The organism is Hymenobacter baengnokdamensis (genome assembly GCF_008728635.1).
GTDB classification, from domain to species: Bacteria; Bacteroidota; Bacteroidia; order Cytophagales; family Hymenobacteraceae; genus Hymenobacter; species Hymenobacter baengnokdamensis.
This window is the reverse complement of the sequence record NZ_CP044285.1, coordinates 1,663,188-1,720,858: the sequence shown is the minus strand read 5'-3', so window position 1 is coordinate 1,720,858 and position 57,671 is coordinate 1,663,188. Positions and strand designations below refer to the sequence as shown.

Annotated in this window: 50 protein-coding genes (2 of these 50 cut by a window edge); 26 read left to right on the top strand and 24 right to left on the bottom strand. The window is 59.5% G+C overall.

Features of this window, described 5'->3' with window-relative positions; all coding sequences use genetic code 11:
* From F6X24_RS07245 to F6X24_RS07175, 15 genes are all read right to left on the bottom strand, one after another.
* A protein-coding gene (locus tag F6X24_RS07245) for a primase-helicase family protein (RefSeq protein WP_151087368.1) crosses the window boundary here: on the bottom strand, nucleotides 1-1,242 show its 5' portion. It extends 1,260 nt beyond the left edge of the window; the window shows 1,242 of its 2,502 coding nt (coding positions 1-1,242); its start codon is at nucleotides 1,240-1,242; the stop codon falls past the left edge of the window.
* A complete protein-coding gene (locus F6X24_RS07240; protein WP_151087367.1) occupies nucleotides 1,230-1,655 on the bottom strand; it encodes a hypothetical protein in 426 nt (141 codons plus the stop codon). The genes F6X24_RS07245 and F6X24_RS07240 overlap by 13 nt, the downstream gene beginning before the upstream one ends.
* The gene (locus F6X24_RS07235; protein WP_151087366.1) at nucleotides 1,652-2,305 is read right to left on the bottom strand and encodes a master DNA invertase Mpi family serine-type recombinase; all 654 of its coding nucleotides are present in this window, start codon (nucleotides 2,303-2,305) and stop codon (nucleotides 1,652-1,654) included. The genes F6X24_RS07240 and F6X24_RS07235 overlap by 4 nt, the downstream gene beginning before the upstream one ends.
* Nucleotides 2,302-2,712, bottom strand: a complete 411-nt coding sequence (locus tag F6X24_RS07230) for a hypothetical protein (RefSeq protein WP_151087365.1) — start codon at nucleotides 2,710-2,712, stop codon at nucleotides 2,302-2,304. Before F6X24_RS07230 ends, F6X24_RS07235 begins: the two co-directional genes overlap by 4 nt.
* Before the next feature lie 3 nt (nucleotides 2,713-2,715).
* Nucleotides 2,716-3,111, bottom strand: coding sequence for a hypothetical protein (locus F6X24_RS07225; RefSeq protein WP_151087364.1), 396 nt, complete (start codon nucleotides 3,109-3,111; stop codon nucleotides 2,716-2,718).
* Nucleotides 3,108-3,719 carry a hypothetical protein gene (locus tag F6X24_RS07220; protein WP_151087363.1) on the bottom strand — a complete coding sequence of 204 codons (612 nt, stop codon included), beginning with the start codon at nucleotides 3,717-3,719 and terminating at the stop codon, nucleotides 3,108-3,110. Before F6X24_RS07220 ends, F6X24_RS07225 begins: the two co-directional genes overlap by 4 nt.
* Nucleotides 3,716-4,690 carry a hypothetical protein gene (locus tag F6X24_RS07215; RefSeq protein WP_151087362.1) on the bottom strand — a complete coding sequence of 325 codons (975 nt, stop codon included), beginning with the start codon at nucleotides 4,688-4,690 and terminating at the stop codon, nucleotides 3,716-3,718. The genes F6X24_RS07220 and F6X24_RS07215 overlap by 4 nt, the downstream gene beginning before the upstream one ends.
* Nucleotides 4,687-4,902: a hypothetical protein gene (locus tag F6X24_RS07210; protein ID WP_151087361.1), complete on the bottom strand. Its 216-nt coding sequence runs from the start codon at nucleotides 4,900-4,902 to the stop codon at nucleotides 4,687-4,689. Before F6X24_RS07210 ends, F6X24_RS07215 begins: the two co-directional genes overlap by 4 nt.
* The gene (locus F6X24_RS07205) at nucleotides 4,895-5,095 is read right to left on the bottom strand and encodes a hypothetical protein (RefSeq protein WP_151087360.1); all 201 of its coding nucleotides are present in this window, start codon (nucleotides 5,093-5,095) and stop codon (nucleotides 4,895-4,897) included. The genes F6X24_RS07210 and F6X24_RS07205 overlap by 8 nt, the downstream gene beginning before the upstream one ends.
* The gene (locus F6X24_RS07200) at nucleotides 5,095-5,529 is read right to left on the bottom strand and encodes a hypothetical protein (RefSeq protein WP_151087359.1); all 435 of its coding nucleotides are present in this window, start codon (nucleotides 5,527-5,529) and stop codon (nucleotides 5,095-5,097) included. Before F6X24_RS07200 ends, F6X24_RS07205 begins: the two co-directional genes overlap by 1 nt.
* 53 nt (nucleotides 5,530-5,582) lie before the next feature.
* Complete coding sequence (locus F6X24_RS07195) at nucleotides 5,583-6,311, bottom strand: hypothetical protein (protein WP_151087358.1); 729 nt, start codon at nucleotides 6,309-6,311, stop codon at nucleotides 5,583-5,585.
* Nucleotides 6,308-6,586 (bottom strand): hypothetical protein, encoded by a 279-nt coding sequence (locus tag F6X24_RS07190; RefSeq protein WP_151087357.1) that lies wholly within the window; start codon nucleotides 6,584-6,586, stop codon nucleotides 6,308-6,310. The genes F6X24_RS07195 and F6X24_RS07190 overlap by 4 nt, the downstream gene beginning before the upstream one ends.
* Before the next feature lie 65 nt (nucleotides 6,587-6,651).
* Nucleotides 6,652-6,888, bottom strand: coding sequence for a hypothetical protein (locus F6X24_RS07185; RefSeq protein WP_151087356.1), 237 nt, complete (start codon nucleotides 6,886-6,888; stop codon nucleotides 6,652-6,654).
* A gap of 75 nt (nucleotides 6,889-6,963) precedes the next feature.
* Nucleotides 6,964-7,326 (bottom strand): hypothetical protein, encoded by a 363-nt coding sequence (locus F6X24_RS07180; protein ID WP_151087355.1) that lies wholly within the window; start codon nucleotides 7,324-7,326, stop codon nucleotides 6,964-6,966.
* Nucleotides 7,327-7,363: 37 nt separating this feature from the next.
* Entirely contained in the window at nucleotides 7,364-7,603 is a 240-nt protein-coding gene (locus tag F6X24_RS07175; RefSeq protein WP_151087354.1) for a hypothetical protein, read from the bottom strand.
* Between the two features lie 123 nt (nucleotides 7,604-7,726).
* On the opposite strand from F6X24_RS07175, the gene F6X24_RS07170 reads away from it, so the two are divergent.
* The 12 genes from F6X24_RS07170 to F6X24_RS07110 all read left to right on the top strand — a co-directional run bounded on the left by F6X24_RS07170 (nucleotide 7,727) and on the right by F6X24_RS07110 (nucleotide 22,232).
* Complete coding sequence (locus F6X24_RS07170; protein WP_151087353.1) at nucleotides 7,727-8,179, top strand: hypothetical protein; 453 nt, start codon at nucleotides 7,727-7,729, stop codon at nucleotides 8,177-8,179.
* Nucleotides 8,180-8,208: 29 nt separating this feature from the next.
* Nucleotides 8,209-8,547, top strand: a complete 339-nt coding sequence (locus F6X24_RS07165) for a Rossmann-fold NAD(P)-binding domain-containing protein (RefSeq protein ID WP_151087352.1) — start codon at nucleotides 8,209-8,211, stop codon at nucleotides 8,545-8,547.
* Between the two features lie 67 nt (nucleotides 8,548-8,614).
* Entirely contained in the window at nucleotides 8,615-9,118 is a 504-nt protein-coding gene (locus tag F6X24_RS07160; protein WP_151087351.1) for a hypothetical protein, read from the top strand.
* Nucleotides 9,119-9,805: 687 nt separating this feature from the next.
* Nucleotides 9,806-10,591, top strand: a complete 786-nt coding sequence (locus F6X24_RS07155) for an IS5 family transposase (protein ID WP_151089547.1) — start codon at nucleotides 9,806-9,808, stop codon at nucleotides 10,589-10,591.
* A gap of 292 nt (nucleotides 10,592-10,883) precedes the next feature.
* Nucleotides 10,884-12,872 carry a tetratricopeptide repeat-containing sensor histidine kinase gene (locus F6X24_RS07150; RefSeq protein WP_151087350.1) on the top strand — a complete coding sequence of 663 codons (1,989 nt, stop codon included), beginning with the start codon at nucleotides 10,884-10,886 and terminating at the stop codon, nucleotides 12,870-12,872.
* A 46-nt stretch (nucleotides 12,873-12,918) separates the two neighbouring features.
* Entirely contained in the window at nucleotides 12,919-13,551 is a 633-nt protein-coding gene (locus F6X24_RS07145; protein WP_151087349.1) for a response regulator, read from the top strand.
* A 592-nt stretch (nucleotides 13,552-14,143) separates the two neighbouring features.
* On the top strand, nucleotides 14,144-14,878 hold the full coding sequence (locus F6X24_RS07135; RefSeq protein ID WP_151087347.1) for a hypothetical protein: 735 nt from the start codon (nucleotides 14,144-14,146) through the stop codon (nucleotides 14,876-14,878).
* Between the two features lie 95 nt (nucleotides 14,879-14,973).
* Nucleotides 14,974-16,440 carry a T9SS type A sorting domain-containing protein gene (locus F6X24_RS07130; protein WP_151087346.1) on the top strand — a complete coding sequence of 489 codons (1,467 nt, stop codon included), beginning with the start codon at nucleotides 14,974-14,976 and terminating at the stop codon, nucleotides 16,438-16,440.
* Nucleotides 16,441-16,492: 52 nt separating this feature from the next.
* Nucleotides 16,493-17,062, top strand: coding sequence for a hypothetical protein (locus tag F6X24_RS07125; RefSeq protein WP_151087345.1), 570 nt, complete (start codon nucleotides 16,493-16,495; stop codon nucleotides 17,060-17,062).
* A gap of 181 nt (nucleotides 17,063-17,243) precedes the next feature.
* Nucleotides 17,244-18,839: a helix-turn-helix domain-containing protein gene (locus F6X24_RS07120; RefSeq protein ID WP_151087344.1), complete on the top strand. Its 1,596-nt coding sequence runs from the start codon at nucleotides 17,244-17,246 to the stop codon at nucleotides 18,837-18,839.
* A 243-nt stretch (nucleotides 18,840-19,082) separates the two neighbouring features.
* Nucleotides 19,083-20,978 carry a glycoside hydrolase family 13 protein gene (locus F6X24_RS07115; protein ID WP_151087343.1) on the top strand — a complete coding sequence of 632 codons (1,896 nt, stop codon included), beginning with the start codon at nucleotides 19,083-19,085 and terminating at the stop codon, nucleotides 20,976-20,978.
* Nucleotides 20,979-21,230: 252 nt separating this feature from the next.
* Nucleotides 21,231-22,232, top strand: a complete 1,002-nt coding sequence (locus F6X24_RS07110) for a YihY/virulence factor BrkB family protein (RefSeq protein WP_151087342.1) — start codon at nucleotides 21,231-21,233, stop codon at nucleotides 22,230-22,232.
* 35 nt (nucleotides 22,233-22,267) lie between these two features.
* On the opposite strand, the gene F6X24_RS07105 is transcribed toward F6X24_RS07110, so the two are convergent.
* The 3 genes from F6X24_RS07105 to F6X24_RS07095 all read right to left on the bottom strand — a co-directional run bounded on the left by F6X24_RS07105 (nucleotide 22,268) and on the right by F6X24_RS07095 (nucleotide 23,867).
* On the bottom strand, nucleotides 22,268-22,720 hold the full coding sequence (locus F6X24_RS07105) for a GAF domain-containing protein (protein ID WP_229725412.1): 453 nt from the start codon (nucleotides 22,718-22,720) through the stop codon (nucleotides 22,268-22,270).
* Between the two features lie 115 nt (nucleotides 22,721-22,835).
* Complete coding sequence (locus F6X24_RS07100) at nucleotides 22,836-23,021, bottom strand: hypothetical protein (RefSeq protein ID WP_151087341.1); 186 nt, start codon at nucleotides 23,019-23,021, stop codon at nucleotides 22,836-22,838.
* 213 nt (nucleotides 23,022-23,234) lie between these two features.
* Nucleotides 23,235-23,867, bottom strand: coding sequence for a response regulator (locus tag F6X24_RS07095; RefSeq protein ID WP_151087340.1), 633 nt, complete (start codon nucleotides 23,865-23,867; stop codon nucleotides 23,235-23,237).
* A 606-nt stretch (nucleotides 23,868-24,473) separates the two neighbouring features.
* On the opposite strand from F6X24_RS07095, the gene F6X24_RS19275 reads away from it, so the two are divergent.
* The 5 genes from F6X24_RS19275 to F6X24_RS07070 all read left to right on the top strand — a co-directional run bounded on the left by F6X24_RS19275 (nucleotide 24,474) and on the right by F6X24_RS07070 (nucleotide 41,116).
* On the top strand, nucleotides 24,474-32,936 hold the full coding sequence (locus F6X24_RS19275) for a T9SS type A sorting domain-containing protein (RefSeq protein ID WP_151087339.1): 8,463 nt from the start codon (nucleotides 24,474-24,476) through the stop codon (nucleotides 32,934-32,936).
* A 388-nt stretch (nucleotides 32,937-33,324) separates the two neighbouring features.
* Entirely contained in the window at nucleotides 33,325-35,826 is a 2,502-nt protein-coding gene (locus tag F6X24_RS07085) for a PAS domain S-box protein (protein ID WP_191906490.1), read from the top strand.
* Between the two features lie 7 nt (nucleotides 35,827-35,833).
* Nucleotides 35,834-36,265, top strand: a complete 432-nt coding sequence (locus F6X24_RS07080) for a response regulator (RefSeq protein WP_151087337.1) — start codon at nucleotides 35,834-35,836, stop codon at nucleotides 36,263-36,265.
* A 106-nt stretch (nucleotides 36,266-36,371) separates the two neighbouring features.
* Nucleotides 36,372-37,829, top strand: coding sequence for an NHL repeat-containing protein (locus F6X24_RS07075; protein WP_151087336.1), 1,458 nt, complete (start codon nucleotides 36,372-36,374; stop codon nucleotides 37,827-37,829).
* Nucleotides 37,830-38,560: 731 nt separating this feature from the next.
* Nucleotides 38,561-41,116, top strand: coding sequence for a T9SS type A sorting domain-containing protein (locus F6X24_RS07070; protein ID WP_151087335.1), 2,556 nt, complete (start codon nucleotides 38,561-38,563; stop codon nucleotides 41,114-41,116).
* Between the two features lie 70 nt (nucleotides 41,117-41,186).
* On the opposite strand, the gene F6X24_RS07065 is transcribed toward F6X24_RS07070, so the two are convergent.
* The 3 genes from F6X24_RS07065 to F6X24_RS07055 all read right to left on the bottom strand — a co-directional run bounded on the left by F6X24_RS07065 (nucleotide 41,187) and on the right by F6X24_RS07055 (nucleotide 43,017).
* On the bottom strand, nucleotides 41,187-41,825 hold the full coding sequence (locus F6X24_RS07065; protein WP_151087334.1) for a hypothetical protein: 639 nt from the start codon (nucleotides 41,823-41,825) through the stop codon (nucleotides 41,187-41,189).
* Nucleotides 41,826-41,965: 140 nt separating this feature from the next.
* Nucleotides 41,966-42,442 carry a YybH family protein gene (locus tag F6X24_RS07060; RefSeq protein ID WP_151087333.1) on the bottom strand — a complete coding sequence of 159 codons (477 nt, stop codon included), beginning with the start codon at nucleotides 42,440-42,442 and terminating at the stop codon, nucleotides 41,966-41,968.
* Nucleotides 42,443-42,534: 92 nt separating this feature from the next.
* Nucleotides 42,535-43,017 (bottom strand): YMGG-like glycine zipper-containing protein, encoded by a 483-nt coding sequence (locus tag F6X24_RS07055; RefSeq protein ID WP_229725494.1) that lies wholly within the window; start codon nucleotides 43,015-43,017, stop codon nucleotides 42,535-42,537.
* A 178-nt stretch (nucleotides 43,018-43,195) separates the two neighbouring features.
* Between F6X24_RS07055 and F6X24_RS07050 the strand changes: the two genes are divergently transcribed.
* Together F6X24_RS07050 and F6X24_RS07045 are read left to right on the top strand one after the other, a co-directional pair.
* On the top strand, nucleotides 43,196-44,314 hold the full coding sequence (locus F6X24_RS07050; RefSeq protein ID WP_151087331.1) for an AI-2E family transporter: 1,119 nt from the start codon (nucleotides 43,196-43,198) through the stop codon (nucleotides 44,312-44,314).
* Nucleotides 44,315-44,631: 317 nt separating this feature from the next.
* The gene (locus F6X24_RS07045) at nucleotides 44,632-47,073 is read left to right on the top strand and encodes a M4 family metallopeptidase (protein ID WP_151087330.1); all 2,442 of its coding nucleotides are present in this window, start codon (nucleotides 44,632-44,634) and stop codon (nucleotides 47,071-47,073) included.
* A 77-nt stretch (nucleotides 47,074-47,150) separates the two neighbouring features.
* Here F6X24_RS07045 and F6X24_RS07040 read toward each other — a convergent pair whose 3' ends face one another.
* Both F6X24_RS07040 and F6X24_RS07035 read right to left on the bottom strand, forming a co-directional pair.
* A complete protein-coding gene (locus F6X24_RS07040; RefSeq protein WP_151087329.1) occupies nucleotides 47,151-47,579 on the bottom strand; it encodes a hypothetical protein in 429 nt (142 codons plus the stop codon).
* A 201-nt stretch (nucleotides 47,580-47,780) separates the two neighbouring features.
* Nucleotides 47,781-49,817, bottom strand: a complete 2,037-nt coding sequence (locus F6X24_RS07035) for an RICIN domain-containing protein (protein ID WP_151087328.1) — start codon at nucleotides 49,815-49,817, stop codon at nucleotides 47,781-47,783.
* A 174-nt stretch (nucleotides 49,818-49,991) separates the two neighbouring features.
* Here F6X24_RS07035 and F6X24_RS07030 point away from each other — a divergent pair, with 174 nt between their 5' ends.
* Nucleotides 49,992-50,201, top strand: coding sequence for a hypervirulence associated TUDOR domain-containing protein (locus F6X24_RS07030; protein ID WP_151087327.1), 210 nt, complete (start codon nucleotides 49,992-49,994; stop codon nucleotides 50,199-50,201).
* Nucleotides 50,202-50,284: 83 nt separating this feature from the next.
* Here the strand turns inward: F6X24_RS07030 and F6X24_RS07025 are convergent, their stop codons facing one another.
* Entirely contained in the window at nucleotides 50,285-51,865 is a 1,581-nt protein-coding gene (locus F6X24_RS07025; protein ID WP_151087326.1) for an amino acid permease, read from the bottom strand.
* A gap of 246 nt (nucleotides 51,866-52,111) precedes the next feature.
* On the opposite strand from F6X24_RS07025, the gene F6X24_RS07020 reads away from it, so the two are divergent.
* The 6 genes from F6X24_RS07020 to F6X24_RS06995 all read left to right on the top strand — a co-directional run.
* Nucleotides 52,112-52,480, top strand: coding sequence for a hypothetical protein (locus tag F6X24_RS07020; protein WP_151087325.1), 369 nt, complete (start codon nucleotides 52,112-52,114; stop codon nucleotides 52,478-52,480).
* Nucleotides 52,481-52,647: 167 nt separating this feature from the next.
* Nucleotides 52,648-53,073, top strand: coding sequence for a hypothetical protein (locus tag F6X24_RS07015; RefSeq protein WP_151087324.1), 426 nt, complete (start codon nucleotides 52,648-52,650; stop codon nucleotides 53,071-53,073).
* 184 nt (nucleotides 53,074-53,257) lie between these two features.
* Nucleotides 53,258-54,631: an MBL fold metallo-hydrolase gene (locus tag F6X24_RS07010; protein WP_151087323.1), complete on the top strand. Its 1,374-nt coding sequence runs from the start codon at nucleotides 53,258-53,260 to the stop codon at nucleotides 54,629-54,631.
* A gap of 397 nt (nucleotides 54,632-55,028) precedes the next feature.
* Nucleotides 55,029-56,279: a hypothetical protein gene (locus F6X24_RS07005; protein ID WP_191906488.1), complete on the top strand. Its 1,251-nt coding sequence runs from the start codon at nucleotides 55,029-55,031 to the stop codon at nucleotides 56,277-56,279.
* Nucleotides 56,280-57,028: 749 nt separating this feature from the next.
* Nucleotides 57,029-57,604 (top strand): hypothetical protein, encoded by a 576-nt coding sequence (locus F6X24_RS07000; RefSeq protein WP_191906487.1) that lies wholly within the window; start codon nucleotides 57,029-57,031, stop codon nucleotides 57,602-57,604.
* Between the two features lies 1 nt (nucleotide 57,605).
* Nucleotides 57,606-57,671 carry the 5' portion of a hypothetical protein gene (locus F6X24_RS06995; protein WP_151087320.1) on the top strand. It continues 867 nt past the right edge of the window, so the window shows 66 of its 933 coding nt (coding positions 1-66); it begins with the start codon at nucleotides 57,606-57,608; its stop codon lies beyond the right edge, outside the window.

Genomic DNA, 57,671 nt, shown 5'->3' with positions numbered 1-57,671 from the left:
GAAGCCGTCGAACTTAGGGCACTCGTCGAGGAAAGCAGGGTAATTCTTGTACTCCCGCGAAATCTCCCCCACCTTCCAGGGCACCAACTCGCGCACTAGCTCACCACCGGGGCGGGGCTGCCATATCCACTTGTACCAATCGGCCCCGATGCGGCAAAACTCGCCGGCATCCTGGTGGGCCAGGTAGATGACGTCCTCACCGTCGGGCACGTAGCGTCGGCCCCGAAATGAAAACTCCCGGATGCCGATGTCTTTGCGGTAGAGCAGGTAAAAGTCCTTCTCAGGGTCTTTGGCCTTATTATTCACCGCGAAGTAGCTACGCACGTTGTCGTAGTGCGGTGTGGTCACATTCTTGCCCTCAAAGTACTTGTTGGCCTCGGTGCCCTTGGCCAGGTCGGCCAAGATAGCCTCCTGCTCTTCGGGAAAGGCCATGAACATATCATCCAAGCCCTTAGCGTTTTTGTCGCACATTTCGCGCCGTCCGTGCAGGTAGAAGGCTCGCTTCAGCGCACAGGCCTCGTCGTCGAGCAGCGACTGAATGGCTTCGCGGAAGTTGATAACGGCCTGGGCAAAGGAGTTGGGCCGCTTGGCCAAGTCCTTGCCGGCCTCCCAGCGCACGGTGCGGGCGTCGGCGTCGTGCAGCAGCACCAGCGTTTCCACCTCGCACTTGCGGATGAGGGCTTGCAGCTGGCTCTCCAATTGCCAGTTGGCCCCCACCTGCTGGCGCACCACCTGGTTGCTGGGCATCCCCACGATGTCGAGGCCACGAGCTACGCCGGCCGCCGCCTTCAGCTCACCCTCTACCAGGTACAAGGTCGGGATTTTGGTGCCGGCCTTGTACTTGGCCACGAGGCCGGGCATGAAAAACGGAAATTGCCGCGTGCCCTTGGGCTGCTCGTACTTCATCGTCTGGGAGTTGCCCTCCTTATCGACGTAGGTGCGGGGCTCCTTCAGGCGCTTGCGCTCGAAAATGCTGTCAGGGTTGTTCTTCGTGCCGTTGTCGAAGGTGAGCACGTCGCCGCCGATGGTCGGGTAGAGAATAACCAGGTTATCCTCGTCATCGGAAGAAAAAACCGACCACTGGGCCTTTATATGCGAGTCGGGCGAACGCGGGTGCGGGGCCCGAAACAGGCATATTTCGTCGGGGATGCCAGCCAGCCGGCAGCGCTTATCGGCGTAGGGCTCAGGCCAGGCACAGGACGGGCCAGGCGTTGATTCGGTGGGTGGAGTTAGGTCGGACACGGCGCGGAAGGCAGAAAATCAATGGGAGTAGTCGCGCGGCCATACTTGCGGGTGTAGGCTGCTTTGGGAGCCACCACGCGCTTATCGTAGCGGAGGTGGCACTGCTGGCAGAGGGCAGCCAGGTTGTCGTCGGCGTGGTCAACCAGGGCGTGGTCGAGGTGGGCAATGGTGAGCACGATGCGCACCTGCCGCTCCGGGGGCCAGTAGTCGGCCTCATCGGCCAGCAGTTGCCCAGTGGTGCCGTCGAAGGCCTCGCCACTGGGCAGCATGTAGTGGCCGCGGCTGCTGCGCTGGATATCGGCTCCATCCGGTACCTGGCAGAATTTGCACCGGTGGCCATCGCGGGCCAGGATGCGCGGCCGGATTTCGGTGAGCCAGTTGGGGGGGTAGTTTTTGTAGTTAATCGGCATCACGCAACGGACCGTAAAGCGGCTTTCAACTCGGACCCTAATGGCCGGATTTTAAGCAGTTCGGGCGTATTCATAATATGTGCAGCCACCGTCAATCGGTGGGTTTTCGTGATGCGCCCAATACCTGATATTGAAATACCATCGAGCAGCAACTGCTTGATTTTATCGTCTTTGCCGCTCAATTTGTGTCGGCTCGACTTGCTGCCCTTTGGCCGGCCCAGCACTACGCCTTCGGCCTTTTTGCGGGCCAGCGCCTCTTTGGTGCGCTGCGAAATCAGGTTGCGCTCAATCTCGGCCGAGAGGCCAAAGGCAAAAGCTAGAATCTTGGAGCTGATGTTGTTGCCCAGTTCATAGCCTTCCTTAGCTGTGAACACCTGAATATCACGCTCCAAAAGCTGGTTCAGAATACTCATAATCTGCATCAGGTTGCGACCTAATCGCGATATTTCTGACACTAGCAGAATGTCTCCAGCACGCAGCTTCTTTAGCAGTTCACCAAGCTTGCGATGCTCCAGCTTTTTGAGTGCGCTAATGGTTTCCTCCACCCAGGTTTCTATTTTCCAACCGCGCTTTTTAGCGAAGCCATTCAGTTCAAACCGCTGATTCTCGTTAGTTTGCTTGTCAGTGCTAACGCGGATATAAGCAAAAATCATAGTATTTTCGGGTTGAAGTGAGCCGCCCTTGTCGCGGCTTGGTGACGATGAAATTCATTTGGTGAGTGGCCAGCCAGTTGGCCAGCAGATGCCTTCAAGTCGTAGTCGGCTAGCAATTCCTCCAACCACTGGGTTCGCCAGCCATACTCTTCCATTTCCTGCACGTAGGCTTGCAGCACAGATAGGCTTGCGGCGGTAGGTGCCTCCCCGCCCTCAATGTTGAGCCGCTTGGCTGCCAACAGCAGGTCGGAGTGCAGGCGGGTGTGGAATACCACGGGCTCGTAGGCACCGCCTAGCACGTACACAAAGGCCAGCAGCTGGCAGGCCCGGTGCTCGCTCATCATCGTGAGCCCGATTTGGTTGAAGGCTACTTCGAGCTGGGCCTTCATTTCACTTTCGAAGCTCATAAGCTAGTAGCGTAAGTCAGTCCAGCCGATGAGCTGGCCAGTGAAAGGGAAGCCGTGGGAATTGGCGAAGAATTCGAGCAGCTGGGCGAAGTCGTCGAAGCCATCGCGGCGGGCCAGCTCTTGGCACTCCAGTGGAGTCAGCTGCCGGTTATCGACGAAGACCGCCAACTCGTCACGAGGCGCCCACTTGCCGTTTGCGAGCCGGGTGCGCTGGATGGCAACTTCCTGCACCACAGTGGCCACCGCATCGGGCCGAAACTTGACCATCGTTTTCTGGCGGGAATCCTGGTAGAACTGGATGCTCATGCCCACGCGCCACCGGCGGCCGGCGCGGATGGTGTGCGGTTTCGTGCCGGCCACCACGGCCGGCACGAACACCTGTTTGAAGCTAAGAATCATGTCCAGATTTCGCTAGGGCGTGGATTATTAGAGTCTTTGAATCCACGTACCCACACGGCCCGGCTACCGTCACGAGGCTTGATTTTTAGCTCCACTTCGGGGTAGCAAAGGGCAGGGGGCTCGCCCTCCGCCGGCTTCTCAAACTTCTCGATGGTGGCGCCGGTGTAGCGCCAGGCCTGCACCCAGCCGGAAACCGTACGACGGTTCTTTTTTGGGCCGTAGGCCACGGTCATTTCCGTAGATATTAGGTCAGCCGCCGCGCACAGCTTGGGTCCCAGGTGCAGTACAACAGCGCGTTTGCCAGGAGGCGCGTCATCAATACGCAGCACTTTGCAGACCTCAATTGGGCCATCTTGGTCCCGGTCGCGTGGCGTGAGCCCTCGGGCGACTTCGAAGGCTTTGCGCGCCCAATGCTCCGCGTCATGCTGGTGCAGGAAATTACCCACCGGCTGCTGGTGCTGATAGCCTGAACGAGGTGCCGCCTCCAGCACGACGTAGTAGAAGGTGTCGGTAATCTCGCTAAAGCGGGGCAGATTAGCCTGGTCGCGCTCGCGCAGGAGCGCCCACATCGCCTCGTGAAATGGGTCAGATTGAAGTTGCTGGTTCATTTTGTACCCTCCACGTTTGGCGTAGTCAAGCGCGCCACGAGGCTCAGCAGCACCTCCGCATCAACTTCGCCACAATCCGACCAGGCGCGCCCACCGTCTTCAGCGCTGAGGGCTGCGTTGAAATTGTCGACCGCTTGCTGCTCACGCACCGAGAGCGTCGCCAAATTCTTTAGACCGGCTTCCAGTCGCGGGAGCACATTATGCATCCGGCAGATGTAATGCTGATTTTGGGGAGTGAACAGCACCTGCACCGCCGGCGTCTCTTTATCCTCACCGTCTTCGTGGTAGGTGCTGGAGGCCGTGATGCCCTGGGCACCTGGTTCCCAAAATCCCGGCGTAGCCAGCTTGCGCAATTCTGCGATGGCTTGCAGCGAGTTGGGATTCATGCGAGCCGCCAGCAGGGCCTGCTGCTCCTCGTCCGTCAACGAGCCAGCTATCAGTTGTGCCCGCTCAAAGTGTAGGCCCAGCCAGAACAGGCTGTCGGCCCTATCGGCGGCCACCACGAAGCGCACGATGGGCGGGCCGTCTTGCTCGGTGTCGTCGAAGGCCCAGTCTTCCCGCTCGCTCAGCACCATGATGCCATACTTCTGTCGGGCATAAGCAGAAAAGGCCGTGGCCTTTTCAAGCGAGAACGTGAGGGCTGCCTGCACGTTATGCGTAGAAACCAGCGGCGGATAGTGCTCCTGGCCGACCGGCAGCGCCACCGGCTCAGTGGGCACCTGGCAGCCAGGGTAGCAGTAGCTGCTCAGCGGATAGTCCTTAAATGCGCCCTCCCCTTCTTCTTGCGGCTGGAAGTCAACGCCACACTGAATATTCTGGCCCAGCGCCCAGCGCAGCGCATAAATCTTGCCCCAAATGTCATCGAGCAGCGACTGGTCGGCCAGTTCGCCCCGTACCGATTCGGCGGCATACACATCGCGCCGGGAGTACAGCATGGATAAGGCGCTGCGGATTTCCTGTTCCGTTTTCATTTCTGCCCACCTCCTTCCTGAGCCGTCATTTTCAGCGTCTCGAAGCCCGTGACGATGGCCCGGCTGATGCTGTTGATGACACCGTTGCGGATAGCATCGATGTAGTCGCCATCCGTCACCACCGACGTGTGGCTGATTTTGACATCGGTTTCTTTCCCATCGATTTCGAGGGTGCCGATGATTGTCGTTTTGACCTTGATTTTGTTACCCATTAGGTTGACCTTTAAAAGTTGAATAATTGATTTGCCGGCGGGCCTGGCGCTCGCGCAACTCAGCCGCGACGAGCGCCAGGCCCGGCCCCTGCCGGCGCCGGTAGTAGGCAGCCAACTCGACCAAGCGCAGCACGCTAGCCTGGCGCACCTCGCGCAGCACGGCCGCGTGCATCTCGGTCGAGTAGGCTTCCATCAGCCCAGCAGCTTCACAGTGCCAGTTTTCACGCGGTCGTAGAAAGTGGCACCGGTGTTCTCGTCATACTGGTAGCTGAGGAAGACCTGGAGCGGGTCAATCTGCTCGAGCAGAATCATGGTCACCTGAATCTGCACCCACTCGTGCAACGTGCGCCAGGCCGTGCGCTGCGCCTGGGCGCGAAGGCTGGCACGCTTCGCAGCATCGGGCTTGCGGGCGCGCTTGAGCATGGCCTGGTACACCAGTTCTACTTTGGCCGGCAGCCGGAATACCATCGGTAGCCCATTGATAGGCATCTGAAACAGGAAGCCGCCCAGCTGCTTCTCCACGTACCACTTCGACACCGACGTGGCGCCGGCCTCCACGAGCAGCGCTTCAATGGCCGCCGCCGAATTCATCGCCGGCACTACCGACGTGTAGTTTTTCAGGTTCATGAGGGGCTCAGTGAAAGGCGGTTGCCGCTGATTGAGGTCGTATTGCAGGCTGGCTAGCATGAGGTCAGCTCCTCCCCTGCCAGGTCGGTATAGTACTGCATCACCGTGAACTTGCCGATTTCAAACTGGTCGTCCACCTCTTCCAGCGAAATCTCATAGTAGTGGGCCGCGAATACCTGGCCCATGCAGCCCCGCGACGCCCACTTCCGGATAATGAAAGCGCCCCACCCAGCCAGCGTTTCGCGGAAGGCGCTGGCCATGTAGTCGGGCACGTACACCTGGCGCACGTAGCGCGCCCCGCCCACGGCCGAAGGGGCTAGCAGCTGCACCGGCAGCACGCCCTCGGCCAGCAGCTCCTGCTCGGCCTTATCCCAGCGCGCGGCTGCTTCGTGGGGCGCATTGGCCGCTTTTACCGCGAAGTGGCGCACATCGGCGTAGAGCGCCTCCGAGCAGAATTCAGCCTCCTCCAAGCGCATCCACAAGCTATAGGCCAGCTGGTGCGTGGCATCTAGCATGTTGAAGGAACGTGCAGGGCTAGCGCCGTCTACCTCATCCCAGTGCAGATACTCTATCTGGCCGCTATTTAGCGCCTTGAAGAAAGCCCCGGTGCTGTCCATCAGGGGCCCGATATCGTGCAGCTTGTGCCACGCCGTTTGGGCTAGCTCAGCTACCTGCTGGCGCTGGGCTTGAGCCGACTCAGTGGTTTTTACCAGTTCGAAGATTTCGCTGGCCAGGTGCCGCAAGTCGCGCAGCTGCACCTCTTTGTTGAGCAGAAAGGTCATGATTGTTGCCCTCCTTTCTCCATGTCCAGCAAATCTTCTGGAGAAGGCTCCAGGGTTGATAGCTTGACATAAGTTGGGTTCAGTGCGTTAGCGATGCGCTCCAGCGCCTCAGCGATGCGCAGCTGCACGCTGAGAGCTACTATGTCGCGGTCATAGCGGGCCCCGTCTTTGTCGAAAATATAGATGGGTGGCGTGCCCACCTGTAGGGGCTGGCGTGACACATCAGCCAGGGGGGTGAGTTGGCTAGCCATTGCGCTGGCCCCTTTCCAACACACGCCCTTGAACGGAGCGCGTGATATTGATATACAGCATGATGAGATAAGAAAGAAAGAGTGAGGTACTAGCAGGTGGCCAGGGCCTGCTCGATGTGGGCCAGGGTTTCGGTGGTGCGGGTGTGGCGCTCGTGCCAGTTGTCATCCCAGCCCTGCTCGATGGCGGGCAAGCGCTGCTCGTCGAGTTGCTTTAGGATGCGCTGATTGGCCTCCTGGGCCATTTCCAGCGTGGCGCGCCGGCTGTGCGCAGGGCAGTCGCGCAACAGGGCTTCAATCAGTTGGGGCGGGGAAAGCAGCGTAGCCATGAGCTTAAAAAAGAGTAGGTTGCTGGGATTGAAGAGCCTTGATTTTTTGCTGCGTAGCCCGGTAATGGGCATCCATTAGGCGGCCTGACCGATGTGGCTAGCATCAGTGCCCGGAAAGAGCGGCAGCGGGTAGGCCGGCTGCTGCACCAGATACTCGTAGCGGCACTCGCTCAGGTCGATTTCCCGGATGCCGGCCGGTAGCGGCCCAAACCATTCTTCCTCGTGGGTGCAGCCTTCTTCGCAGGCCGTGCGCAGATGTGGCGGCATGGTGCCGGCCACATAGGCCGTGAGCTTGTCGCCCTGGTGCCAGTAGCCCGCTACGTCGAGCGGGGCCCCTAGCGGAATGAGCGTGGTGCCAGGCACAAGGCCTAGCAGACGGGTGCGGCGGGTAGCGGTCGGGCTGGTAAGCGACACCGGCCGCCGATGCGTGATTTTCATGGGGTGATGAAAAAAAGTAAAAGGGGAAAGGGAAATACTAGGCAATAGCTTCCCGCTCAGCCACTTCGGGTAGCAGGTGGGCGGGTATTTCGAAATCGGGGAGGGCGTGGCGCACCAGGGCCACGAGGTCGGCCAGGCTGATGACTTTGCCGGCCTTCACATTCTGCATCCGGGTCAGCGTGCCGGCCTCAGCTTTAGCGGCCAGCTGGGCCGCGTAGTAGGGGAGCTTCTCGCAGACGAGGGCTTGTAGACTGAAATATTTCTCTCGCTCGGTCATCGTGTTTGGACGATTTCACAGCCGGGTGCTTTACTTGCTGTGAAGATGGTACAAACATAACGTACTAGCTTTGGAAATAGACCATATTTCTAAAGCATAACCGATGAAATAGCTTTGGAAATAGTGCAAACCGCTATCAGTCAGCGAATAAAATTTTTGCTTGAACACTTCAACATGAGTGCTAGGTCTTTCAGCCGAGCCATTGGAGTACCTGACAACAATACCCAGAACTACTTAGGCCCTAAAGCGGCCTTGCCTAAAGCGGACTACCTAGAGCGAGTAGTGCTTCACTTCCAAAGCATCAATCCATGGTGGCTGCTCACGGGTATTGGCCCGGCTTTCATAGAAGAATCGCCAGAATTAGGAGCTATCTACCAAACTCAGAAAAAAATTTCCAAGAGTATGGTAGTGGGTCATGTCGGCGGTGACGCTACCCAGAACCAGGGAAGTGAAGCCCTTATTGAGCAACTGCGTGCGCAGTTGGATGATAAGGAGCGGCTTATTGCCGAGAAGGAGCGAATAGTTGCTGAGAAAGAGCGATTCATTCAAGCCCTATTGAATCAACAGGGTAAATAGCCCATCTGCATTATTCTACCCACCCAGCTATGCCAAACGACGAATTCCAACAGAGCCCACGTATCAAGCGGGTGAAAGGCAACGCCACCTACAACTACTACGAAGCGGGGGCTACCCCACCCCGTCAGCCATTTCGCCTAGGTCGGTGGGGCTGGTTAGCCGGTGCGGCCGCTGTGCTGGGCCTCGGTGGCACCCTGGTTACCACGCAGCTCAACGCCCGCCCGGTCTACTACTGCGCTAGCCACCACGCCGTGAAGTACCACACCAATGCTGCCTGCTTCGAGCTAAAGCGCTGTGGCGCTACAATAAAATCCATGCCCCTGGGGGAGGCTAAAAGCAAAATGCAACTGTGCAAAGAGTGCCACTGAATAACTTCTTCTCATCAACCACCACCTCACATCAACGCCTATGTACAAGCCCTTACTTCTCGCCCTCATGCTACTCAGCGCTACATCAGCTGCTCATGCCCAAGGCAATACCTCGAAACCGTCGATAAAGGTCCTAGATGAAAAAAACGGATTTCGAACCCTTCACTTTGGCGATGATATTTCCCAAATGCCTACTGCCAAGCTAGTTGAAGCAAGGGGTGATAGCAAATACTATGAACGCACAGACGAGAATCTAAAAATTGGTGAGGCTGATTTAAAGAGCATTAATTATGGCTTTTACAAAGACAAGCTATACTTTATTATCATAAAAACAGAAAGCTTAAGTAATAGTCGAGCGCTGAAAGCTGCATTGGAGGCCCAGTATGGTCGCGGTTATCGGTCGAACCAATACATTGAAGAGTACTTCTGGCTAGGTAAAGTAATGACTATGAGCTATAGCGAAAATAGTCTTGATGGTTCAGCTAAAGTAACCATGTCATCCGAAGCTATAACGGCGCAAAAAGCAAAGGATAAAGAAGCCTCAGCTAAAAAAGCGGGCAGTGACCTTTAGCTACTGACCATTTACTGACCAAAAGGGAGTTAAGAGCCTCATTTCCAATACAGGTTGGGACCCCGGCTCTGGGTACTAGAATACATTCTCAATGTGCTAAAAACGCCGAAAAAGAACTATAGGAGCCCGCCAGGGTTAGTTCTTTTTCGGCGTTTGATATGTAGCTGCTCCATAGGAATTTAATACCGGAGCGCTGCCGTTAAAACTTGTCTTCGCAAGTCTGCCAGTGCAGCTGAAATCCGAGTTGGGAATGCGGTAGCAGCGCAATTTAGAGTCCAGCAATTATTCCGCCCTGCCTCAGTGATGTGCAAAATGAGGAGCTGGTGCTTGCAGCGCCCTGGCTAGTTCTGCTGCACGAAGAAATACCCTAACAGTAGTAGTCATTACAGGTCGGCAGTGTTTGGTTTAGCACCACTTCCTACGTGAGCTCTTACTATTCGTAGCTCATTATAGAAATAATATATATATATTCTTTCTATATACCACCCCCCTACCAGATGTGCCGCACATGGTAATTGGCACGCTGCCAGCCGACAAAACGATAACGACTAAGAGCCTATCCGGAAAATAAAGAAGTTGTAGCCAGGCGCGAGAAATTTGGGGTTACCACACCTGACAAGTTTCTCCTTGCGCCCGACTACAACAGAGTACGAAGCTACGATTCACGCTGATTTCTTGCCCTCTCCCCTGCTTTGGGCGGCGGCTGAACCGTTGCTCCCCGAGGCGCTCAGTGGTACGGGCAAGCGCGGCCGTCCTCGGGGTTGCAACCGCCAGATGTTTTATGCCATGTACTATATTTTGGTCACTGGAATGCAATGGAAGGCGCTGCCGCGGTGTTTGGGGGCTGCCTCCACGGGGCACGAGCGATTCCAGGAATGGGCCCGTGCCGGGGTGTTTAAGCAGCTCTGGACCAGCGGCTTGGTCCAGTTGCAGGCCGAGGGCCGCCTGGATTGGGACTGGCAATGCCTCGATGCCTGCCAGACCAAAGCCTCGCTCGGCGGCGAGGCCGTTGGCCCTAATCCGACCGACCGGGGCAAGGGCGGCGTCAAGCGCCACATGCTGACCGAGGCGCAAGGCCTGCCCATTGGCGTGGCCGTCACCGGAGCCAACGTGCATGAAGCCACGCAAGTACAGACCGTGCTCGACTCCATGCCCGTGCTGCCCCCGCCCGCCGAAGGTGACTTTGCGCCGGGCTTCTGCGCCGACAAAGGCTACGATGCCGAGGCTATTCGCCGGCTGCTGGCGCAGTGGGGCTACCGGGTGCACATCCTGGGCCGGGGCCAGGAGGCTGATAAGGGCCGCACCCCCGGCTACCGCGCCCGCCGCTGGGTCGTCGAGCGCACCCACGCCTGGTTCCACCGATTCCGCCGCCTGCTCATCCGCTGGGAAAAGAAAGTCGCCCACTACGAAGCTTTCCTGCACCTGGCCTGCGCCAACACCATCTGGCGACACTCCCTCTTATTTTCCGGATAGACTCTAAGTAGCCGCCGACCTACAAACAAGTGCGCCTCAAGTATTTGCAGAGGCATATTTCAGTCTTTCCCAGGTATAATTACCGCCAGCAGCTTATAGCTGATGCTACACCCTGGCGGGTAACCTACCGGGCTGGCCCTTACGGCAGCGGCAAGAGGGTTTTACGGGCGCGCTAGCGATTGCAGAGCGGCCTGGAGCGTTTATTTTAGGGCGGAGCGAAATAGCGCGCTAATTCGCTGATTTATTTGTAACTACGCAGTATTTACCAGTAAGTATCCCGCGGCTTTTATTTATGCAGGCGTTCTTCCGTAAAAGCTTTTTTATCATCATGGGGCTACTCGGGCTGCTGCCGCAACACAGCCACGGGCAGATGGGCCTGAATATGCATTGGCAGCGCGACAGTTTGCGCGCCCTGCTCAATGCCCAGCCCATCGACACCAACCGGGTGCTGCGCCTCATTCAGCTGGGCCAGCTGTATGAAGGTAGTCAGCCCGACTCGGCTAAGGCACTCTACCAGCGGGCGGGCCGCCTCAGCGAGCGCTTGCACTACCCGCTGGGCGTGGCAAAATACATTGCTAATTATACTTCCGTGCTGAACGTAGAGGGGCGGTTTGCCGAGTCGGCACAACTCAACCAGCGAGCAGTGGCGCTAAGCCGCCGCTACCATTTACGGCGCTACCTGGCGGTGTCGCTTGGTAACCTGTCCAACGTGTACCTGCGCCAGGAAAATTACCCGCTGGCCATTGCTACCATGCTACAGGCACGGCCCCTGCTCGAGGCACTGCACGACCAATCTTCGTTGTCATTACTTTACAACAGCCTGAGTGTGTGCTACGATAACTTACACCAGAATGCGCAGGCGCTGCGCTGCGGCCGGCAGGCGCTGGCCCTGGGCGAGACGATGCACGACGACTATCTGGTAACCCTGGCCTGCATACAGCTAGGCAACACCTATAAGGCTACCGGGCACCTGCGGGAGTCGCTGGCTGCTTACCAGCGCGGCTATGTCCTGGCCAGAAAGCTGCGTGTAGTGGAGGCCCAAAAAAGTATTGTTTTTAACCTGGCCGACCTGTATGTGCAGCTTGAGGACCCGGCCCGAGCCCGGCCGCTGTACCAACAGGCAGTGCAGCTGGCCGATTCGATTCATGATGTGGAAGGGCAGGCCGAAGCCCGTAAAGGTATGGCCCTCAGCTACTACCTGGCCCAGCAGTATGGGCAGGCTGAACAATATGCCCGCCAGGGCCTGAACTTGGCGAGCCGGCATGGTATTAAGAAGGTACAGCGCGACTGCTATGATGTGCTGGCCGACGTTGCCGTGGCGCAGGGCCGGCTGGTTGCGGGCCAACGCCTGCGCCGCCAGGCCGATGCCTTGGCAGAGACGCTGCTCGGCGCAGCCGTGCAGAAAAGCGCTCAGGAAGTGGAAACCCGCTACCGTGTGCAGCAGCAGCGTGCTGCGCTGGCCCAGCAGCGCCGCACGCTGCTGCTGCGCCAACACCAGGTGGCCCAGCAGCGCGGCTGGCTGCTGGCCGCCGGGGTGGGCGTCGGCCTGCTGGGGCTGCTGCTGCTTAGCACCTATCGCTACTACCGCCAACGTCATAAGCTGGACGCCCAGCGCCTGCAAACGCTCCGCGCCGAAGCGGAGGCCCAGCGCCTCAAAGCCCTGCTCGACGGCCAGGCGCAGGAGCGCCAGCGCATCAGCCAGGAAATGCACGACGACCTGGGAGCGGGCCTCACCGCTATCCTTTACCTAAGCCATGCTTTGCAGGGGCCGCCCGCGCAGGCGCTGTCGGCGGCGGCCCGCATTAGTCAGGCGGCCAGCCAGCTGGTGGGCAAGATGAACGAGGTCATCTGGACCCTCAACGACGCCCACGATACGCTCGAATCGCTGGTGCTGTACCTGCGTACCAACACGGCCGAGCTGCTCGATGATGCCGGCCTCGAGTACCACTTTGACATTGAGGAGCCCGTGCCGGGCCTGCGCGTAGCTAAAGAGGTGCGGCGCAACGTGTACCTGGTGGTGCGGGAGGCCGTTCACAACGCCATCAAGCACGCGGCCTGCCGGCGCGTAGCCATCCAAATACACTTTCGGGGTGGCCTGCACGTATGCGTGCACGACGATGGGCAGGGCTTGCCTGCCGAGGCGGCAGCGCCGGCGAACTGCCGCCTCGGCAACGGCCTGACCAACATGCACGCCCGCATGAGCCAGCTGGCCGGGCAGCTAAGCCTGGAAAGCGGGCCCGCCGGCACCCGCGTGCGCCTCTGGTCGCCGCTGCCGGCCTAACTTTCGTGCTATTGCCGGCCAGGCTTCAACTACCCAACTTCACGGTATGGAAAAAACCCGCATCAGTGTGGTCGAAGACCTGCCCGACATTCGTGAGGGCCTGCGCTTTCTGCTCAATCAAACGGCGGAGTTTAGCTGCCTGGCCGCCTACAACTCGGCCGAGGCATTTCTGGACGAGCTGCGGCCGGGGCTGCTGCCGGCCCTGGTTATCATGGACCTCAACCTGCCGGGCATGGGCGGCATTGCCTGCATCCGCGAAGCCAAGCGCCGCTTTGCCGAGCTGGAGTTTGTGGTCTTTACCGTGTATGAGGATAGCGACCAGGTGTTTGCGGCCCTGGCGGCCGGGGCCAGCGGCTACCTGCTGAAGCGTACGCCACCCCACAAGCTGGTAGATGCCCTGCTGGAGCTGCGTGACGGCGGCTCGCCCATGAGTGCCAGCATTGCCCGCAAGCTGGTGGCCACCTTTCAGCCCGCCCCCACCCCCCAGGAGATGCCCGGCGAGCTCTCGCCCCGCGAGCACGACGTGCTGGCGGCGCTGGCCAAGGGCTTGCTCTACAAGGAAATTGCCGGGCAGCTGGGCATCAGCGTGCATACCGTGCGCCAGCACATTCACCGCATCTACCAGAAGCTGCACGTACAAAACCGGACCGAAGCGCTCAACAAGTTCTTCGACCGCTGAGGGCTACCCCCACGTTTGTTCTATTGACAGCCCCTGGGGCAAAAGGCTAGGTTTGCAGCGTAATCAACTCACTGCTATGAACCTGCTTAGCCACGTTTCTACGTTCCGAGTACGCGCCGCCTGGGGTGCTTTTGAGTGGGCAGCCGGTGCTGGCGGCGGCCCCGCCGCTCCCCCGGCTCCCTCCAGCGCCACGCGGCTACGCCGAGCAGCGAGCGCCACGTGGCCACCCAAATCCACTGCGTCTTTTCGGGGCCGGGCCACCTGAATGAGGCGGTACATCTGCGCGACGTGTTCGCCGATGTGCCGGCCCCCTACGGCTGCTTTTACCGCAACGGCAGCTTCGACCTGCCCCGACTACCCGGCGTCCCGCGCCCTAGCCTCGCTCCAACCAGCTGCCAGCGGCTGAGGCAAGTCCTCGCTGTTACGATAATCACACTAATTGTTACGGAAGTGCTAACGTCGGAGTAGGCGGGTCGGCCACCTTTGCCCTACCCTACTGCCCCGCGCTGAACGAGGGTATATCTATATCTTATTCCGAGCGAAATCTTACTACCACTTCAGTTCATCTTCTTCACTATAAACAGCTTACAAAATGAAAACACTTTCCCTTCTGATGCTGGCTACGGCCTCCGCCTTTTGCCTGCCACTGGAGGCTTCGGCCCAGGCTAGCCCCAAGCCGGTAGCCAAGCCGACTGCTAAAACGCCACTCAAAGTGCCGGCCAAACCAGTAGCCGCCGCTACGCCGGCCAAGCCGGTAGCAGCGCCCCAGCCAGCCCCTACCCCGACAGCCCCGGTGGCTACGACCCAGGTGACCAGCCCCAGGGCGGCCGCTGTACCCTTTGCAGTTGGCAGCAGCGTAGTGAGCCTGGGCGTCGGGGTGGGCAGCCGCTATGACTACGGGGCCGGGCTGTTTGGGGGCAGTTCCTCGCAATCGCCGGCCGTGAGTCTTTCGTACGAGCGCAGTGTGCTGGCCCTGGGGCCGGGCTACCTGGGCCTGGGTGGCATAATTGGCTACCAGGGAGCAACCTACGACTTGGGCGGCGGCGATAAGTGGCACTACAGCGACGTGGTGCTGCTGGCGCGCGGCGCCTTCCACTACCCCGTGTCGGAGAAGCTGGATGGCTACGCCGGGCTGGGACTGGGGCTGCGCTACCTGCACACCAGCTACGACGGCAGCCTGAGCGGCAGTGGCTCGGATGGGTCGGGCTACGGCACAATGGGCGTGTTCGTGGGCGGGCGCTACTTCTTCACGCCTGGCATCGGGGCTTTTGCGGAGCTGGGCTACGACCAGTCTTACCTCAAAGTGGGTTTAGCCGCCCGGTTTTAGCTGGTAGCCAACAGCCGGGCGGCCGGCTAAAACCGGGCTCCCCTGGCTTTTGCTTTTTCAAATTCCTGTCTCCCTAACTTTTTGACTTTTAAGCTATGATACAGCGTTTTCTCTTCGTAGCAGCCTTGGCGCTGCTGACAGAGCCGGCCCGCGTGGCACAGGCCCAGACGTTTGCGCCGGTAGCACTCTACGCTACCGGGGCCAACAGCAGCCCCAGCGGCATCGCGGCCGGCGATATAAACGGCGACGGCTACCCCGACCTAGTCACCACGTATTTTACGAGCAATAACATCGCGGTGCTGCTCAACCAGAAAGACGGCACGTTCGGGGCACCCGTCACGTATGTGGCCGATGCAGCGGGCTTCGCTACTCCCCTCGGCGTGACACTCAGCGACTTCAACAAAGATGGCTATAGTGACATTGTAGCGAGTAGCGAGGTAAGTGGCTCGGTGAGCGTGCTGCTGAATAAAAAGGATGGCACCTTTGCCGCGGCTGTCACGTATTCTACCGAAGCCAGCAGCTTCCCGCAGTTTCTGGCAGCCGGCGATGTGAATGGCGATGGCTACCCGGATATTGTTACGGCCAACTTCTATACCGACGATATCGGCGTGCTGCTCAATAAGAAAGACGGCACATTTACCAGCGTGGCCCTTTACCCGACCGGTAAAAGTACCCTCCCCACCGGCCTGGCCCTGGGCGATGTAAACAAGGATGGCTACCCCGACATCGTAACTACCCTGCTTTCGGGCAGCGCGGCGGTGCTGCTCAACAAAAAGGACGGGACGTTTGGCCCCAGCGTGGCGTATCCGGCCGGGGCCAACAGCAGCCTGGTCGGCGTAGCCGTCGGCGACGTCGATAAGGATGGCTACCCGGATATTGTTACGGCCGACAACGTAGGCAATGCCGATGTGCTGCTCAACAAAAAGGATGGCACGTTTAAAGCCGGTACGGCTTACCCGGCCGGGCCAAAAAGTGCGCCCTACGGCGTGGTACTCGGCGATATGAATGGCGATGGCTACCCCGACATCATTACGGCCAACGAAGATGACGGTACTGCCAGCGTGCTGCTGAACAAGCAAAACGGCACCTTCGCGACGGCGCTAGTGCTCTCTACCAGCGGCCGGGCGGCCGCCGGCCAGCAGCAGCCCTACAACGTGGCGGTCAGCGACGTTAACAAAGACGGTAAGCTGGACATTGTGGCCGCCAATGCCGGTGACAATACGGTGGGTGTGCTCCTCAACCGCACGGCCACGCTGGCTACCCAGCCAGCCGCGGCGGGGCAGCCCCAGGCCACGGTGTTTCCCAACCCGGCTTCGGCAGCTGAGGGCAGCACCCTGCTGGCCAGCAGCCTGCCTGCCGAAGTACGCAGCCTGGAAGCTACGCTGCTCAATAGCCTGGGCCAGGTGGTAGCCCACACCACGCTGGCCGTTGCCCAGGGCCAGGGCCGCGCGGCCCTACCCACCACGGGCCTGCCCAGCGGCAGCTACCTGGTGCGCATTGCCACGCACACCGACCACGGAGACCCTACCCTGCTGCCGCTTCAGCGCCTGGTAGTTCGCTAGGGGCAGCATTGCCCACACTCATTAAACAAATAGCTTTTTAATATAGTAAAAAATGAATATTATCACTCCTATTTACCCGCTCACACTGCTGGTGCTGGCTGCCTGCTCCACTGCCGCCGACCCGGCCAGCCAGACTGCGAGCGCGGCCAATACCACATCGGCGGCCGCTCCGGCACCGACCGCCGCCGCCGGAGATTCAAAGGGTACCATTCACCTGGTAGTCGCGGGCGGCCCGCACGCCGGCACCTACGATGCCGTGATGCACGAGGGCGGCGCCAGCTACGGCTTTGCCGGCAAAGGCCAGTTTGGCAACCAATACTCCGAAAATGATAAAAAGCCCAACGAGCTGAGCAGCGTGCAGCTGGTGGTAGACGATGTGAAAGGCGACAAAACCGCTACCTCGGGCTTCCAGACCACTATTTCCTTCGGCCCACTGCTGGGTGGCTACTCGCTCAACGTCAATACCCTGCGTGATGCCAGCCGGCCCGAGGGCAAAGGTCAGCTCAGCCTGACGTATGGCGGCGGCAAAGGCCCGGCCACTACGCACCTGACGGGCGAAACCGCCGCCCACGAAAAATTTGACCTCACTATCAACGCCACCGAAGTGGCTACGGCCGACTAAACAGCTGCTCTACTGGGCAAAAAATGACGCGAGCCGCTTTTAGGGGAAGTAAAGTAAGCGGGTGAGCCCGGTAACGGAAAGCTCCGGTTCACCCGCTTATTTTGCTTCTTTTAAACAGCTTTCCAACGTGTTTGCCCGAGCTCGGTTTAGTTTTTTCTTCGCCTTCTTGCTACTGGCGAACTTGTCTCTGGCGGAACGGGCCGCCGCTGCTCCCCGTTTACTGGCCCCGGTTTCCGGCGATACGCTGCCCTATCATTTCGTTCTGACCAGCTTACCGGCCAATACGCCCGTCGATGCGGCGCTTTACCTGGCCGGGTCGTTTAATCACTGGCAGCCAGCTGATGCCCGCTTCCGATTTCGCCGGCAGGCCAGCGGCCTGCTTGGCCTCACGCTGCGCACGCCGCAGGCCCGGTTTGAATACAAAGTGTCACGGGGCAGCTGGGCCGCCATTGAGGGGAGCGGCCACGGGCAGGTGCGGGCCAACCGCGTAGCTACGCGCCAGCAGGCGCAGGCCGGCGACATAGAAGTGCGCGTACAAAGCTGGGAAGACCTGAGCGGCACCTTTCAGTTCTATTCGCTCTACGACCTGCTGCTGCTTTTTTCGTGCTTTCAGGCAGTATTGCTTTTAATTGCCATTCCGAGCATTCAGCAGGCCAACCGGACGGCCAATCGCTGGCTGCTCGGACTTTTGGGGCTGGGCGCCGGCTGCACGCTGCTCACGGTGGTCAGCAGCTACCGCACCGTGGCCAATGCCTACCCGCAGCTGACGCTGCTGCCGGACTTTATCTGGTTTCTCTACGGGCCGCTGTTTTATGGCTACATCCGCCGGCTGCTGTTCAATGAGGCGCCGCCGCCGCGGCAGTGGCTGCATTTTATACCCTCGGCGCTGCAGCTGCTGGCTTACCTGCCCTACTTTCTGCTCGATAGCTACGAGTTTCAGCTGCGGCTGGTGAGCCATGAGGCGGGGCTGCGGGCCGTGCTGCTGGCTACCGGGCTGGCGGCGCTGCTGGTGGGCGGCGCCTACTGGCTGGCATGCCGCCGGGTTATCCGGGCCTACACCCGGCAGTACGAGGCCAGCGTGTCTTATGCCCAGAACCTGCGCTACCTCTCTACGGTACTGGGTATTCAGGCAGTGTGCCTGGTAGTATGGGGCTTTCTGTTTGGCATAGTGCTGGCCAGCCGCTGGGCCGCGTTCGACGTGTACACGCTTGCCGCACGAGACGAGGCACTGATTTGGCTTGTGTTTTCCACGCTGCCTTATTTTCTGGGCTACGTTGTGCTGCATCAGCCCGAAATCTTTCGGCTGGTGCCGGCCCCCGCGGCGGCGCACCCAGTAGCGGTGGAGGCCGCCGAGCAGCAGCCCGCACAGGCGCTGCCACCCGAGGTGCCTGCGGCAGTGCCGCGCCCGCCGCGCGCCCTGGGCGCGTTGGACCTTCCCGCTGCCCAGGCTGCGGTGGCTGGCTATATGCAGCAGCACAAGCCCTACCTAAACCCCAGCCTGACGATTCACGAGCTGGCCGCCGGCCTTCAGCTACCGCCGCATGTGCTATCCAAAGTCATTAATGAAGGCTTCGGCCAAAACTTCTTTGACTTCGTCAATGCGTACCGGGTAGACGAGTTCAAACTGCTAATGGCTACCCCGCAGGCCCGTCACTATACGCTCTTGGCGCTGGCGCTGGAGGTAGGCTTCAATTCTAAAACGGCCTTCAACCGCGCCTTCAAAAAGCAAACCGACCAGACACCGCGCGAGTACTTCAGCGGCATCCGTGAGGAATAGGGATAGCTGCCGGCGTACCGCTTTCGGAGGAAGACACCATCTTTACAAAAGCATAATTATCAAAAAAACAACGCCTTATACAAAAATTTAAGCTTATAGGTGCCGGCTTTGCAAAGTGGCGCGCGGCCCGAACAGCCAGGGTCGAGGTTTGCCAACCCAATTCGGTAAGGCTACAGGCTACCGGAGCGGGATGCCCTCTTTTTCTCACCGGGCGGCCGCTGGTGCCGCGTTGTTTTTACCGCCATGCCTTTTGCCAAACTACTCCTCGTGCTGGTACTTTTCGTGGGCTGCTGCCCGGCGGCTACCGCTTTTGCCCCGGCAGCCAGCCCCGGCAGCCCACCCATCAGCCGCATCGACCCAACCTTCTGGTGGGTAGGTATGAAAAATCCGAAGCTACAGCTGCTGGTGCATGGGCCGGGCGTAGCGGCCAGCCAGGTAAGCCTGGCCGGCTACCCCGGCGTCATACTGGATGGCTTTCAGCGCCTGGAAAGCCCCAATTATCTGCTCGTCAACCTCACCATCAGCCCCACTGCCCAGCCTGGCCGCCTACGGCTGCTATTCCGGGGCCGGCAGAAATTTACCTATGCCTACGAACTGCGGGCCCGCACTACGCCCGGCGACAGGTCGAAGGTGCAGGGTATTACCAGCGCCGACTTTATTTACCTGCTCATGCCCGACCGCTTTGCCAACGGTGACCCCGCCAACGACGTGGTGCCGGGCAACCGCGCCCCCGGCGTGGCCCGCGACTCCATGTACGCCCGCCATGGGGGCGACCTGCGGGGTATTGAGCAACACTTTAGCTACCTGAAAGAGCTGGGAGTGACTGCTATCTGGCCCACGCCGGTGGTCGATAACAATATGCCCAAGGCGGGCTACCACGGCTATGCCCTCACCGATTACTACGCCGTAGACCCGCACTACGGCAGCAACGAGGACTATGTGCGCTTCGTGCAGCACGCCCATGAGCAAGGCTTGAAAGTGATTCATGACGTGGTGCTCAACCACCTGGGCAGCTTCAACTACCTGTGGCTCGACCAGCCGGCCAAAAACTGGTTTCACCAGTGGCCGACCTTTACGCGGGGCAACTACCGCAACGGCACGGTGAACGACCCGCACGTTTCGGCGCTGGACCGCCAGCTGTTCAGCACTACCTGGTTTGACACCACCATGCCCGACCCGGCCCAGGAAAACCCGCTGGTGGCCACCTACCTTATCCAGAATTTTCTGTGGTGGGTAGAGTACACCGGCGTGGACGGCTACCGCGTGGATACCTATACATATTCCGACCCTACCTTTCTGATGAACTGGGGCAAGGCTATCCTCGATGAATACCCGCAGCTGGGAATGTTTGGCGAAACCTGGATGCAGGAAGCTGAAGGCGTAGCCCAGCAGGCGTTCTGGACCCGTAACGTGTTTCCGCCCATCAACGGCTTCAAAAGCAACCTGCCCGGGGCCATCGATTTTATGCTGCGCTATGCGCTACTGGAGGGCCTCACCAAGCCGCCTGGTTTTGCCGAGGGCGTGGGCAAGCTCTATTATGCGGTACAGGGCGACTGGATGTACGAGGATGCGAGCCGCAACGTCATTTTCCTGGACAACCACGATGTAGACCGGGTGTTCTCGGTGCTGGGTGAGGACGTGCGCAAGCAGAAGATGGCCCTGGCCTGGCTGCTCACCGAGCGCGGCATCCCACAGCTGTACTATGGCACCGAGATACTTATGAAGAATTTCAGCTGCCCCGACGGTCTCCTGCGAGAAGACTTTCCTGGTGGCTGGCCCGGCGACCCGCGCAATGCCTTTACGACCGCCGGCCGTACCTCCGCCCAGCAAGACGTGCACGAGTACGTGCGTCAGCTGGCCAACTACCGGAAAACCCACCCAGTGCTGCAAACCGGCCAGCTGACGCACTTCGTACCCGAGGATGGGGTATATACCTACTTCCGCCACGATGCCCAGGGCCATACCGTGCTGGTGATGCTCAACTGCAACCCGGCGGCGAAAAAGGTGCCGCTGACGCGCTTTGCGGAGCGCCTGCACGGCTACACCTCGGCCATGGATGTGTTGACGCAAGCTATAGTACCCACCCTGCAAACGGCCACAGTACCGGCCTATACGGCCCTGGTATGGGAGCTGCGTTGAGTCGGAAAGCCTGAAGAGTACCGGCGGCGGGCGAGAAGTCAGGTCGCCCGCTCCGGCGCTCCGCGAATAAGCGGCGGTGCCCGAAGCCGAAGGCATTTGCCAACCAGGACCACGCCAAATGAGCCAGGCAGCAGTAACACGGATAGCGGGTACGGAGTAAACCACTCCTGAAACCTGGGTTAGCCTCGACAGGTCTGCTCCGCGGCTGCGGCGAAGCGGCGCACCCAGGCTATTCCGCTATCCACACTGCTCATGAAGAAAGTGGCAACGCGCGTCTGGCACCTGCTACGGCAAACGGCAGCGGGCGCTCTGCGCGACAATGTGCCCCGGCTTAGTGCTTCGCTGGCCTATTACACCCTATTCTCCCTCGGGCCAATGCTGCTGGTGGTGGTATTTGTATGCGGGTATTTTGGGGGCAGCCAACGCGTGGAAAGCGGGCTCTTTGTGCAGATACAGAAAGTGATAGGGCCTGCGGCAGCACTTCAGCTTCGCAAAATAATGCAGTATGCCGCGCTGGACGGCCACCATCCGCTGGGCGCCAGTATCGGCCTGGTTACGCTGCTTCTCGCCGCCACTTCGGTATTTACCGAAATTCAGGACTCGCTAAACAGCATCTGGCACCTGAAGCTTCGGCCGGATGCAGGCTGGCTCCAGATAGTCAGAACCCGGCTGCTGTCCTTCGCCCTAGTCATTACCCTGGGCGTACTTCTATTGGCTTCGCTGGGGTTAAGCTTGCTGCTGGCGAGCCTGCTGGCCAGGCTGCGCACTTATTCTCCCAACGTGTCGGTCGGGCTCGTCTACGCGACAGACCTGGTGCTTAGCCTACTGTTTACCAGCGGCTTGTATACTATTCTCTTTAAAGTGCTGCCCGATGCGCGCATTCGATGGCGGGATGTGGCCGTGGGTGCGCTGTTCACGGCTGCTCTCTTCATGCTGGGCCGATTCAGTATTACGTACTACCTCGGCCACAGCAACTTGAACAAGGCTTATGGCACCGCTGGCACCCTGGTAGTGCTGCTGGTGTGGGTTTATTATTCGGCCCTCATACTCTACGTAGGTGCCGAGTTTACCAAGTACTACACCATAACATATGGCGATGAGATACAAGCTGATACTTATGCCCAGGTAGTGCAGACGGTGCAGGTGGCGAGCAAGCACGGCAAGGTGCGGCTAATCGAGCAAAATCGCGCCCACACCGAGCGGGAGTTGCAAAGGGCCCAGGATGCCCTGGATGCCGCCGAGCCTCAAAAATGACCAGCCGCCCGGGCCTGGCGGGCCGAAAGCGGGCGCTATTTCTTCTGCGGAGCGGCCGGGCGGGTAGCGGACAGCTCTTGCTCCAGCTCTTGTATGCGGCGCGCACTGGCCGCCAGCGTGTTGCGGGCCGCCAGGCGCAGCTCAATCTCATCCATCGCAATGGTAGCCAGGTCTTGCAGCATAAGCTTCTGGTCCTGGTTCAGGTAGCGCGGCTTCTGGTCGATGAGGCAGAAAGTGCCCAGCTTGTAGCCGTCGTGGGTAGTAAGCGGAGCCGCGGCATAAAAGCGCAGGCCCATCTCGCCCGCCACCAGTGGATTGGTCAGCGTGCGGGGGTCGCGCCGGGTGTCTTCCACCAGGTATACTTCCTCAGAAAGAATAGCCGAGTCGCACAAGCCCCCACCCCGCTCAATCTGCTCTGCCTCGAGGCCGTGGTGCGACTTAAACCAGATGCGGTCTTCATCTACCATGCTGATGATGGCGATAGGCATATTGAATAGCTTGGCTGCCAGCGCGGCCAGGCGGTTTAGGCTGCCATCGGGGGCGTATCCAGGATGTCGTAGCGCCTGAGCGCAGCCAGGCGGGCGGCTTCGGAGGAAGTCACAGTCATAGCAAGAACTTGGAGAGTGTTAAAGCTTCATACGGCATAAACGGAGTCGGGGTCACGCAGGGCCGCAACATGCCCCCAAACCGGCTTTCCTCGGCAATAGTAAGCGCGAGCCAGTGGCCAATGGGCAGCGGCAGGGTGGCGGCCGGCACGGCGACGCATTCAGCAAGAGCAGAGTCGGACATTGGCGAAGATAAACTACCGGCAGGTAGTACGTGCGCCGGCCGCATAAGGCTGAAGCCAGCTGGGGCCGCTTCGTTTTGAACCCGGCTCCGGAGCCACGCCCCGGGGCCGCCAGCAGCACATCGTCGGCATTGGCACTCTCGGGCGCGCCTGGCAGCTACCGGCAAGGCCTATTAGCTACGCACTACCCGCCGGCCCGCTGCTGCTTTAGAGATTTAAATGATTCCGCGCAGGTGCTGACTCAGCAGCTGCGTGCGGCTATTGACCCTCATTTTGCGGTAAATGTGCTTGACGTGGGTACGGATAGTGAGGGTCGACAAATCGAGTCGCTGCGATATCTCCTTGTCACTGAGGCCATCTACTATGCCTTGCAGCACCTGGCGCTCGCGCGGGGTCAGCAGCTCGGAATGAGTAGTGGGCGTGGGCCGGAAGTGCGAAAGCACCTTGCGGCTTACATTGCGGCTCATGGGCGCCCCGCCCCGCGCCACCTCCAGCACCGCTTCTTTGAGCTGAGGCAAGGGCGTGTACTTGGCCATGTAGCCCGTGGCCCCACTACATAGCGCCTGGTATATATGCTCCACGTCTTCGTAGGCGGTGAGCATAATAACTTCCATAGTCGGAAATTTTTCCTTGAGCAGCGGCAGGGCCTCGGTGCCGCTGATGCCGGGCAGCCCGATATCCAGCAGCATTACGTGTGGCACCAGCGAATCTTCGAGCTGCTCCAGCAAGTCCTCAATTGAGTCGGCTGCCAGAATGTCGTGAATCTCGGGCTGCTGCCGGAAATAAGCTTTGAGGACTTTCAGGACGGTCGAATCATCTTCAACTATGGCAAGGTATAGAGATATCATATTTTTGCTAATAATAGAAGATGCTTCACTCAGCGCATCCGGCAAAGCCGGCCCTGCAGCAAGGGCCCGGCCAGAGCCACCTGGACACGGAAAATAGTGGATAGATTATGTACGGTAGATAGGTATTATAAGGGCAAAAGTACCTAATAGGTAGCCAGGCGCCGGGCGTAGCGCCTACCCTATTTGCGGGTCTAAGGCCCGGAATTGCCTAAAAATACTTTTTGCCGGCCAAGGTCGGCGGGCCCAGCCAGCTGACTGAGGCTCAACCGCGATCCGGAATAAAAGCGACGGGAACAGCGACAAGGAGCGCCTGAGCCTGCCTGGTGCGGCCCGGCGGCCCATGACCCGCAAATAGGGTAGGTATAGGTAGGAGGCACCGGCGAAACGCTTTGGAAATTTGTGCTTTAAGCGCAAGTTTCAGGTCTGTGTACAGCTTGGCTGGTGCCGGCTGCCGGCTCAACCCCGGCCGCCCGCCCGGTACCCGGATTCGGAAACTGCTCTAGGAGAAAAAGCGGAATTAAAACCGCTATTTATTCAACTGCTAACGCGCAGTGTAAGCCACTACCGAGCTATTGCCCTTCTAGTATTCCCCTTTTATAAATTTTTATGCAGAAATTACTACATATTCTTTGCCCAGCAGCCTGGGCTAGTCGGGGGGCCAACCGACGCCGGCGACTACGCGGCGCCTGGTGGCTACTCGCCTTCGGGCTTATTAGCCAACTAGCCCGTGCGCAATCGGGCGGAGCCGACGTATTCACGCCGTCTGATAAGACGGTGGTGCGCGTCGCGGGCCCCAAAGCCACTTCTGCCAAGGGGCTGAATGGCACGGCCAGCGTACAGGCCGTGCCGGTAGCGCTGGCCCGCACCAGCCAGATTGTGCTGAACACGTACGGTGATACACCGCTGGCCGTGCCGCTGGCCGCCACGGCCGACGCCGGCAATTCAATTGTATCGTACACAGTATCGACGCTACCGCCCGCAGCGGCGGGGGTGCTGAAGCTGAATGGCACAGCCATTACGACTACCACGGTGATTGCGGCCGCCAATGCCGGTAACCTTACGTTCAAGCCGGTAGCGGGCTACTTTGGCACGGCCGTGTTTCAGTACAAGGCCAAAGACAACCTCGGCAACGTTTCAACGGCTACTACCTACGGGGTGCCGGTGAGTAAAGCAGTATGTGGTGCGGGCACGGGCCAGGCCAACGTGCTGAGCTACTACGCCCGCACGGAGGGCGAAGACTGGAAGGTGAACCGCTCGGTTGTTATTGATGGCGTAACGATTACCGCCAACCCAACCGGGACGCCCTACGCTGCCTCGCCGACCACGACCGATATTTTCTTTGTATCGGACCAGGCGGCCATGCCGGGCAAGGGTCTGGTATGGGCTGAGGATTATACCTCGACGGCCGCGACCACGACCACGACCACCTTTACCTTCAGCCGGGCGCTGGCCAATTTTACGCTCTCGATTGGCGATATTGATAACGGCACGGGCTACATCGACCAGCTGACGCTGCAGGGATATGATGTCAGCAATAACCTGGTTACCATTCCGGCGGCCAACGTCTCGACGGGCAGCACTAACACCTACAGCAACAATATCTTTACGGGCACGGCTAATAGTGCCGCTTCGGCCGCTACCGACGTGCTGGCCTCATTTCCGCAGCCGATTACCCGGCTCGTGATGACGTACCGCAATACGGCCACTACCCAGTCGGACCCGGCCAGCCAGCTGATTGTATTTCCATCGATGGCCTGGTGCGCTCAGGCTGATATTCAGACCACTATCGCTAATAACCAGCCCCGGGCGCGGGCCGGCACCTCGGTAAGCTACACCGTAACGACCACCAACAACGGCAACACTGACGTGCCTACGAGCGTGACGCCCACGCTGACCCTGACGCTGCCCACGGCGTCGGGCTACACCCCCAATGTGCTGCTGAACGGCGTAGCGGCCGGCGCTGCCTACAACAGCACAACGGGGGTGCTGACGCTGCCCACCAGCACCAACCTGGCCGTGAACGGCTCGGTCGCCAACGTGGTGAGCTTTACCATGCCGCCGGCCAGTGCGGGCGGCGTAAGCGCCATCAGCAACGTGAGCGCTACCGCCCTCGACCCCAACACGGCCAACAACCAGGCGGCTACGCGCACCACTCAGAATACTGCCCCGGTAGCCAACGCCGTAACCAACCCGACGGCTATTCTGAGCAGTACTACCACGCCCACCGCCATTGCCCCGCTCAATGCCAGCGACGCCGATGCGAGCACTGGCAACACGACTATCGTTTCGTACACACTGGTGAGCGTGCCGAACCCGAGCACGCAAGGCTCTGTTTATATAAACGGCAGCACCACAGCCGCCACGGCAGGTACCACCTTCCCGGTGCCGACGTCGGCCACAACCAGCAGTCCCGGCTACCAACTCACGTTTGTGCCGGTGGGCTCGTTTGCAGGCAATGCTACCTTTAGCTACCTGGCTACCGACGATGTGGGGGCCACCTCCAACCAGGCTACCTATACCATACCCGTGACGGCCGGGGCCGACCTGGCCACACTTATCTCGGGCCCGGCGAGGGCGGCGGAGGGCCAGACGCGCTTTTATAACACAACGACTACCAACCGCAGCGGGGCCGCCGTGAGCGACGTAGCTGCCACGGTAACGCTTTCGAGCAAGCCGCCATTTAGCAGCGTTTCGGTGACAAATGGCAGCTACAATGCCACCACGGGCGTAATTACCTTCAACACGCTTGCCCTGGCAGCCGGGGCCAGCACTATTAGCAGCTTTTCATTGGTTGCACAGGGCTCTCCCAGCTCTATTACGATTACGGCAAACAGCAGCAGCGCCAGCATCCCGGACCAGGACCTGACCAATAACAGCGCGAGTGTTGCTACTACTATTACGCGTACGGGACTGGCCGGCCTAGCCGCCGCGTGCGCCACGCCGGGGCAGGACCTGTCGCCAACCATCAGCACCAACCCCAACGCTTATTACCCCGCGGCCAATCAGACCCTGGCCGTGAACGCCACGTCCATCGCGGTTGGGGCGGCTACGGGGGCGGCCACCGACATCAAGCCCGGCGATTTGCTGCTCGTTATTCAGATGCAGGGGGCCGACATTGATGCTACCAATACGGACTCGTACGGCGACGGCCAGCCCGGCAGCGGCGGCTTTGGCAACCTGAGCACCAACTTCACGGCCGGCCAGTACGAGTACGTAAAAGTGCTTGGTTCGGCCCCCACCGTAACCGCTGCCGCGGGCGGCACCATTCAGCTGGCCACCGGCCTTAAGTTTAGCTACCAGAATGCCGATGCCACTACCTCGGCCGGCCAGCGCCGCTTTCAGGTAGTGCGCATTCCGCAGTATCAGAACCTGACCGTGAGCGGCACTATTGCCCCCGCAGCCTGGGATGGTAAAACGGGGGGCCTGCTGGCCCTCGACATTACCGGCAAGCTCAGCTTTGCGCCCGGCGCCCGGCTCGATGCCTCGGGCAAGGGCTTCCGGGGCGGGGCCGGCCAGCGCCTTAAGGGCACTACTGGCACTACCAACCTCGATTATCGGGCGCCGGCGCCCGCAAGCGGCACCACGCAGGTAGGTGCCCACGCCATGAAAGGAGAAGGCATAGTTGGCACACCCCGCTACGTAAACAATGGCACGTCCTTATTCGATACGGGCGTTGATGGCTACCCCAACGGCAGCTCGGCACGAGGCGGCCCTGGCAACGCGGGCGGCGGCGGCACCGATGGGGATGCCACCGCCAACACCATGAACAGCGGCGGTGGCGGCGGCGGCAACGGGGCCCGCGGGGGCCACGGCGGCAACACCTGGAGCAGCAACGCGGCCACCGGCGGCGAGTCGGGCCTGCCCCTTGACCTGGTCAGCACCAACCGCCTGATTCTGGGTGGCGGCGGGGGCGCGGGCTCCAGCAACGACGGTACCGGCGACGGCTCGCTGACGGGCTACGCCAGTAGCGGGGCCGCCGGCGGCGGCATTGTGCTGGTACGCACGGGCTCGGTAGCGGGCTTCGGCAGCATCCTGGCCAATGGGGCCAGCGCCAGCAGCACCGTAGCAAACGATGGCAGCGGCGGCGGCGGGGCCGGCGGCGCTATTCTGGTTACGGCTAATAACACGGCTTCCCTGGGCCAGCTGTCGCTTTCGGCTACCGGGGGCAACGGCGGCAGCAACACGGCCACTGCAGCTCAGGGTCCTTATGGCCCCGGCGGGGGTGGGGGCGGCGGCGTTATTTTAACTAATGCGGCGCCGGGCAGCCTGGCGGTGGCGGGCGGCGCCAATGGCACTACCGCCGGCGGCGTAGCCTTTAATGCCGAAGCCGGCACGGTTGGCCTGAGTAATACGCAGGTCAGTACCAGCATCGCCAACAGCGCGGCGGGCATCAATTGCAGCACCGATGTACTGGCCGTTGTGACGGCACCGGCCACGGCGGCGGCAGCTAGTACCGCTACCGCTACGGTTACCTTCGCCAACAACGGCGGGCAGCCGGCAGCCAGCGTTACGCAGGTTGTGACGCTGGCAACGGGCGATAAGTACAAGCCTGTAACGGGCGTGGTAGCCACGGGCAGCATCAGCATCAGCTCTCCCGACCCGACGACCGGCAATGTAACGGTTACCTATCCAGCCCAGTCCTCACTGGCCGGGGGCACCAGCACGCCCTACAACATCTCGTTCACGGTGCCCGGCACGGCATCCGTAACCACTACGGCCGCTATCACCACCGCCACGGGTGAGCCCGTAACCGACAACAATACCAGCTCGGCTACTACCTCCATTACGGGCTACGCCGATGTAGTGGCGGGCATATCGGGCCTCTCCACGATGAATGCCGGCCGCCAGACGGGAATTTATTCACTCGTATTTGCCAACAACGGTCCGGCCGCGGCCAGCAATGTGCGTATGACGGCAACGCTGCCCGCCGGAGTCGCTGCGGCCAACGTATTCTTTCCTGACGGAACCACTTACCCCTACGATGCGAGCACTGGCATTATTACGTTCCCAAGCGTAGCATCAATGCCTACCCGCGACGCCCGCTTTTACCGGGTGAGCTTTATTGCGCCGGTGCTGCCGGAAGGCGCCAGCGTAACTGTTCAGAACGCAATCGTTACAGACAGTCAGCAGGATTCTGGCAGTGGCAGCGGCACTGCCCCCGATAATGCGTCTATTGGCGCCACTATTAACAGCGTGGCCGACGTGGCCAGCATCGTGACGCCGCAGGCCAGCACGGTGACGGCCGGTGCTACGGGCACGTTCAACGTTACTTTTATCAACTACGGCCCTTCGCTATCGACCGGCGTAACGCGGCGCGTGCTGCTGCCACCGGGCCTGCTAAACGTAACTGCTTCCAACGGCGGCACCTACGACCCGGCCACCGGCATTGTAAGCTACGCGACCTCCCCCGACCTCGCCCCTAATGCCAATGCGTCTTCCACGGTCACGTTCACCGCTCCAGCGCGCGGACCGGTGACGGCAACCTCGAACATGAACGATGCCACGATTTTCTCGGGGCAGTCGGATAATAACCAAGGCACGGCCACCATCAGTGTTACGCCGGTGGCCGATGTAACCACTACGCTCAGCGGCCCCACGGCCGTGGTGGCCGGCAACCTGGCCACTTTTACGGTGCTTACGGCCAACAGCGGCCCGGCCACGGCGGTATCGGCCGCCGCAGCGGTCGTGCAAACCGTGCAGCTGCCTGCCAACCTGGCCGGGGTGTTTGCCTCAAACAACGGCAGCTACGACGCGCCGTCGGGCGTGGTTACCTTTCCAGCCGTTCCCGTATTGCTCAGCGGCGCCACTATATATAATACCGTAAGCTTTGCGGCGCCGGCTTCGGGCTTTACAGCCACCGCCAACGTGACGACGGCTACCGCTGAAAGCAACAGCAACAACCTCTACACGGCGCCGGCTACTACCAGCAGCCCGGCCACTACCGACCAGGCCAACATTTTTACCAAAGCTGCGCCTTCGGATAAAAACGTAGCCCCGGGCACGCCCGTCTCGTTCACGATTACCACAGGCAATAATGGCCCGCAGGCAGCCACGGGCGTGGTGCAGCAGGTGTCGCTGCCCGTCGGCCTTACCGGGGTGAGCCTCTCGGGCGGCGGAACCTACACCCCGGCTACCGGTGTGGCAACGTTCGCCATCGGCTCGCTCGTGAGCGGCACCAGCGTCACCAACACCATTACCCTGGCGGCGCCGGCCGCCGGCCCCATCGCGGCGCTGGCCAGCGTTTCGGCCGCCACCTCCGACCCGGTACCCGGCGACAATACGGCCACCTCTACCATAGATGTTAATCTGCTGACCGATGTAGCTACTACCCTGATTGCGCCTTCTACCGCCTCAGCCGGCCAGGTAGTTACCCTCACGGTGAACACCATCAATAACGGCCCGGTACCGGCCACCAATGTGGTGCAGACCGTTACGATTCCGGCGGGCCTCGACCCCCAGCTGGTTACGAGCACGGGCGGAGGCACGTATGCCCCGGCATCGGGGGTAATTACCTTCCCGGCCATCGCCTCACAGGACGCGAACAACGTGGTAACGAATACGATTACCTACAAGATGCCGGCTGTTAAATCGACGGATACGAACAACTCCACAACGTTTGCAAACACCGCTACCGTCAGCACTACCACGCCCGAAAGCGTGCGCACCAACAACACGGTAGCCGTAGCAACCGCCGTGAAGTGGAACACCGATATTGTGGTCAGCGTGAACGGCCCCGCGGCGCCTATTCTGGGTAACCCAGCCACCTACGCCGTGTCTTTTACCAATAACGGACCGGCCGAGGCACTGAGCATCACCCCGGTGCTGCGCATCACTACTTACCTGGGCACGGTAGTGGCGTCGGGCGGGGGCGTATATGACCAGACGACGGGCATCATCACCTTCCCTACTATTACCAACCAGGCGGTGGGTGCTGCCGGCACCGTAACCCAGACCGTAACGATTACCGTGCCCGACCGGCCCATTATTGGCGCCGCCGGGGTGGCCAACGTATCGCGGGCCACCAACGACCCTATTCTGAGCAACAATGCCGGCGGCCCCATTGCCGTAGTACAGCCCGCCACCAGCACCCAGGTCGATTTGCAGACCACCATTACGGCCACGGACAGCAACAACGCGCCGATTACCACGCAGCAGGCCGGGCAGCCGGTGGTGTTTACGGTAGTGGCTACCAATGCCGGCACCGTCGCCTCTACTATGCAGGAGCGCGTGAGCCTGCCAGCCGGCCTCAGCGTAGTAGTGCGCGATGCCACCAATAGCGTGCTGGCGGGTGCCTATGATGCCGCCACGGGAGTTGTTACCTTCCCGAGTATACTCAACCAGATGGGCGGCACCAGCAGCACGTACCACATTACCGTCAACAACCCGCTCAACGACCCGCTCGTGGCCACGGCCCTCATCGATGGTGTGTACTCTGACCCGGTGGCCAGCAATAACCAGCAGTCGGTCAGCGTCGCTATTCAGCCCGTTGCCGACGTAGCCATTCAGCTCAGTGGCCCGGCCCAGACGCTGCCCGGCAGCGTGGCTACCTACCAGGTGATTGCCCTCAACAACGGGCCTTCGCCGGCCAACAGCGTGAGCCAGACCGTACAATTGCCTACCGGCCTCACCGACGTGACGGCCTCGGGCGGCGGCACCTACGACCCCACTCGCGGCCTGGTTACCTTCCCCGGCATTGCCAAGCAGTCAGTAGGCGGTCCCGGCACAGTAGCTAATACCATCTCCTTCACCTTCCCAACCACGGCCCAGACCCTGACGGCTACCATCAGCACAACGACGACTGAAGTAACTGGGGGAACGGCCAACAACACCTCGCCGGTGCTCACTACCCTGGCCAATCAGCTCCCGGTAGCCAACGCCCGGTTCAACCGCCTGCAATTGCCGGCCGGTAATACCGCCGATGCACTCCCCCTGAGTGCCATCAGCGGTATTGACCTCGATGGCGCCGTGGCTTCCTTCACTGTTACAACGCTGCCAGCGGCGGCAGCCGGGGTATTGGCTCTCAATGGTACCCCTGTCGCAGCCGGGCAGTCTGTCGCCCTTGCCGATATAAGCAAGCTTACCTTCGACCCGGCCGCTACGTTTGTGGGCAACGCCTTTTTTGCCTTCACGGCCACCGACAACCTCAGCGGCGTATCCAGACCGGCGCTGTATGAGATTGCCATTGGCCAGGACAATGCCTCGATGTATACCAATACTCCGCTCAAAGGCGGTGCCAATCAGTACCAGAACGGCGACGTAATTGCCAACGTGGTTGATGCCAACGGGAGCGCGTACAGCAGCGCGGCGGCCCTCACCGACAACGGCGTGCGCACGGCCGGCGTAGCCAGCGGCAGCCTGGCCCCCGGCCTTGAACTGGATGCTGCCACGGGCCAGGTGCGCGTGCTCGACCGCCAGCTGCTCGTGGCCGGCACGTACCCGGTGGGCATCCGGACCGTGGATGCCAACGGGGGTATCACAACCCAGACGGTGAACCTGCAAATAGGCAACTACCCGCTGCCGGTGGTGCTCACGAGCTTTACGGCTACGGCTGCGGGCGTCGATGGGCAGCTACGCTGGACCACGGCCCAGGAGCTTACCAACAGCGGCTTTGGGGTAGAGCGCTCGTTCGATGGCCTCCGCTTCGAAACGCTCTCGTTCGTAGCGGGCGCAGCCACCTCGGCGCCAGCCCACCGCTATGCCTATGACGATGCCGGTGTGGGGCAGCAGCACCCCGGTGCCGTGTACTACCGCTTGCAGCAGCTGGACCAGAGTGGCAAAGCCAGCTACAGCCCGGTACAGGTGGTGACGTTTGGCCTGCCCGCGCTCCCGATGCAGGTGTCGCTTTACCCCAATCCGGCCCAGGCCTCAACTACCCTCGACCTGACTCAGCTGCCGGCCGGGCCGTATCAGGTAACCTTGCTCGATGCCACCGGCCGTGTGGTGCAGGTGCTAAGCCTGGCGGGCGGCCTGCCCCACCAGCTCGCGGTAGCTGGTCTTCGCAGCGGCACCTACCAGCTTATTATTCAAAATACTACCCTGAGAGTCATCCAGCGCCTGCTCAAAGAGTAGCCTATTGAACGGCTCACTAAAAAGCCTCTCCCCAAGAGAGGCTTTTTAGTGAGCCGTTGTCGCCCCGTAATCTTTTATTTACTAAATAATTAACAATCTGTAAGAAGCCAAGCCTTCATTTTGCCAGCCGTAAGCTTAACGCTGTTCCCTGTTGGCCATGACCCAAAAATTGGGTAGGCCTTTTACCCGTCCCACCCGCCTAATCAGCCGAAATTTGTTATCTGGCAGCCCAACAGCGCGGGCAGGTGCTTCGTCTAAGGGTATTTATTCGTGTTGTTTTGGGGCGGGTAATCCGCCGTCGCCGCCGGCTTGGCTGCGGCAAATACTCTCTACTTCCGCACCGACTGCCATGGCCGCCCCCCACGACACCCGAATTTTAGCGAGTTTGATGAGCTATTCCTCCGACGTTATCTGCGTTATCGACCCTAAGGGACGGTTTCAGCGCGTGAGCACCGCCAGCCTGAGTATACTGGGCTACGACAGCGACGAGATGGTCGGCAAGTCGTTTGGCGACATCATGCACCCCGCCGACCGCCAGGCGGCCCTGGCTCAGTGCCTGCGCGCCTACCAATCGGCCCCGATGTATTTCGATAGCCGCTGTCTGAAAAAAGACGGCCAGGAAATAGGTATCTCGTGGTCAGTCTTCAAGGTTCCTGCCGATGGTGTGCTGCTGTGCGTGGGCCGCGACACAACCTCTGAGCGCCAGCCGCCGCCCTCCTACGGGTACGAAGCCCTCAACGAAGTATTTATCGGGTATGGGTTCGACATGGTAGGGCTGCTTAGCGCAGAAGGCGTGTACACGTACGTGGGTGGCGCCACGCTCAAAACAATTGGCTACCGGCCCGAAGACCTTATTGGCAGAAGCTGTTTTTCGCTGATTCACCCCGACGACCTGCCCCAGGTGCTGGCCCTCTGGAACCAGCTCGACACCCAGGACAGTATTCTGGTATCCGATTTTCGCTTTCAGGCTGCCAATGGCGAATGGAAATGGATTCAGACGACGGTAAGCAACCAGCTGCACAACCCGGCCATCCGGGCGTATGCGGTAAGCTCGCGCGATGTTTCGGAGCAGAAGCGGGCCAGCTTTGAGCTGGCCGAAAGTGAGCAGCGCATGCGGCTGCTCTTCGAAAACAACCCGGCCCTGGCCGTTTTTCAATCCACTGAGGGCCTTATTCTGGATGCCAACCCGGTCTTTCTCACCTTCTTTAAGAAGCAGAAAACAGAAGTGGTCAACCATCAGCTTGCTGAGTTTTTGCCCCATGGCCTGGGCCTGCTTTTCGAGCAAAGCTTCCGCAAGGCCGTGAGTGGCCACCGGGCAAAGTTTTTGGCCGTCGTCAACAATGAGGCCGGTGAGGAGCGGCATCTGCGCGTGAAGCACGTGCCCCTGGTTGTGCAAGGCGAGATAGTGGGCGTCCACGTAATGGCCAAAGACATCACAAACATCCTCACTGCGCAGCGCCTTATCAAGCAGCAGGCCCAGCAGCTCACCACTATTCTGGAGAGTATTACCGATGCCTTTTTCTCGCTCGATAAGAACTGGAACTTTACTTACCTCAACCGCGAAGCCGAGCGGACTCTTGCCTTGACGCGCGAAGCAGTTGTGGGCAAAAACCTGTGGGATACCTTCCCCAACGCTATGCCTATCTACCGCACGAGCTATCAGCAGGCTCTGAATACCGGCCAAACGGTGGAGTTTCGGCTTTTTGAAAAAAAGCCGGGCCGCTGGTTTCAGTTCAAGGTCTTTCCCTCGCCCGATGGCCTGGCCGTGTACTTTTCCGATGTCTCCGAGCAGGTAAGCGCCGAAAAGAAGCTCCAGCAGCTGGCCCTTGTAGCCAGCGGCACCGACAACTCCGTTATCATTACCAACGCGCAGGGAATTACGGAGTGGGTAAACGCAGCCTTCACCAAGCACACGGGCTATGTGCTGGCCGATATGGTGGGCAAAACCCCCGGCCAGGTCTTGCAAGGCGCCGAAACCGACCCTGCCACCGTCGAGCGCATCCGCGAGCGCCTGCTTCAGCAGAAAGCCTGCCACGTAACTATCCTGAACTATAAAAAGTCGGGGCAGAAACTCTGGTTTGCTATGGATATTACGCCCATCTACGACGATAGCGGGCAGCTCATGCAGTATATATCCATTCAGCAGAATATTACCTACCGCAAGGAAATTGAGGCGAGCCAGGCCAAAATGACCCAGGACCTGTACCGGCAAAATCGCGACCTTCAGCAGTTTACCTACGTACTTTCGCATAATCTGCGCGCTCCGCTGGCCAATGCCCTGGGCCTGGCCGACGTGCTCACCAAGGTTGATAAAAACAGCGCGGCCTTTACCAACTCGCTGGCCCTGCTGGGCCAGAGCATGAAGCAGGTCGATACCGTACTACACGACCTGAACCTGATACTATCGCTGCGCGACAACCAGGACATCCAGCCGCCCGAAACAGTAGCGCTGGCCGACGTGTGCCAGGAAGCCACTGAGCACCTGGCCGGGGCCCTGGAGCAGTGTGGCGGCCGGGTAGCGCTTCAGCCGGAAGAGAACCTGAGCATTCACGGCAACCGGGCTTTTATCTATAGTATATTCTATAATTTACTATCCAACTCCATCAAGTACCGCTCGGCGGAGCGCTCACTGCTGGTGGAGATAAAGTGGCAGCATACGGCGCAGGGCGGCATCAGCATTTCTTTTACCGATAATGGCTCGGGCTTTGATATGTACAAAGCGGGGTCTGATGTCTTTCAGCTCTACAAGCGTTTTCATACCAACCAGCGCGGACGGGGCATTGGCCTGTTTCTGGTCAAAACCCACGTCGAAGCCATGGGTGGCAAAATTGAGGTAACTAGTGCCGTTAATGCCGGCACCCGCTTCCTGATTCATCTCGACCCCCGTTAACTTGCTTATGCTTACGCATTTAATCGACGACGACCTTATCAGCCTGTACCTGGCCGAACAGGTGCTGGAGCTGGAAGGCTTTGCCTCTCAAATCTGCACCTTCCCCTCGGCTACCGAGGCACTGGCGTACCTGCTGCCGCGCCTGCCTGCCCCCGAGCTGCAGGTTATTTTCCTTGACCTCAACATGCCGGTGATGGACGGCTGGGATTTTTTGGAGGCCTTGCTGCCCCACGAAGAAGCCCTGTTGAAATCTACCCGCATTTACATCCTCACCTCGTCGCTGGCTCAGGCCGATACGGCCCGCGCCGCCAGTCATCGCCTCGTAGCCGGCATCATCCGCAAGCCTATTGCCGAGCAAGAGCTACGCGCTATTGCCTCGCAGCTGCGCAGCCTGGGCTGGGCCATCCCGGCAGCCGACCAGCCCCGCCTAAGCCGGTAGCCTACCTGGAAGCAGGCATAGGTAGGCTACCGCATTTAGGGTAGTATTTTTCTAAGTTGGCAGTAGTAGCAGTAGATACTTTTACTGTATACTTTTTGCCCAACTTATGAATTCACGCTTTACTCCTTTATCTGTTCTGGCAAGTAGCAACCGCTCCGCACATGGGCAAGCTGCTGCGACTAGCAAACGCCTCCTTTCGACTATCCGGACGCTTTTAGTGGCCGTGCTGTTGCTGGCAGCCCAGGCCGGCTATTGCCAGAGCCCTCAGTGGCAATGGGCCGTGCAGGCAGCCGGCAGCGGCACTTCGCAGCTTAAAGGCGTAGCTACCGACCAGGAGGGCAACACCTACGCAATAGGATTTTTCACAGACAAAACTACTTTCGGCACAATTTCACTCACCAGCCGGGGCAAGAGCGACCTGTTTGTAGCCAAGCTCTCGCCCGCTGGCAGCTGGCAGTGGGCCGTAGCTGCGGGCAGCAGCGGCAGCGACCAGGCAGCCGGCATTGCCCTCGATGCCTCAGGTGCCATTTTCGTTACGGGCAGCTTCAGCAACCAGGTTGCCCTGGGCGCCACTACCCTCACCAGCCAGGGTGCTACCGACGTGTTTGTAGCTCAAATCGGTACCGATGGCCAGTGGCAGTGGGCTACCTCGGCCGGCGGCCCCGGCCTCGACCTGGCCCGTGCCCTGGCCACTACCGGCACTGGCGCGCTGGTGGTGGCCGGGCAGTTTGCCGCCACCGCTGCATTTGGCCCCAAAGCCCTGACCAGCAACGGTATCAGTGATGCCTTTGTAGCCAGCCTTACGCCGGCTGGCGGCTGGCAGTGGGCCACGGCTGCCGGCAGCGCGGGCAATGATGAGGCGCGGGCACTGGCCGTATCAGGCAAAGGTGATATATACGTGACGGGCTATTTTAGCGCGCTGGTTGCCTTTGGGGCCACCACGCTGCGGGGCCGGGGTCTCAACGATGCCTTTGTAGGGAAGCTGAGCAGTACCGGCCAGTGGCAATGGGCCACGGCCGCTACCAGCACCAACACCGCCTATGGCAAGGGCCTGGCCGCAGACCCCGCCGGCGGCGTATTTGTAACGGGCTCGTTTAGCGGCGATGCCTTTTTTGGGCCCGTTCGCCTCTGCGGCGACAACGATGATGGCTTTGTGGGCCGGCTTAGCGCTAGCGGTCGCTGGGATTGGGTCAGGAGTATTTCAAGCCCGCTTCTGGAAAGTATTGTGGGCATCGCGCTCGATAAGCAGGGGAAGCTCTACGTGGCCGGCACTTTCAGCGACCAAATTCGGGCCGGCGGCTTCCAGCTCGTTAGTCGTGGGCACACCGATGCCTTCGTGGGCTACCTAAGCCGGGCCGGTAACTGGCTGGGCCTGACGGCGGCCGGCGGGGCCGACGACGACGATGCCCAGGCAATGGCGCTGGCGGCTGGCGGCGAGGTGTATATCGGCGGTGAATTCTCCTCTCAAGCCACATTTGGCAGCTCGCAGCTTCAGGCGGCCAGGTCCTATACCCAGCTCTACGTGGGTCAGGCCAGTGTGCTGCCGTCTGTCCCGCAGCCCTAGAGCGGTTTCCAAGTCAGGGCACAGCTTGGGTGGGGCGGACTGCCGGCTCTTTGTTGGCGCCGGTCGTTCTTACGACGAGCGGACAGCCTTTACCCAGACTTGAAAACCGCTTTAAGTATCCCGACCACTTCCACAGCGCAGGGCAGCCGGATAGCGACGCGAAAGTGCAGCGCTGCCTGCTTTTTTGCGTCGCTATCAGAAGTAGCCTGACCCCCAGGGCATCACCGGGCTTTTAGCGGCTTTGCCAGCTCACTGCTTCTTACCTATCACTACCTGGCCAGGCGGGCTCCAGCTACAACTTCCATCAGGCGCCGACGCCCGGTAGTTCGAAAAACCCAGTGGGTATGGGAAGGCAGACTAGCCATATAAAAAATTATTATAAATAATATTAAAATAATAATAATCTTACTATATAAATAATTTAAAATTATTACTAGTTTAAATTACACTAAGGAGCGCAAAATAGAGAACGGAATACGAGCGCCTGACTAAAGATGTAGATTAAATGAAGACAAATTATACTTATAATAATCCTATTTAAAATGGCCAGAAAAAGATTTTAAGATGCTCACTATCAATAAAAGCATAAATGCGCTACACTAGCTGCTAACTTTACATTGGGAATTACGACAATAACGTAATTTTCCTTCTATACTACTATGAAAAACAATTATCGAAGGCCGTTTACTGGGTTTTTGCTTCGGATACGCCTGTGCTTCTGCTTGCTGGGGTTGCTGACTCCGGTTCTGCTGCAAGCCCAGACTATTGTCTTGCAGGGCTCGCTGCAAGGGTTTGGCACCATACCCGTTAACCGCACCTCGGCTAGCCAAACGTTTCAGGTGAGCGGCCAAAACCTGGCCGACAACGTGACCGTAACGGCACCGGCCGGCTACGAGATGCGGGTTGGCAGCAACAGCTTCTCGGCGGCTGCCATCACGCTGGCACCATCTGCGGGCACGGTTAGCGCTACCAGCATTGACGTGCGCCTGGCCCCGGTGCCCTCCGGCACCCACCCCGACGGCACCGGCGACTACAGCGGCAGCATTACGGCCACGGCTAGTGGCGCGGCAACGCAGTCGGCAGCCGTAACGGGCAATGCGCCGGCCGGGCCTTATGTGTTCGTGGACCCGGCTACGCTGCCGTTTGGGCAGGTATCGGGCAGCGGCTCGGGCCAGACCAAAACCTTCGTGGTGGGCGGCGGCAACCTGGGCACTACAGCCATCACGCTTGCGTCTGCCCTCACGGGAGGCACAACGTCGGGAGCCATTCAGCTGCGTAACGTGGCCGTTTCGGGCACTTTTGCCACCTCGCTCACCATTGCCCCTGTCAACGGGCAGGTTCCGGAAACGACGATTGAAGTTCGCATCGTGGGGCCGATTGCCAGCCAGAGCAACTTTACGGGCACTATCACGGCTAGCAGCGGCAGTGCCGTAGCCGCACCCAACAATGTGGTGCAGGTAACGGGAAACAATCCTTTTACGGGCAGCAACACTTCTTCAACGTTTACCGTCAGCAACCCCAGCGGCGGCCAGCCGCTGCTGCCATTCAGTACGGTGCCCGGCAAAGCTTCCGCCAGCCAGCAGCTGCTGGTAAGCGGCAGCTTTCTGGTAAATCCTATCACGGTGGTGGCACCTAACAACTTTCAGATAGCGCTGGACCCAGCCTTCCCCGGCCTCGGCGATGGCAGCGCCGGTACCACCACGGGCAACACCATCAGCATCAGTCCGGCCGCGAATGGCACCATCAATAACCAGACGCTGTATGTGCGCTACGTGCCCCAGGTGGCCGGCACGGAAAGCGGCACCGGCATCACCTTCGATAGCTCGCCCGCCACTTCCATCGCGACCATTGTGCAGGCCAACAGCATCGGCAGCGTGCAATCGCGGACCATCTATGTGAAGCCGAGCCCGCTGGTTATCGGGCCCGGCGTGCGGAGCACGGCTCAGCTCATTCACATTCATGCGGAGCTGGTAAGCAGCCCCATGCGCATTTCGGTATCGAGCGAATCGGCCGGGGCACTGGGTAACCCAAGGGGCTATGCCCAGTTCCGGGTTTCGCTGGACGGCACTACCTACACCGACCCCACCGCGGCCGGCACCAGCTACCTGGTGCTCACGCCCGATGCCAGCACCAACCTTATCGACCAGGATATCTACGTGGTGTATGCCCCCACCCGCGTAGGGGCGGCGCAGGCAGTATTGCAATACCTGACGCCCGACGTAACGGCCTCGCCGGCCAATACGCTCACGCCCGTTGTGAGCAGCTTTTCGACTACCGACGCCAATAAGCTGCTTGGTACGACGATTGCCGTAGCGCCCACCCGCGACACGCCGTTTACAGCCACCCGCAACACCGGAGACTCATCGGCTTCCATCACGTTTAACCCCGATAATCAATACAGCGATTACGGTCAGTTTCACATTGTGCTGGTAAGCACCAGCTCCAGCCTCACCACTCCGGACGTGCAGCCGGTAAACGCAACGGATTACAACTCCAGCAACGGCAGCTTCCAGGGCACGGGCCAAAGCACGCTGCAAGACAGCAAGGGCAACGTTTACTACGTGGTGTTTACCGGTGGCGGCCCCGCCACCATTACCAACCTCAACTCGAATACCAACTATTATGCGTACGTATTCGACTACAACAGCACCAACCCGAACTCAACGACGTTTATCAACAACGCCGAGAACTACAAGAGCCCGGCTCAGTCAACCGTCTTCGGGGCATTGCTGCCGGGCTCGCAGCCGCTGCCCGTGGGCCTGAGCACCTTCCTGGCTCAGCTACAGGGTGCCGCCGTGCGGGTGAGCTGGACCACCGCTTCGGAGCTCAATAATGCCGGCTTTGTGGTGGAGCGTAGCACAAGCGGCCAGGACTTTACCAGCGTGGGTAACGTAGCCGGCGCGGGCACCAGCGCCAGCACCCACAGCTACTCGCTGCTCGATACCCGACTGCCGGCCGGCGCTACCAAGCTCTATTACCGCCTGCGCCAGACCGACCTGAACGGTATCAGCACGTATTCGCCCATCCGGACCGTATCGCTGGCCGGCGAGGCCAGCCCGTTGCAGCTGGTGGCTTATCCCAACCCGGCCCGTGAGGCCCTGCACGTGCAGGTACTTGGCGCTACCACCTCGGCACCGCTGGAGCTATTCGATGCGCTGGGCCGCCTGGTGCGCTCGCAAGCCGCCCCGGCCCCTGGCACCGAAGCCACGCTGCCACTCGATAACCTGCCCGCGGGCCTCTACATGCTGCGCTGCGGCCAGCTGAGCCAGCGCCTGACGCTGAACTAATTGCCCCCCCGCAACAGGAGTAGAAAGGGAGCTGGCCGCGGGCCGGCTCCCTTTTTTATTTCTACGAAGGCTACACGCCCTCAAAATCATACGGATAGCCAATCTGCTGCAAATCGGCCGCCAGCTGCGGCCAGTCCTCCAGTTCGTCTACCAACGCCAGCACCCTGGCCCTGGTCAGCACCTCATGGCGGTACACCGGGGCCACTGCGCTGGCGCTAACCGGCTTCTTATCAGTTTCCTCAGTATAGTATTCGGTGGCCCAGGCGGCATAGGTGGCTGGCTGGTTGTCCAGTATAAACAGTAGCTCCTCCGAGCCATCATCGGCCGCGGCCGCGCCGCCTTGCCAGCCGTGAGCGGGCGTATACCACAGGCAGAAAGTAGTACCGATGGAAGCCACCGGCTCGCCAAACATAAACTCCCCAAAGGCCGCCGGCAGGCCGTGCGTGGCCAGCGCCTTGTCGGGCTGGTCGTACCCGGCCAGAAAACCATTCATAACGCAGCCCTCGGGCCGGAATAAAACCAGCAGTTGGTCGCCTTCGCCATCATTGAGCGCAAAAGCTGCCTCATTTTCGCTCCATTCCGGGTTATAGGAAAAGTAGCGGTACTCCTCATCGGGCGAGTTTATGGCATCGAGGGCGGCCAGCGCCTTGCACAGACGCTGCAAGTCGGCGGCGGGTGGCAGGGCCGTGTAATCAGTAGTCGAAAGCATTTGTTAATAATATTAAATTTTTAATATATTAAAAAGCCGGCATTGCCCTTTCGGCCCGGTACAGGCTAACCGTACAAAAAGCCGCCGGGATACCCCAGCGGCTTTTTGTACGGTTAGTAACGTGCTGCTTACGGGGCCGGCTAGTTGCGGCGCTGCACCGGCAGGTCTTCGAGCTGCGCATAGCTTAGCTTCCAGGTGCCATCGGCAGCGGGCTTCCAGAGCAGCAGAAAATTGCCTTCGCCGTAGCCGGCCGGCTGGCCCGCCGCCACCGGCAGCACATCGACCGAAAACGTGCCCGCCTCATACGCCAGCTTATCGCTCGACTCAGAGCTTACCACGCTGGTTTTCAGGTTGCTGATGCTCGACTGGGTTGCCCGCACCCACTTATCACTTACTTCCGCTTTGCCGCTGAAATGAGCATTGCCCTGCAAAAACTGCACATCATCGGCCAGAAAGCCAAGCGTTTTCTCGAGGTCTTTATTGTTCCAGGCCATAATGAACTCGCGGTCGAGGTCGGCAGCAGTGGCGGCAGTAGCCGTTGTGCCGGCCGACTTGCTGCAAGCAGCCAGCAGCGGCAGTGCCCCTATTAACACAAAACGGGCCAGGGAAATACGCATAATTGAGGTGTTTTTAAGAAGAATGAGGGAAGGAAGACTAAACCAAAAGCCCAGGCCAAATGGTCTGGGCTTTTGGTTTACCCTATAAAAGCTTACCAGCTGCGCTGGCGATAGGGTGAGCCGGCATAAGGATTGGCGGGGTCCGCCGGAGCAGGGTTGGGCAGGTAGTTAGCTGCCGAGGCCGTTAGCGACGTGCCGGCGGCCCCTGCCGCCAGGGCCGTGGCACCGGCCACGCCGGCAGCCGGGCCATAGCTCCGCACCCCGGTTTCGCGGGTGGTAGTGCGGCTGGCAACGGCCGAGCGGCGGGCAGCCTCCTCGCGGTAAGCAGCTTCCCGCTCAGCTTCGGAAGCCGCAGCTGCGCGCTTTTTCTGGCGATTGTCGATGTGCTTTCCCACGGCGTAGCCGGCACCAGCCCCTACCACGCCCCCAATGATGCCCCCCACGCCTCGGTTATGCTTGTCGATAACGGCGCCCAGGATAGCGCCGCTGCCGGCCCCGATAACAGTACCCTTAGCCTCTGGGCTGAAGCGACGCTGGGCCTGGGCGGTGAGTGTGCTGCCGAGAAGGGCAGCCACCAAAAGAAAGGCGAGAAAGAACCGGTTATTTTTCATGGTTTGGCAAGGAGTAAGTACTCGCGGTAATTTCTCACTCACAAGCACCGTGCCGTAACGGCGAATACCCGAGCTTAGTTACGCAACCTGCTGCCCCCTGACGCGTAGCTTCGCCGGCCGGCCACCAGGTGGGCTTCTTCTTATGACACCCCTCCCACCCGCCCCCAAGCAGCCTACCGAGCTGGCGCTGCCCCTCTACGTAAAAGCCCCGCTTATCCTGCTCGGGCTGGCGCTGCTTGTGCTAACGCTGCACCTGGCCGCCGACCTTATTTTCCCGCTGCTGTTTGCCGCCATCTTTGCCATCATGCTGCATCCGGTAGAGCAGTGGCTGCTGCGGCACCGGGTGCCCCAGTTGCTGGCTATCGGCCTCACGGTGGTGCTGGGTGTGGCCGTCACGCTGGGCCTGTTTTATTTTATCTATATAGAGGCAGTTCAGTTCTCCAGCCAGCTTCCGCTTTTCAAAACCAAGCTGCTGGCGCTTACTACCCAGCTTACGCAGTGGCTCAATGCCCGCTTTGGCCTCACCAACCAGAAGCTGATGAGCTACGTGAACGAGGCCAGCAGTCGGGCGGCGGGCCTGCTGGGCGGCACGCTGGCCGCCATATCGGGCTTACTGGTAATGGCTACACTTATTCCGGTTTATATATTTCTGCTGTTCCTCTATCAGCGGCGGCTGGTCGATTTTCTGACCCAGGTATTTTCGGGCCGGCGGCGCGATACCGGCGTGGCCGAAGTGCTGCGCGAAAGCAAGGCTGCCATTCAGAGCTACATGGTGGGGCTGCTCATTGAGGGCGGCATTGTGGCGGTGCTCAACGTGGTGGGGCTGCTGGCGCTGGGCATTCCGTATGCGCTGCTGCTGGGCGTGCTGGGCGCGCTACTCAACTTTATTCCGTACATCGGGGGCCTTATTGCCATTGCCTTGCCGGTACTCATGGCCTTTGTGAGCAAGCAGGGCTACGGCTATCCGCTGGGCGTGGTGGCGGTGTACGCGGCTATTCAATTCATCGACAACCACTTCCTCATTCCGCGCATCGTGGCCTCCAAAATTAAAGTAAATGCGCTGGTGGCTATCGTGGGCGTGCTGGTGGGCAATGCCATTGGCGGGGTAGCCGGCATGTTTCTGGCCCTGCCCATCATCGCCATTCTTAAAATAGTGTTTGACCGTATCGAAAGCCTGCGCCCCTGGGGCCTGTTGCTCGGCGACGAGGAACCCACCGCCAGAGGCCGCCGACAACGCGTTCAGGACCCAAAAAATGTATAAGATTCGGGCTTTATCAGAAATTATTTTCTTGATATTATGCTATTCCTCATGATTATCAATTTCTGGGCCAACCAGCCGCAGTAACTGGCCTGGCCTGATTTTCTTCAGCCAAGCATCATCTAAAAAGTCTCTTTCCGAAGTGAAAAGGGACTTTTTTTTGTGTCAGCTAGTCGAATAGACTGAACATCAATGGAATCGGGTTGCTACATTACTTCATTTTTAATTCATAAACAATAAATTAGGCAGGTCATGTAATCTTGCTACCTTGCACGGCCTTCGGGCAACAATCATTCTCTCTTTTACCAAACCAATTCTCTATGTTCCACAAGTACCATGCAGCAGCCTGGCTCGTCCTGGGTGTTGCGGCCTTCCCCCATGTAGCCAATGCTCAGGATAACCTGGTGCAGGCCAAAGAAATAGGCACCGACGGCCAGCCGACCCTCGTGCAGTTCTCCCCGGCGGGCCGGGCCCGCTTCCGCTCGGCCGATGCGGCCCAGGTGCTGCGCCAGCACCTGCCGCTGCAAGCCAGCGACGACCTCAAGCCGGCCCGCGTCGAAACCGACCAGCTTGGCTTCAGCCACCAGAAGTTTGAGCAGTACTACAAAGGCGTGAAGGTGGAGCACGCTACGTACACCGCCCACTCGCGCGGCGGCCAGATTGAAAGCCTCAGCGGCGACTTTGAGGCCGTGCCCGAGCTGAGCGTGCAGCCCACCCTGAGCGCCGAGGCAGCCCTGAGCCGGGCGCTGGCCGCCATCGGGGCCCCGAAGTATATGTGGCAGGATGCCGCCGAAGAAGCCGGCCTGAAGGTACGCGACAGCAACCCGGCCGCCACCTACAAGCCCCAGGGTGAGCTGGTGCTGGTGCGCGACAACCGCACCAGCACCGACAACACCGGCCCGCTGGTGCTGGCCTGGAAATTTAACGTGTACGCCCAGCAGCCGGTGAGCCGCGCCTACTACTACGTAAATGCCAATACGGGCGACGTGGTGCTGCGCGATGCCATCATTAAGCACGCTACCGGCGGCACGGCCACGTTTGCCACCGCCTACAGCGGCACCCGCTCGCTGGCCGATGAAACTACCACCGGCGGCTACCACCTGCGCGAGTACACCCGCGGCCAGGGCATCGAAACGTACAACATGAAGAAAGGCACCAGCTACACGGCTGCCGTCGACTTTGTGGATGCCGACAATAACTGGACGGCCGCTGAGTATAACAACTCGAACTACGACAACGTAGCCGGCGACGCGCATTTTGGCGCCCAAAGTACCTACGACTACTGGAAGGGCGTACACGGCCGCAACAGCTACGACAATGCGGGCGCCAAAATCAGGAGCTACGTGCACTACAGCACCAGCTACGAGAACGCCTACTGGGACGGCACCGAAATGACCTACGGCGACGGGGCGACGACCTTTAAGCCCCTGACGGCGCTGGACGTGTGCGGCCACGAGATTGGCCACGCCGTGTGCCAGAGCACCGCCAACCTGACTTACTCCAACGAGTCGGGCGCTATGAACGAGGGCCTCTCCGACTGCTGGGGCGCCAGCGTAGAGCAGTATACCTGCGCCAACCTGGGCCTCACCAAATCGACCTGGGATATTGGCGAGGACATTATGAAGGCCGGCGGCGCGCTGCGCTCGATGAGCAATCCTAACCTGTATAGCCAGCCGGCTTTGTACAAAGGCAAATACTGGTACACCGGCACCAGCGACAATGGTGGGGTGCACACCAACTCGGGCGTGCTCAACTACTGGTACTACCTCATCAGCGTGGGCAAAACCGGCACTAATGAAGCAGGCAGCAGCTACTCGGTGGCCGCGCTGGGCATTACTGCCGCGGCGAAGATTCTCTTCCGTACCGAAAGCGTGTACATGACGGCCTCTTCAACCTACGCCAACGCCCGCAGCTACTCTATACAGGCCGCTACCGACCTGTATGGCGCGGGCTCGACGCAGGTGCAGGCCGTAACCAACGCCTGGTACGCCGTGGGCGTGGGCGCGGCTTACGGTGGCACTACGCCTCCCCCCACCGGCACTACGTACTGCACCAGCAAAGGCAGCACCCAGAGCTACGAGTACGTTGACCTCGTGAAGCTGGGCACCATTAACCGCACCAGCGGGGCCGATGGTGGCTACTACGACGGCTCGGCCAGCAGCACGAGCGTGGCAGCCGGCTCAAGCCAGACCATTAATTTCTCGGCGGGCTTCACGGGCTCGGCTTATACCGAGTACTGGAAGATTTACATCGACTACAACCAGAACGGCGTCTTCACCGATACCGGTGAGCTGGTGGTAAGCGGCAGCAGCAGCAGCAGCGGCACCCTGGCCAGCACGTTTACGGTGCCCACTACGGCCAAGAATGGTACTACCCGGATGCGCGTAGTGATGAGCGACAACTCGGCTACCACCAGCTGCGGCAGCTACACCTATGGCGAAACGGAGGACTATAGCCTCACCATTACCGGTGGCGCGGCTATCGCGGCCACGCCGGCTTCGCTCGCGGGCCCCACGGCCATCAGCGGCGATGCCGTGCTCAGCGCTTACCCGAACCCGGCTACTTCCCTGCTCACGCTCTCGCTCAGCTCAAACGCCGAGCTGACGAAAGTAGAAGTGCTGGACGTGCGTGGGGCTATCGTGCCCGCGGCTCATTACCAGGGCAACGGCCAGCTCGACGTTTCGGGCCTGGCGGCTGGCCTCTACCTGCTGCGGGCCAGCGATGGCCAGCACAGCTTCGTGCAGCGCTTCACCAAGCAATAAGCGAAGCTACCCAGCGCTTTTTACCAACGAAGCCCGGCCAATCGGCCGGGCTTCGTTTGGTTAAGGCCATTTACTATCTACGCAATACTAAGCAGCCAGGCTTCGGCCTCGGCAATAGTATCGAAGCGCTTGAATATAAAGCCGGGTGGCGCGGCACTCACCACACTTTGCGTGGAAAGGCGGTGCATGGGGTTGACGCCCTCTACAATCGCGCAGTGGTAGGCGTGTGCCTGGCTGATAGCGCGAGGTATCCAGTTGGTTGTAAGCCAGCTCTGAGCTTCGGGTAGCAAGGGAACCCGCTGGCCGTGGTCAGATAAGATAAGGTGCGAGGTAGTGCGCAGGAGCAGCGCCAGCGCCTGCTCATAATAAGCCTTAACGATTTCCGTCGTTGTTCGCTCGCTGCTCCACGCCAGCCGCACATACCCAGCCGGATGATAGAACAACTGCCCAGCTTGGTTTTCGAAATAAAGTTTTTCCTGAGCGCGGGGGGCATAAGTATGAAGCAAAACGAATTGTAAAGCTACTCAGGCCGGCCCGCCCGCCACCAACACAGCGCCAAAAACCGGTAGCCCGGCCCGACTTGGCGGCGGTGCGCAATAGTTACCCGCCCGGCCTGCCTAGGTAGCCAGCAGCCTGCCAGCTACGTTTTCAACGTGTAGTAACGCGCGCGGGTTACGAAGCCTGACTAGTTTATACTGCCCTGATTATTACTTGGTTATAACCAGCTCCACCCGGCGATTGAGCTTGCGGGTTTCCTCGCGGTCGTTGGAGAACTTGGGCCGCGAGCCACCGTAGCCAACGGTAGTGATACGGCTGGCGGCCACGCCCTTGCTGACCAGGTAGCGTTTCACCTCGGCTACGCGCTGCTCGCTGAGCACCTGATTTTTATCGGCGGGCGGTTCATTTGAGGTATGGCCTTCCAGGCGAATCTCCAGCTGCGGATTATCCTTCAGCGACTCGGCCAGCCGGTTGAGCGTCGCGTACGACGAGCCCAGCATCTTGGCCTGGCTTTGCACAAACAGCAGGTCGGGCAGGTCGAGGCGCGAGCCTACGGTGGCGGGCGTCAGGCGCGGCTCGTAGCGGCGCGACTCGCCCGCCCGCACCGTAAGGGTATCGACACGCGTAAGCAGGCCGGCGGTAGTAGTGAGGCGGTAGCGACCGGGGGCCAGCGACATCTGGAAGCCTACCTGGTCGGCGTGGGCCGTGCTGCGGAAATCAATCGGCCCGCGTATCATCAGGGCCTGCACTTCGGCCCCGCCGGCCAGCGGCTGGCTGGTGCGGGCATCCAGCACCCGGCCCGTAAGCATGGCGCGCGGCTGGCTCATGGGGTCGGCCGCGGCGGCGATGATGGCCGTGGAGTCTATGACCGGCGGCGGGCCCGGCGGAGTACGAAATAGCTTTTTGGGTGAGGTATCGCGGGCGCCGGTGCTGGCATAGTACGCCGTGCCATCGGGCCCCAGGGCAAAAAAGGCGTCGTAGCCCGGCCCGTTGAAGCGAGGACCCAGGTTTTCGGGCTGGCTCCACTTCGTCCAGCTCTCATCGAGGCGCTGGCTCACGAATATATCGGCCGAGCCATAGCCCTGGTGGCCATACGAGCTGAAGTAGAGGGCCTTGCCATCGGCCGATAGCCAGGGCGCGAACTCATAGCCCGGCGAGTTTACTACTGCGCCCAGGCTCTGGGGCGTGGTATAGCCGCCGGCCCCATCGGGCCGGCTGAGGTACAGGTCGTTGGCCCCCTGCGAGTCTTCCCGCTCCAGCGACAGCAGCAGAATTTTCTCATCCGGCGTCATATAAAAGCCAGTGGCTGGGCTGCTCGACGAATACCCCGCAATGCGTAGCGGCACGGGCCGGGCAGTACCCGCCACCGCCACCCGCGAGGTTCCCTCATCGTGAAAGCCAGCGCCGTCATAAGCCCCGCGCAGCAGCAGCACCGGGCTACCAGCCGCGCCTACTACGGCCTGCACGGCATTGTTCTGGGCCGTATTCAGGCCGGGCGGGCTGTCGAGGTGGGTGGGGGCTGCCCAGGTGCGACCCTGGTCGGCGCTCTGGCTCAACCAGATATCACCGCTCTCGGCCACGCCCTCCACGTTGCCGGCAAAGCGGGTGCGCGTGAAGTATAGCGTTTTGCCATCGGGAGCCGGCACCGGCTGCAGCTCGTTGCCGGCAGGTGAGCTAAGGGCAGTCAGCGGCTCAGGCGCGGCAAAGTAGGGCGGGCCGGCAGCCAGCTTTAGCTGCAGCTGAAACAAGCGCCACTGCTGACTAACCCTCCCCAGCCCACGCGCCGCCACAATAGCCGTATTATTGAATTTGTCGTTGGTAGCCAGCGTGGCTACCCGCCCATCGAGCCGGTTTTCGAGCTGAAAAGAGCCGGGGGGGCCGGTGGGCACCAGCCGCCACTGCTGGCCCAGCCCCCCCGTAAAGGGCCGCTGCACCAGCGGCGTATTGGCCCCGCTCGGCGCCGTGGCGTTTACTTCCAGCGTCAGGCACTGGCCGCTGTGCTTGGCTTCGAGGCGGTAATATTCACCGCCTTCCCGAATACTAACCAGGTGCCACTGCTGGCTGGGCGCGTGGGTAAACTCCCACTGCACGGCCGCCGCCCCGCTCGTGGTGGCAGCCCGCGCCACATCGAGGCAGCGCCCGCTACTGCGGTTGATGATGCCGTACAGCGCCCGGTTGTCGGGCGAGAGGGGGGTTTGGGCAACGGCTGAAAGTGCCAGCAGACACAGGAAAAGTACTCTAACCATGCGGCAAAGGTCGGGCAATAAGCGCTAATGCTTTTTTACGAGCCGTTTGCTTACGTAAAAACCCCGCCGGCCGCCAGGGCCATCCTGGTGCCGCTACCCCAATAAACCCGCGTGGTCCGAATCTTCTGACCGCCGGCAGCGTTAAAAAGACACTATTTTAACTTCGCTTCACGTATGCGCAAAGGCACCCAAGTTAGCTGGAAATACGGCACCGGCACCGCAACCGGCAAAATTGAATCTGTTCACAAAGAGCCCATTACGCGTAAGCTAAAGGGCAGCGACATCCACCGCGCCGGCTCGGCCGATAATCCGGCCCTGCTTATCGTGCAGCAAAATGGCGACCGGGTCCTTAAGCTCCGGAGCGAGGTAACGACGGCCGGCTGATTCAGTTCTGGCTTCCGCCGGAAAGCAAAAACCCCGCCGGCGTTACTGCCGGCGGGGCTTTTAGGATAGTCGACGCTTAAAAACTACCGGTTGTTGGGGTCAGGCTTGATAAAAGCTTCCTCGTCCATCTCCGTAGGTACTACTACGATACCTTTTTGAAGCATTGAGTTGCGCTTACCATATAGGAAATACACTATAAAGCCGAGCAGCATCCAGCCAAAAGCTACTTGCAGCGTAAACGAGTCGAGGCCCACAATCAGCAGCGTACACACGATAGCGCCCATGATGGGCACCAGCGGGAAGCTGGGCGTGGAAAGCGGCGAGCGGAACGGACGCGGCTGGTCGGGGTCAGACTTACGCATAATCCATACGCCAAGGCTCACGAGCACGAAGGCGAGCAGCGTGCCAAACGAGGTGAGGTCGCCGGCCAACGAGCCCGGCACGAAGGCTGCAAACAGCCCCACAAAGACCATCAGCATGAGATTTGATTTATACGGGGTGCTGAAGCGAGGGTGCAGTTCGGAGAAGGCTTTGGGCATGAGGCCGTCCTTGGCCATGGAAAAGAAAACCCGGCTCTGGCCCATCAGCATAACCAGGATAACCGAGGTGAAGCCTAGTAGGATACCTAGCGTGACGGCCGTAGCCAGCCAGCCATAGCCGGGCATGTGCGCCCGGATAGCATAAGCTACGCTGGCCTCGCCGCCCAGGGCCGGGTCGGCAAACTCGCGCCAGTTGGCCACCCCCGTCAGCACGTGCCCAAACAGGATGTAGAGCACTGTGCAGATGGCTAGCGAGCCTAGAATACCGATGGGCATATCGCGCTTGGGGTTGCGTGCCTCTTGCGCGGCCGTGCTCACGGCGTCGAACCCGATAAAGGCGAAGAATACAATGCCGGCGCCGCCGATAATGCCGCCCCAGCCGTGCTTAAACAAGCCATCGTAGGTGCGCACCACTTCGCCAGCCGCATTTTTCACTACGGCGTGGTCCGGAATGAGATAAGGCGTGTGGTTGGCGGGGTTGATAAACTGCCAGCCTACGGCAATAAAAATGATAACGATGAGCACCTTCAGCACCACCACAATAGCGTTGAACAGGGCCGACTCCTGGGTGCCTTTCACCAGCAGCAAACTCAGGGCCACAATGATGAGCAGAGCCGGCAGGTTGATAAAGCCTTGCTCCGACACGCCGTTGATGACGGCGTGCTCGAAGGGCGAATGGCTCAGATTATACGGTATACTGGTATGAAAGACCTCCAGTAGCTTGTTTAGGTATTCGCTCCAGGCAATGCTGACGGTGGCCGCGCCCAGCGCGTATTCCATAATCAGCGCCCAGCCGATAATCCAGGCCACAAACTCGCCCATGGTGGTGTAGGCATAGGTGTAGGCCGAGCCGGCGATGGGAATCATGGCCGCAAACTCGGCGTAGCAGAGACCCGCAAACACGCAGCCGAAGGCCGCCAGCACGAAAGCCAACGTCACGCCCGGCCCCGAGGCCTGCGCGGCGGCGGCGGCGGTGCGCACAAACAGGCCGGCCCCGATAATAGCACCCACGCCCAGGGCCACGAGGTTACCGGCTCCCAGCGTGCGCTTCAGGGCACCGTGGCCGGTCGAGTTAGCTTCACCCAGAAGTTGGGCGAGCGGTTTTTTGGCAAAAATACTAGCCATGCAAAAGGAGGTAAAAGAACGGGTGGGGGAGGTAATAGTAACTATTTTTTCACGTTTAAGAAGGGCCGAGCGATAATCAGCCGGGCCGAAAATACGCTAAACTTCGCGACCAGCCTCCGCCTGGGTTTGGCCAGGCGGGGGCTACCCGGCCGGGTAGCCCCCGCCTGGCGGCGCGGCGCCCCCGTTTTGCCCGCCGCCCAAGGCCGGGGAACCTACTTTTACCGAATTGCTTTTCTTGAAGCTGTTATGAAAAATAACCTTATTCTTACCGCTCTCTTTAGCTTGGTAGTGGCCAGCACCCAGGCCCAGCCTACGCCGGCCGTGCAGGCGGCCGTGGCCAGCCAGGCCCAACGCCTAGCGCAGGAGCTGGGCCTCTCGCCCGAGCAGCACGCCCGGCTGCGCCAGGTGCTGCTGCTGACCCGCCAGCACCTGGATGCCGACCTGACCGCCCACCACGACGACCCCGCGGCCCTGCGCACCGCCATGGCCTTCGACCGCGCCAAATCAGACGAGCTGATTCGCGGAGTGCTCACGCCCGCGCAGTATGTGCGCTACCAGCAGTACAAGGCCGCCCGCATCGGGCAGCTGCACAGTACCAGCCAGGTAGGCCGGTAATAGTTTGTTGGTCGGCAAAAAAGCCCTTTCCATCGGCGTGGAGAGGGCTTTTTTGGGCTTGTGGTTCTTTTGGCTTACTCCTTGCAAACGACCAGGCATCCGGAGCCAGCGCGGCCGCGCTTCCTGCTTTTCTCTTCTTTTTTCTGCTTAAAAAATTTGTTATCCTTATGAAAAAGTCCCTGCTTCTGCTGGCTTCTATGGCCTTTGCTACCGCCAGCTTTGCTCAAACTACGCCTGCTACCGCTACTACCGCAGTTACAGCACACCACGGCAAGCGTCATAAAACGCCCGAGCAGCGGGCCGACCATCGCACGGCTATGCTCACCAAAAAGCTCAGTCTCAGTGCCGACCAGCAAGCCAAAGTACATCAGATACTGCTGAGCCAGGCGCAGGAAGCTGCTACCATCCGGGCAAAGTACCCGGCCGAAGCCCAGCGCCAGGCCATGCACCAGGCAATGGAAGCCGGCCAGGCCAGGTACCAGACCCAGCTGCAAGGCGTGCTCAGTGCCGAGCAGTTTGGCAAGCTGCAAGCCATGCGCCAGGAGCATCAGCATAAAGAGAAAGGCGAGCCCGGCAGCAAAGCCAAAAGCTAGTTTTCCGCGTCCTTTTCCTTGGCAAAACCCCGGTCCGACGGCCGGGGTTTTTTCGTGCCCGATGCCCGGCGGACCGCCGCCGCCAGCGCAGCAATGTTAGGCCGGCTTGTTTATATTTGACCCTGACACCTACCCCGGCAGCCCGATAATCAGGCCTTTAGCTCAACAGCTGCCACTCCACCCCATGCCGCTTCCCAGTAGTAGCACCCCCGCGGTGCAAATTCAACAGTTTTACGATAAAGGACTGGCCCACGCCTCCTACGCCATTCGCTGCGGCCGGCAGGTTGCCGTTATCGACCCCGGCCGCGACCCGCAGCCCTACTACGATTTTGCCGACGAGCACGAGGCCGAGATTGTGGCCGTGATTGAGACGCACCCCCACGCCGACTTCGTGAGCAGCCACCTGGAAATAGCCCAGGAAACCGACGCTACCATTTATTGCAGCAAGCTCACGGGGGCCCGCTACCTGCACAAAAATTTTGACGACGGCGACCGCCTCCGGCTGGGCAACGTGGAGCTGCACGCCATTAATACCCCCGGCCACTCGCCCGACAGCATCAGCGTGCTGCTTATCGACGAGCTGGCCCAAACCCGCGCCGTGTTTACCGGCGACACGCTGTTTGTGGGCGACGTGGGCCGGCCCGACCTGCGCGAGAACGAGGCCGTGGGCGGCCATGCCCGCGAGGCCCTGGCGGCCCAGCTCTACCGCAGCACCCGCCAGAAGCTGATGGCCCTGCCGCCCACTACGCGCGTGTACCCGGCCCACGGCCCCGGTTCGCTCTGCGGCAAAGCCACCAGCCCCGACCTCGACAGTACCATTGGCAAGGAGCTGGCTACCAACTACGCGCTGCAACCCATGTCGGAGCAGGAGTTTGTGAAGGTGCTGCTGGCCGACCAGCCCTTTGTGCCCAAATATTTCGGCCACGGCGTGCAGCTTAACAAACTAGGCGCCCCCAATTTTGAAGACAGCGTGCGGGCCGTGCCACGCCTCAATCCTCACGCGGCGCTCCAGCCCGGCGTATTAGTGATTGACACCCGGCCGGCCGCCAAATTTCGCGCCGGCCACCTGCCCGGCGCCATCAACCTGCAGGATGGCGGCAAGTTCGAAACCTGGCTGGGCTCCATCGTTGGCCCCCAGGAAAAGTTCTACCTGCTGGCCGATACCCAGATTCAGCTCGACGCGGTGATTCGGAAGACGGCTAAAATCGGCTACGAAGGCAATATTAAGGGCGCCCTGCTGGCGCCCAGCGTGCAGCCCGCCACCAGCCCCACCGTCGAGGTTGCGGCTGTGCGCCAGCACCCCGAAACATTCACTATTGTCGATATTCGCAACCGCACCGAGGCGCACGGCAAGCTCTTCCCCAGCGCCCTGCTCATTCCGCTACCCGAGCTGCGCGAGCGCATAAGGGAGATTCCGACCGATAAGCCTGTGCTGGTGCACTGCGCCGGCGGCTACCGCTCGGCGGCCGGGGCCAGCATCATTCAGGCGGCGCTGCCGGGCCTGGAAGTGCTGGACCTGGGCGAGGCCGTGACGGAGTTTGCGCCAGCGAACAGCTAATATAATTACGGGCTATAACACGCGTAGCTGCTATCAGCCGCCCGACTCCACACACTTACTAAATAGCATCTAACTCCAGTATAATTTTTAACATTCTTGGTCAATTATTTATATGTTTGCACTTGGATAGCCTACAGTCTCTAAGCACAAGCAGATGCGAATACATTCTACTTCTCTCGCAAGAATTTTAGCAAGTTTTTTGGTGGCTATACTGGCCTCCTGCTCTCAACAACACATTGAGCCAAACCCGGCGGCCTCAACGCTCGGGCTGACTATCGTAGAGGCACAGGCATGGTACCAAAGTACTTATCCAACAGCAATCCCTAAAAGCACGCGTCTGCTTTGGACAAAAGCAGTAAGCATTGGGACGCAGACTACTCCGCTGCTAGTTGTGCCAATGGCCAATGACCCCGGAGCCTTCACTGGTAATCCCTGGCAAGGCTTTCGCTACCTATTTATAGCCCGAACGCCTGACCAAGCTCTGCATGGTAGCATTGCCGAGCTTCTATTGAAGCCAGCTGGTATGCCGGTCGATACGCTGGCCTTACTTACCAGCCTCTACCACGGCTATCAACAGCCATCTTTGGCTATTCCCACTCACGCAGCTGGAATATTTTTACTCTATTCGGCTGGTTATCACTATCTAAATGGACGCAGGTTTAGTGATGGAGCCCTACTGCCGGGCCAGGTTAAGCTATGGTTTCAAGGGGTGGAGGTTAGTACTGCTAAAGCTTCTACCGCTGCAACCGATAAGCAGAAAAGAGCAAGTACTAATAAAGTAAATAGCTGTATGTTCTATTACAACGCTATTACGGGCGAGTACTTAGGCTCTTCGGCTGGATGTGGGCTCTCCGATGATAGCGGCGGCTATAACAGTGGCGATGGCTCCCCTACTGGCCCCGGTGACTACGGCGGCACTCCCGGCAACGGCGGCAACAGCCCTAATGACCCTGGTAGTGGGCCTCAGGGGCCACCGAACAGCCCTACAAACAGCTTAGCAGTTATCAATAACTTAACACCATGCCTTACTCAATCATATAATTCATTAAAGGGTGCCATTTTATTATATAGCAGTCAAACATCTATCAATGGCACTAACTCCGTTTTTCTACCAATTACTTATTTCAATAGTTTAACTGATAATTGGCAACTTAACGTTGGCACTCTCCCGCCTGGCTGGCTCGGTAGCACCATTTCTTCTTATCCAAATAATACCGTTACAACGACCTTCGATGCTCAACAGTTACAAAACGCGACTGATTTAAGTGTTATGGCAACGATGATGCACGAGTCGGTACACGCCTATCTAGTTGCCTATTATTCAAACGACCCGACTAAATTTGGCATGGAGTACCCAGACTTGATAGATGCATTCATCTACCAATCTCCTTCAGGGCAGAATAACACGCAGCACAATCAAATAGTAACGAGCTTTAAAAACGATATCGGCCAAGTCCTTTATATATACGGTACCCAATTAGGCTACAATGTTAGTTTGCAGTATTGCCAGGATTTGGCGTGGAATGGGTTGGGAAGGACTTCCGCTTACCAAGCCCTCTCACAGCAAGAAAAAACTCGTATCGCTGCCGCTATCAATCAGGAATTAGGTGGTGTGAATGCCTTGGGCCTTAAACCGAGTGGTTGTTAAGTTATACTATGAGAGCTATACCATTTTCCTCTCTTGCCGTCGCTGTCTGCGCACTTTCCAGCTTCGGCTTCCGCCACACCCCGCCCTGCCAGTGCGAGAAAATGGTCTATCATAGGAAGAAAAGTATTTTACCTTGTATAGTAGGTGTTCTACAGGACAGCGCCTCCCGAAAACCGCTGAGCGTAGGCGCATTAGTAATTGATGGCGTAGTCGTGCGAACTGATAAAAAGGGGCGTACTTATACAGAGGTAAGGTCGGGAAAGCATGAAGTAGTGGCAAAGGCTTTTACCTATGCTTTTTGTACTCAAACATTACGCATTCAGCAGGGAGACTCAATCGTGTGTCTGTTTCATATGCAATGGAGTCGGAAACAATCGGATGGTCCGCGAGATTATATCCATTAAGTAAGGGGCTACTGAGTTTAATTAAGCGCATAAATTGGGAGGCATTGACTTAGCCAACCAGGCAAGGCAAACAGTTGCCTGCTCTATTACAATTCAATCACGGGCGAGTACTTAGGCTCTTCGGCTGGATGTGGGCTCTCCGATGATAGCGGCGGCTATAACAGTGGCGATGGCTCCCCTACTGGCCCCGGTGACTACGGCGGCACTCCCGGCAACGGCGGCAACAGCCCTAATGACCCTGGTAGCGGGCCTCAGGGGCCATTGCCTGGCGGCAGTGCACCTAACTCAACTAACACTATAATAAGCACTAATTTAAAGCCCTGTGCCCAAACCATTCTGTCTTCATTGCAAGGAGCGAATGGAAATGATATAGGTAGGCTTTTTAATTTCTTCACGAAGTCATCAATCATTTGGAATATACAAAATGCTTACATCCCAAATGACACGAATGGCAGACAAGTGAATGCTTTAACTAGCCAATGGGATGGGATGCCTTCTGACTACTTAAGCACTACTCTTAACACAACTTTCGTAAACAATGCTACTGATGTTGCAGTAGGAAGAACATTGATTCATGAATCATTACATGCATATCTTATACAGTGGGGATATTCGCAGGGGATGAATGCTAATACGACAATGGCTCAATTAGTAGATGGATACTTAGGAAGCCTGAGTCCCAACGACATCGCCGCTCAACATGACGCAATGGCTAATATTATCAACCAAATGGCACTTGCATTACAAGCTAAATTCCCTAACCTTGATTTAAATTATGCTCAAAACTTATTTTGGGCGGGTCTGACCGAAACAGCAGCTTACAATACTCTCTCTGATGACCAAAAGTCAGTTATAGCTTCCGCAAATGCTGCGGAGACTTATAGTCAAGCTTCGGCCAAAGGCAGTAAAGCATGTAACTAAGATGAAAAAGTCATTTATTTTTTATTTACTGATGCTAAATATTGGCATTAGCAACGCGCAACACCTT

Excerpts from the sequence above, each read along its gene's own strand:
- F6X24_RS07235 (WP_151087366.1), bottom strand. The coding sequence starts at position 2,305 with ATGATTTTTGCTTATATCCGCGTTAGCACTGACAAGCAAACTAACGAG.
- F6X24_RS07230 (WP_151087365.1), bottom strand. The coding sequence starts at position 2,712 with ATGAGCTTCGAAAGTGAAATGAAGGCCCAGCTCGAAGTAGCCTTCAAC.
- F6X24_RS07225 (WP_151087364.1), bottom strand. The coding sequence starts at position 3,111 with ATGATTCTTAGCTTCAAACAGGTGTTCGTGCCGGCCGTGGTGGCCGGC.
- F6X24_RS07220 (WP_151087363.1), bottom strand. The coding sequence starts at position 3,719 with ATGAACCAGCAACTTCAATCTGACCCATTTCACGAGGCGATGTGGGCG.
- F6X24_RS07215 (WP_151087362.1), bottom strand. The coding sequence starts at position 4,690 with ATGAAAACGGAACAGGAAATCCGCAGCGCCTTATCCATGCTGTACTCC.
- F6X24_RS07210 (WP_151087361.1), bottom strand. The coding sequence starts at position 4,902 with ATGGGTAACAAAATCAAGGTCAAAACGACAATCATCGGCACCCTCGAA.
- F6X24_RS07205 (WP_151087360.1), bottom strand. The coding sequence starts at position 5,095 with ATGGAAGCCTACTCGACCGAGATGCACGCGGCCGTGCTGCGCGAGGTG.
- F6X24_RS07200 (WP_151087359.1), bottom strand. The coding sequence starts at position 5,529 with ATGAACCTGAAAAACTACACGTCGGTAGTGCCGGCGATGAATTCGGCG.
- F6X24_RS07195 (WP_151087358.1), bottom strand. The coding sequence starts at position 6,311 with ATGACCTTTCTGCTCAACAAAGAGGTGCAGCTGCGCGACTTGCGGCAC.
- F6X24_RS07185 (WP_151087356.1), bottom strand. The coding sequence starts at position 6,888 with ATGGCTACGCTGCTTTCCCCGCCCCAACTGATTGAAGCCCTGTTGCGC.
- F6X24_RS07180 (WP_151087355.1), bottom strand. The coding sequence starts at position 7,326 with ATGAAAATCACGCATCGGCGGCCGGTGTCGCTTACCAGCCCGACCGCT.
- F6X24_RS07175 (WP_151087354.1), bottom strand. The coding sequence starts at position 7,603 with ATGACCGAGCGAGAGAAATATTTCAGTCTACAAGCCCTCGTCTGCGAG.
- F6X24_RS07165 (WP_151087352.1), top strand. The coding sequence starts at position 8,209 with ATGCCAAACGACGAATTCCAACAGAGCCCACGTATCAAGCGGGTGAAA.
- F6X24_RS07160 (WP_151087351.1), top strand. The coding sequence starts at position 8,615 with ATGCTACTCAGCGCTACATCAGCTGCTCATGCCCAAGGCAATACCTCG.
- F6X24_RS07150 (WP_151087350.1), top strand. The coding sequence starts at position 10,884 with ATGCAGGCGTTCTTCCGTAAAAGCTTTTTTATCATCATGGGGCTACTC.
- F6X24_RS07145 (WP_151087349.1), top strand. The coding sequence starts at position 12,919 with ATGGAAAAAACCCGCATCAGTGTGGTCGAAGACCTGCCCGACATTCGT.
- F6X24_RS07135 (WP_151087347.1), top strand. The coding sequence starts at position 14,144 with ATGAAAACACTTTCCCTTCTGATGCTGGCTACGGCCTCCGCCTTTTGC.
- F6X24_RS07130 (WP_151087346.1), top strand. The coding sequence starts at position 14,974 with ATGATACAGCGTTTTCTCTTCGTAGCAGCCTTGGCGCTGCTGACAGAG.
- F6X24_RS07125 (WP_151087345.1), top strand. The coding sequence starts at position 16,493 with ATGAATATTATCACTCCTATTTACCCGCTCACACTGCTGGTGCTGGCT.
- F6X24_RS07115 (WP_151087343.1), top strand. The coding sequence starts at position 19,083 with ATGCCTTTTGCCAAACTACTCCTCGTGCTGGTACTTTTCGTGGGCTGC.
- F6X24_RS07110 (WP_151087342.1), top strand. The coding sequence starts at position 21,231 with ATGAAGAAAGTGGCAACGCGCGTCTGGCACCTGCTACGGCAAACGGCA.
- F6X24_RS07105 (WP_229725412.1), bottom strand. The coding sequence starts at position 22,720 with ATGCCTATCGCCATCATCAGCATGGTAGATGAAGACCGCATCTGGTTT.
- F6X24_RS07100 (WP_151087341.1), bottom strand. The coding sequence starts at position 23,021 with ATGTCCGACTCTGCTCTTGCTGAATGCGTCGCCGTGCCGGCCGCCACC.
- F6X24_RS07095 (WP_151087340.1), bottom strand. The coding sequence starts at position 23,867 with ATGATATCTCTATACCTTGCCATAGTTGAAGATGATTCGACCGTCCTG.
- F6X24_RS19275 (WP_151087339.1), top strand. The coding sequence starts at position 24,474 with ATGCAGAAATTACTACATATTCTTTGCCCAGCAGCCTGGGCTAGTCGG.
- F6X24_RS07085 (WP_191906490.1), top strand. The coding sequence starts at position 33,325 with ATGAGCTATTCCTCCGACGTTATCTGCGTTATCGACCCTAAGGGACGG.
- F6X24_RS07080 (WP_151087337.1), top strand. The coding sequence starts at position 35,834 with ATGCTTACGCATTTAATCGACGACGACCTTATCAGCCTGTACCTGGCC.
- F6X24_RS07075 (WP_151087336.1), top strand. The coding sequence starts at position 36,372 with ATGAATTCACGCTTTACTCCTTTATCTGTTCTGGCAAGTAGCAACCGC.
- F6X24_RS07065 (WP_151087334.1), bottom strand. The coding sequence starts at position 41,825 with ATGCTTTCGACTACTGATTACACGGCCCTGCCACCCGCCGCCGACTTG.
- F6X24_RS07060 (WP_151087333.1), bottom strand. The coding sequence starts at position 42,442 with ATGCGTATTTCCCTGGCCCGTTTTGTGTTAATAGGGGCACTGCCGCTG.
- F6X24_RS07050 (WP_151087331.1), top strand. The coding sequence starts at position 43,196 with ATGACACCCCTCCCACCCGCCCCCAAGCAGCCTACCGAGCTGGCGCTG.
- F6X24_RS07045 (WP_151087330.1), top strand. The coding sequence starts at position 44,632 with ATGTTCCACAAGTACCATGCAGCAGCCTGGCTCGTCCTGGGTGTTGCG.
- F6X24_RS07035 (WP_151087328.1), bottom strand. The coding sequence starts at position 49,817 with ATGGTTAGAGTACTTTTCCTGTGTCTGCTGGCACTTTCAGCCGTTGCC.
- F6X24_RS07030 (WP_151087327.1), top strand. The coding sequence starts at position 49,992 with ATGCGCAAAGGCACCCAAGTTAGCTGGAAATACGGCACCGGCACCGCA.
- F6X24_RS07025 (WP_151087326.1), bottom strand. The coding sequence starts at position 51,865 with ATGGCTAGTATTTTTGCCAAAAAACCGCTCGCCCAACTTCTGGGTGAA.
- F6X24_RS07020 (WP_151087325.1), top strand. The coding sequence starts at position 52,112 with ATGAAAAATAACCTTATTCTTACCGCTCTCTTTAGCTTGGTAGTGGCC.
- F6X24_RS07015 (WP_151087324.1), top strand. The coding sequence starts at position 52,648 with ATGAAAAAGTCCCTGCTTCTGCTGGCTTCTATGGCCTTTGCTACCGCC.
- F6X24_RS07010 (WP_151087323.1), top strand. The coding sequence starts at position 53,258 with ATGCCGCTTCCCAGTAGTAGCACCCCCGCGGTGCAAATTCAACAGTTT.
- F6X24_RS07005 (WP_191906488.1), top strand. The coding sequence starts at position 55,029 with ATGGCCAATGACCCCGGAGCCTTCACTGGTAATCCCTGGCAAGGCTTT.